The sequence below is a fragment of the Providencia sp. PROV150 genome, from assembly GCF_028481025.1.
In the GTDB taxonomy this organism is placed as follows: domain Bacteria; phylum Pseudomonadota; class Gammaproteobacteria; order Enterobacterales; family Enterobacteriaceae; genus Providencia; species Providencia hangzhouensis.
Genome location: NZ_JAMPPJ010000010.1, coordinates 1 through 57,671 on the forward strand (window position 1 = coordinate 1; position 57,671 = coordinate 57,671).

37 protein-coding genes (1 of these 37 running past the window's edge) are annotated in these 57,671 nt (G+C 39.2%); 26 read left to right on the plus strand and 11 right to left on the minus strand.

Translation table 11 applies throughout. From position 1 onward, the window contains the following. Positions 1-154: 154 nt before the first annotated feature. A complete protein-coding gene (gene hemL, locus PSE83_RS08315) occupies positions 155-1,444 on the minus strand; it encodes a glutamate-1-semialdehyde 2,1-aminomutase (RefSeq protein WP_036958380.1) in 1,290 nt (429 codons plus the stop codon). 213 nt (positions 1,445-1,657) lie between these two features. Here hemL and erpA point away from each other — a divergent pair, with 213 nt between their 5' ends. Beyond that, positions 1,658-2,002: an iron-sulfur cluster insertion protein ErpA gene (gene erpA / locus PSE83_RS08320; protein ID WP_004260480.1), complete on the plus strand. Its 345-nt coding sequence runs from the start codon at positions 1,658-1,660 to the stop codon at positions 2,000-2,002. Between the two features lie 170 nt (positions 2,003-2,172). Here the strand turns inward: erpA and btuF are convergent, their stop codons facing one another. Further along, positions 2,173-3,003, minus strand: a complete 831-nt coding sequence (btuF, locus tag PSE83_RS08325) for a vitamin B12 ABC transporter substrate-binding protein BtuF (RefSeq protein WP_227528908.1) — start codon at positions 3,001-3,003, stop codon at positions 2,173-2,175. Between the two features lie 68 nt (positions 3,004-3,071). Further along, positions 3,072-3,764 (minus strand): 5'-methylthioadenosine/S-adenosylhomocysteine nucleosidase, encoded by a 693-nt coding sequence (mtnN, locus tag PSE83_RS08330; RefSeq protein WP_096863277.1) that lies wholly within the window; start codon positions 3,762-3,764, stop codon positions 3,072-3,074. Positions 3,765-4,021: 257 nt separating this feature from the next. Between mtnN and dgt the strand changes: the two genes are divergently transcribed. The 8 genes from dgt to PSE83_RS08370 all read left to right on the plus strand — a co-directional run bounded on the left by dgt (position 4,022) and on the right by PSE83_RS08370 (position 21,965). Then, positions 4,022-5,548: a dGTPase gene (gene dgt / locus PSE83_RS08335; RefSeq protein WP_164564759.1), complete on the plus strand. Its 1,527-nt coding sequence runs from the start codon at positions 4,022-4,024 to the stop codon at positions 5,546-5,548. Positions 5,549-5,724: 176 nt separating this feature from the next. Continuing rightward, positions 5,725-7,056 carry a 23S rRNA (uracil(1939)-C(5))-methyltransferase RlmD gene (gene rlmD / locus PSE83_RS08340; protein WP_272660799.1) on the plus strand — a complete coding sequence of 444 codons (1,332 nt, stop codon included), beginning with the start codon at positions 5,725-5,727 and terminating at the stop codon, positions 7,054-7,056. 16 nt (positions 7,057-7,072) lie between these two features. Beyond that, on the plus strand, positions 7,073-9,304 hold the full coding sequence (gene relA / locus PSE83_RS08345) for a GTP diphosphokinase (RefSeq protein ID WP_096863274.1): 2,232 nt from the start codon (positions 7,073-7,075) through the stop codon (positions 9,302-9,304). A gap of 407 nt (positions 9,305-9,711) precedes the next feature. Beyond that, positions 9,712-10,506 (plus strand): nucleoside triphosphate pyrophosphohydrolase, encoded by a 795-nt coding sequence (mazG, locus tag PSE83_RS08350; RefSeq protein WP_272660800.1) that lies wholly within the window; start codon positions 9,712-9,714, stop codon positions 10,504-10,506. Between the two features lie 575 nt (positions 10,507-11,081). Beyond that, entirely contained in the window at positions 11,082-12,719 is a 1,638-nt protein-coding gene (gene pyrG, locus PSE83_RS08355; protein WP_004260455.1) for a glutamine hydrolyzing CTP synthase, read from the plus strand. A gap of 65 nt (positions 12,720-12,784) precedes the next feature. Continuing rightward, on the plus strand, positions 12,785-14,086 hold the full coding sequence (eno, locus tag PSE83_RS08360; RefSeq protein WP_004260453.1) for a phosphopyruvate hydratase: 1,302 nt from the start codon (positions 12,785-12,787) through the stop codon (positions 14,084-14,086). Positions 14,087-14,297: 211 nt separating this feature from the next. Beyond that, entirely contained in the window at positions 14,298-20,186 is a 5,889-nt protein-coding gene (locus tag PSE83_RS08365) for a TcdA/TcdB pore-forming domain-containing protein (RefSeq protein WP_272660801.1), read from the plus strand. Positions 20,187-20,579: 393 nt separating this feature from the next. After that, positions 20,580-21,965, plus strand: coding sequence for an SLC13 family permease (locus tag PSE83_RS08370; protein WP_004260445.1), 1,386 nt, complete (start codon positions 20,580-20,582; stop codon positions 21,963-21,965). A gap of 74 nt (positions 21,966-22,039) precedes the next feature. Here the strand turns inward: PSE83_RS08370 and PSE83_RS08375 are convergent, their stop codons facing one another. Continuing rightward, positions 22,040-22,975 (minus strand): two-partner secretion domain-containing protein, encoded by a 936-nt coding sequence (locus PSE83_RS08375; RefSeq protein ID WP_136133984.1) that lies wholly within the window; start codon positions 22,973-22,975, stop codon positions 22,040-22,042. A 264-nt stretch (positions 22,976-23,239) separates the two neighbouring features. On the opposite strand from PSE83_RS08375, the gene PSE83_RS08380 reads away from it, so the two are divergent. After that, on the plus strand, positions 23,240-29,131 hold the full coding sequence (locus tag PSE83_RS08380; protein WP_272660802.1) for a TcdA/TcdB pore-forming domain-containing protein: 5,892 nt from the start codon (positions 23,240-23,242) through the stop codon (positions 29,129-29,131). Between the two features lie 60 nt (positions 29,132-29,191). Here PSE83_RS08380 and PSE83_RS08385 read toward each other — a convergent pair whose 3' ends face one another. Both PSE83_RS08385 and PSE83_RS08390 read right to left on the minus strand, forming a co-directional pair. Further along, positions 29,192-32,350, minus strand: a complete 3,159-nt coding sequence (locus tag PSE83_RS08385) for an efflux RND transporter permease subunit (RefSeq protein ID WP_272660803.1) — start codon at positions 32,348-32,350, stop codon at positions 29,192-29,194. A 15-nt stretch (positions 32,351-32,365) separates the two neighbouring features. Then, positions 32,366-33,553 (minus strand): efflux RND transporter periplasmic adaptor subunit, encoded by a 1,188-nt coding sequence (locus PSE83_RS08390; RefSeq protein ID WP_004260432.1) that lies wholly within the window; start codon positions 33,551-33,553, stop codon positions 32,366-32,368. Between the two features lie 134 nt (positions 33,554-33,687). On the opposite strand from PSE83_RS08390, the gene acrR reads away from it, so the two are divergent. From acrR to mscK, 3 genes are all read left to right on the plus strand, one after another. Continuing rightward, entirely contained in the window at positions 33,688-34,338 is a 651-nt protein-coding gene (acrR, locus tag PSE83_RS08395; protein ID WP_004260429.1) for a multidrug efflux transporter transcriptional repressor AcrR, read from the plus strand. A 12-nt stretch (positions 34,339-34,350) separates the two neighbouring features. Further along, positions 34,351-34,704, plus strand: a complete 354-nt coding sequence (locus PSE83_RS08400) for a DsrE/DsrF/TusD sulfur relay family protein (RefSeq protein WP_004913652.1) — start codon at positions 34,351-34,353, stop codon at positions 34,702-34,704. 108 nt (positions 34,705-34,812) lie between these two features. After that, positions 34,813-38,190, plus strand: coding sequence for a mechanosensitive channel MscK (mscK, locus tag PSE83_RS08405; RefSeq protein ID WP_272660804.1), 3,378 nt, complete (start codon positions 34,813-34,815; stop codon positions 38,188-38,190). A 5-nt stretch (positions 38,191-38,195) separates the two neighbouring features. Here the strand turns inward: mscK and PSE83_RS08410 are convergent, their stop codons facing one another. Together PSE83_RS08410 and priC are read right to left on the minus strand one after the other, a co-directional pair. Next, positions 38,196-38,372: a DUF2496 domain-containing protein gene (locus PSE83_RS08410; protein ID WP_004260415.1), complete on the minus strand. Its 177-nt coding sequence runs from the start codon at positions 38,370-38,372 to the stop codon at positions 38,196-38,198. 18 nt (positions 38,373-38,390) lie between these two features. Then, the gene (gene priC, locus PSE83_RS08415) at positions 38,391-38,939 is read right to left on the minus strand and encodes a primosomal replication protein PriC (RefSeq protein ID WP_110592248.1); all 549 of its coding nucleotides are present in this window, start codon (positions 38,937-38,939) and stop codon (positions 38,391-38,393) included. 142 nt (positions 38,940-39,081) lie between these two features. On the opposite strand from priC, the gene apt reads away from it, so the two are divergent. The 9 genes from apt (at position 39,082) to PSE83_RS08460 (ending at position 49,546) form a co-directional block, all read left to right on the plus strand. Then, on the plus strand, positions 39,082-39,633 hold the full coding sequence (gene apt / locus PSE83_RS08420; protein WP_036958374.1) for an adenine phosphoribosyltransferase: 552 nt from the start codon (positions 39,082-39,084) through the stop codon (positions 39,631-39,633). Positions 39,634-39,745: 112 nt separating this feature from the next. Continuing rightward, on the plus strand, positions 39,746-41,689 hold the full coding sequence (dnaX, locus tag PSE83_RS08425) for a DNA polymerase III subunit gamma/tau (RefSeq protein ID WP_172766867.1): 1,944 nt from the start codon (positions 39,746-39,748) through the stop codon (positions 41,687-41,689). A gap of 48 nt (positions 41,690-41,737) precedes the next feature. Next, on the plus strand, positions 41,738-42,067 hold the full coding sequence (locus tag PSE83_RS08430; RefSeq protein ID WP_004260403.1) for a YbaB/EbfC family nucleoid-associated protein: 330 nt from the start codon (positions 41,738-41,740) through the stop codon (positions 42,065-42,067). After that, on the plus strand, positions 42,067-42,666 hold the full coding sequence (gene recR / locus PSE83_RS08435) for a recombination mediator RecR (protein WP_004260396.1): 600 nt from the start codon (positions 42,067-42,069) through the stop codon (positions 42,664-42,666). The genes PSE83_RS08430 and recR overlap by 1 nt, the downstream gene beginning before the upstream one ends. A gap of 362 nt (positions 42,667-43,028) precedes the next feature. Then, positions 43,029-44,897, plus strand: a complete 1,869-nt coding sequence (gene htpG / locus PSE83_RS08440) for a molecular chaperone HtpG (RefSeq protein ID WP_164561310.1) — start codon at positions 43,029-43,031, stop codon at positions 44,895-44,897. Between the two features lie 192 nt (positions 44,898-45,089). Next, on the plus strand, positions 45,090-45,734 hold the full coding sequence (gene adk, locus PSE83_RS08445) for an adenylate kinase (protein ID WP_004260386.1): 645 nt from the start codon (positions 45,090-45,092) through the stop codon (positions 45,732-45,734). Positions 45,735-45,915: 181 nt separating this feature from the next. Further along, a complete protein-coding gene (gene hemH, locus PSE83_RS08450) occupies positions 45,916-46,881 on the plus strand; it encodes a ferrochelatase (protein ID WP_172766868.1) in 966 nt (321 codons plus the stop codon). Positions 46,882-47,004: 123 nt separating this feature from the next. Next, positions 47,005-48,126 (plus strand): LPS O-antigen length regulator Wzz(fepE), encoded by a 1,122-nt coding sequence (gene wzz(fepE) / locus PSE83_RS08455; protein ID WP_036958286.1) that lies wholly within the window; start codon positions 47,005-47,007, stop codon positions 48,124-48,126. 106 nt (positions 48,127-48,232) lie between these two features. Beyond that, positions 48,233-49,546: an inosine/guanosine kinase gene (locus PSE83_RS08460; protein ID WP_036958371.1), complete on the plus strand. Its 1,314-nt coding sequence runs from the start codon at positions 48,233-48,235 to the stop codon at positions 49,544-49,546. A 340-nt stretch (positions 49,547-49,886) separates the two neighbouring features. Here the strand turns inward: PSE83_RS08460 and eutH are convergent, their stop codons facing one another. Both eutH and PSE83_RS08470 read right to left on the minus strand, forming a co-directional pair. Next, positions 49,887-51,137, minus strand: coding sequence for an ethanolamine utilization protein EutH (eutH, locus tag PSE83_RS08465; protein ID WP_004260372.1), 1,251 nt, complete (start codon positions 51,135-51,137; stop codon positions 49,887-49,889). Between the two features lie 22 nt (positions 51,138-51,159). Next, entirely contained in the window at positions 51,160-52,599 is a 1,440-nt protein-coding gene (locus PSE83_RS08470; protein ID WP_004260369.1) for an FGGY family carbohydrate kinase, read from the minus strand. Between the two features lie 241 nt (positions 52,600-52,840). Between PSE83_RS08470 and PSE83_RS08475 the strand changes: the two genes are divergently transcribed. The 4 genes from PSE83_RS08475 to PSE83_RS08490 all read left to right on the plus strand — a co-directional run bounded on the left by PSE83_RS08475 (position 52,841) and on the right by PSE83_RS08490 (position 56,740). Continuing rightward, a complete protein-coding gene (locus PSE83_RS08475) occupies positions 52,841-54,241 on the plus strand; it encodes an NAD(P)/FAD-dependent oxidoreductase (RefSeq protein WP_112307158.1) in 1,401 nt (466 codons plus the stop codon). Beyond that, positions 54,238-55,467: an NAD(P)/FAD-dependent oxidoreductase gene (locus PSE83_RS08480; protein WP_144140451.1), complete on the plus strand. Its 1,230-nt coding sequence runs from the start codon at positions 54,238-54,240 to the stop codon at positions 55,465-55,467. Before PSE83_RS08475 ends, PSE83_RS08480 begins: the two co-directional genes overlap by 4 nt. Positions 55,468-55,502: 35 nt before the next feature. After that, on the plus strand, positions 55,503-56,279 hold the full coding sequence (locus PSE83_RS08485; protein WP_004260363.1) for a DeoR/GlpR family DNA-binding transcription regulator: 777 nt from the start codon (positions 55,503-55,505) through the stop codon (positions 56,277-56,279). A gap of 110 nt (positions 56,280-56,389) precedes the next feature. Further along, positions 56,390-56,740, plus strand: a complete 351-nt coding sequence (locus PSE83_RS08490; RefSeq protein ID WP_144140452.1) for a DUF1937 family protein — start codon at positions 56,390-56,392, stop codon at positions 56,738-56,740. Positions 56,741-56,848: 108 nt separating this feature from the next. Here the strand turns inward: PSE83_RS08490 and ybaL are convergent, their stop codons facing one another. Further along, a protein-coding gene (ybaL, locus tag PSE83_RS08495; RefSeq protein WP_144140454.1) for a YbaL family putative K(+) efflux transporter crosses the window boundary here: on the minus strand, positions 56,849-57,671 show its 3' portion. 926 nt of this gene lie beyond the right edge of the window; the window shows 823 of its 1,749 coding nt (coding positions 927-1,749); its start codon lies off the right edge, out of view; it ends in the stop codon at positions 56,849-56,851.

Below are 57,671 nucleotides of genomic sequence, written 5' to 3' on the forward strand. Positions count from 1 at the left end.
CGAATTGCTTATTTGAAAGGCTAATTATTTGAATACTAATTAGTTAGGGAATTGTGGTGTCGAACCTAGAGTTATCTATTCTTAACTATATCTTAACTATAAAAAAATAGAGGTGAAAATGGATAAAATTTCACCTCTATAACATCAATGTGAATTAATTCTCTTTAATTTTCATCAATGCAGTTTCTGTGGCTTTGATAGTTTTCTCAATGTCTTCATCGCTGTGGGCGATAGACATAAAGCCAGCTTCAAATGCAGAAGGCGCGAGGTAAATACCTTGCTCTAACATGTAATGGAAAAATTTCTTAAAGCGCTCAACGTCGCATTTCATCACATCTTGGTAGCAAGTTACGGTTGGGGCGTCGGTGAAGAAAATACCAAACATGCCACCGACGTGATTGATAACCATCGGAATACCTTGCTCTGCGGAAACACGTTTTAAACCACGAGCTAACTTTTCTGTTAATTCATTTAAACGTGAGTGGACTCCCGGCTGAGAGACTTCTTTTAAGCAAGCGAGGCCAGCAGCCATCGCGACAGGGTTACCAGATAAGGTCCCTGCTTGGTAAACAGGCCCAATTGGTGCTAGTTTTTCCATAATTTCAAGGCGGCCACCGAAGGCACCAACAGGCATACCACCACCGATGATTTTACCTAAACAGGTTAAATCAGGCTGAACATCGTAGTAATCTTGTGCTCCACCTAATGCGACGCGAAAGCCTGTCATGACTTCATCAATGATGAGTACGGCATGGAATTCATCACATAATGCACGTAAACCGGGTAAAAATTCAGCTGTTGGTGGTACGCAATTCATATTTCCAGCAACAGGTTCAACAATGACACATGCAATATCTTCTGGGTAATTTTCAAATGCTTGGCGGACTGAAGATAGGTCATTATAGGTACAAGTTAATGTGTGTTTTACAAAATCTTCAGGAACGCCAGGAGAGTTTGGTTCGCCCATAGTAAGCGCACCAGAACCCGCTTTGACTAATAAGCAATCTGCATGGCCATGATAGCAGCCTTCAAATTTGATGATTTTGTCACGGCCTGTGTAACCCCGAGCTAGGCGAATTGCGCTCATGGTCGCCTCAGTGCCTGAATTTACCATGCGTACCATATCCATAGAGGGGACTAGTTCACAAACTAATTCAGCCATTTCAACTTCAGCGGCAGTCGGAGCACCAAAACTTAATCCTTTATGAACCGCTTTGATCACGGCATCACGGATCACAGGATGGTTATGGCCTAAAACCATTGGTCCCCATGAGCCAACATAATCTACATAGGCTTTACCATCAACGTCATAAATATAAGCGCCATCCGCTTTTTCAATAAATAATGGGGTTCCACCAACACCATTAAAAGCACGAACAGGGGAGTTTACACCACCAGGAATTTGTTCTTTTGCTTGTGCGTAAAGTTTTTCAGATTGTGACATCGCAGGGCTCCAGAAAGAGGCTAAGAAAAAAATTGCTCTCATTCTAAAGCACCACACCAATTAAACCAAATGTTGATATGAAGATATGCACAATGTGTCTAATTGCATGACAGCACTTGAACCATTTAGTCAAGTGGCGGATAATTAGGTTAATTGATCTGAGTAGGTTTTAGCCTACACATGAATTTACCGGTCACCGGTTTGGAGTAAAAAATGAGTGATGATGCAGCTCTGCCTTTGCAATTTACTGATGCGGCAGCAATTAAAGTTAAAGATCTGGTCTCTGATGAGGACAACCCAAACCTGCGTCTGCGTGTTTATATCACTGGTGGCGGATGCAGCGGTTTCCAATATGGTTTCACATTTGATGACCAGATCAATGAAGGCGATATGACAATCGAGAAACAAGGTGTTGCTCTTGTCGTAGACCCAATGAGCCTACAATATTTAGTGGGTGGAAGTGTGGATTATACGGAAGGCTTAGAGGGTTCGCGTTTTATTGTCACCAATCCGAATGCTAAGTCTACTTGTGGGTGTGGTTCGTCTTTCAGCGTCTAATTTTCGTCATATTTCGAGCTGTGGCGGTGTTGGCTTCATTCAGCTACTCGGGTCACATACTAATGTATGCTCCCCGAGATATCTTCATTTGCCGCCTTGCCACACCTCGAACTATTTAGAAAATTTTTGTAATTTGTAATTTGTAATTTGTAATTTGTAATTTGTAATTCTCAATCAGATAATGCGTTTAACTGCTCGCACAGTTGTTCTGTCGCATTAACAATCCTTGGGCCTGCTCGGTGAAACCAATCTTCATTTAATCGGATAATTGGGACATTGAGCTGTGAGTGCCAAAATTTTTTCACTGTTTTTTCCTGTTCGGCTGAACCAGTCATAATAATTACATCTGGCTTGCGAGTGAGCACCTGCTCACGACTGACTTGAGGCCATTGAACAGCGCTATTAGCAAAAATATTTTCACTACCACAAAACTCTACGACATCATTTTGCAGCGTGTGGTTACCTGCGCTAAATAAAGGCTGAGTACCGAGTTGAATGAACACTTTCTTTGATTTTTTATTAGAAATTTTTTCTTTTTGATAAGGAGCGAGCCTAGAGCGCATTTTTTCAACATTTTGTTGTGCTATCTCTGGGGTTGGGCTGTATTGTGCTAATTCAATCACTGAGTTGATGACATCATCAATAGTTTGAGGATCGAAATAAATAATTGGAATACCTAGGCCTGCGAGTTGATCAAGAGGCCGCTGGGGGTTACCTCCTCGCCATGCGAGGATTAAATCAGGTTTAAGTGCGATAATACGTTCTACATTTAAACCTTGCCAATCAGAGACTTGTTCTAATTTTTTTGCTTGCTCTGGGTAATCGGAGTAAGCACTGACCGCAATTAAGCTATCTCCAAGCCCTGCTGCATAAGCAAGTTCAGTATTGGCCGGTGATAAACTAATAACGCGCTGCTTTGTTGCTCCTAGAGCAGAAAAGGCCACCAATAAAGCACATAATAAGGTGATAGTAAGGGAAAAATAATGCGTAATTCGTTTCATAACAAAATTCATCGTAGAATTAATTAAAAGGTATAACTAACAAATGGTTATACCTTTTTTGCAAATGATTAAGCGAGTTTAGCTAAAATTGCTGTGATCATCAGGGAAGATTGACGGGCAGCAACAGGTAAAAACTCATCAAAGCTCGTGTGGGATTCTTTATCTGCAACATCTGAAATGGCACGAACGACGACAAATGGAATGCCAAATTGGTGACATACTTGACCAATCGCGGTGGCTTCCATTTCTACTGCCGCAACTTGTGGGAACATCGCTTTGATGCGCGCCAGTGGCTCAGCACCATTAATAAAAGCATCACCGCTACAGACTAATCCACGAACAGCGTTCATATCCAATAACTTAATGCACTGCTCAGCAACTTCAATTAACTTAGTATCAGCAACGAAAGCTGGCGGACACTGTGCCATTTGGCCGGGTTCATAACCGAATGCGGTCACATCAGCATCATGGTAACGAACTTCTGTAGAAACCACGATATCGCCGACGTTTAAACGAGGGTCTAAACCACCTGCGGAGCCTGTGTTAATCACGACATCTGGTTGGCAATGCTCTAATAATAGTGTTGTACCGATTGCGGCTGCGACTTTACCAATACCTGATTTCAATAACGCAACGTCAACGCCATTAATTTTGCCTGTATAAATCTCACAACCAGCACGGTTAATAGTTTGGCAGTTTTCAATTTGTGAGCGCAAAATCGCCACTTCCTGTTCCATGGCACCAATTATTCCAACTTTCATTTTGTCTCCTTTTCCCTGCTCAATTTGCACTATTAATGTCAATATAGTGTCAATATTTTGACTAGGGACGATAATGTTTTATTGTGTTATTGCTGCATTCTTCGAGTGGGCTCGCAATTTTAATTGCAACAACTCGAATTTTGACAACGAAATTACAAAGATGCACGAAGTGTAACATTGAAAGGTGAGTCGTGAAGGTTTTTTCCTGTATTTAGGCTATATAATGAAACATCAATCGAAATAGGGAAGGTGGCAGAGTGGGTGAGATTAATTTTGTTAAGAAGCTAAACTTTCAGCGTAACTACATGAGCAGTGCGAAAAACCAAAAAATTTCACCTAAAGATGAAGATGCGGTTAATCGCTTATTTGAAAGTGATCGTGGGCGGATTATCAATTCAGCAGCCATTCGCCGCTTACAACAAAAAACACAAGTTTTCCCCTTAGAGCAAAACGCAGCAGTGCGTAGCCGATTAACTCACTCACTAGAGGTTCAGCAGGTTGGCCGTTACATCAGTAAAACGGTTTTAGGTGAATTAAAAAAGAAAAAATTACTGGAGCCCTATGGGCTAGATGAACGTTGTGATGCGTTTGAAAGCTTAGTCGAAATGGCTTGTTTAATGCATGATATCGGTAATCCACCATTTGGGCACTTTGGTGAGGCCGCAATTCAACGATGGTTTACCAAGTTACTGTCGCCAAGTTACTTATATACACCCAACTCCCCTGACCCATGCCAAATATCGGCATTACAGTTAACTGGAAATGAAAAGCAAGATTTATTCCGTCGTCAATTAAAGCAGGATTTATGCTCATTTGAAGGTAATGCGCAAGGGCTGCGCATGGCGCATCGATTACTCAAACTAAACTTAACCTATGCACAAATTGGTTCTATCTTAAAATATACGCGTGGAGCTTATGATTTGGAGCCAATTCCCCCTGAGTTTGATTATTTGATGAAAAAACCAGGCTATTATTGGTCAGAGGTGGACTTTGTCAGTGAGTTAACCAAAAAACTCGATATGGAGAAATACTGCCGTTTCCCTCTGTCCTATATTATGGAAGCGGCTGATGATATTTCATATTGTATTGCTGATTTAGATGATGCCGCGGAAAAAGGCATTTTTACTGTTGAGCAGTTGATTGAGTACTTAAAAGCAGAGTGGGGGGATATTGAACAAAATGATTTGTTCGATCAAACTGTCATGCGAGCTTTCAATAATATCAGTGACAACCACACAAGGCGTATTCAGCAAGATCAGTTCTTTATGTATTTGCGCGTGAATATTACAGGGAAGTTGTCTCATTACAGTGCACTGCAGTTTATTAAAAATCTGCCTGAAATTTATAATGGCACTTTTAACAGCGCTTTGTTAGAAGATAAAAGCCCAGAACATAGATTACTGAAAGTATTGAAAACAGTGGCTTTTAAACATGTATTTAACCACCATGAAGTTGAAGAGTTAGAGTTGCAAGGCTACCGAATTATCAGCGGGTTATTAGATTTTTATAGCCCATTACTGATGATGAATAGAAGGGATTTTGCTGAGCTCGTTGAAAAAAATTACCACAAGCACTTTTTCATTGAAACGAGATTGTTCCATAAATTATCTAATAAGCATCGCTTATCTTACACGGAAGCACTTGAGAAAATTTCTGCAACGAATGAAGCAGATAAATCTATTCTGGAGTTTTATTATCGAGCTCGTTTGATTCAAGACTATATTAGCGGTATGACAGACCACTATGCCTATGAAGAATATCGTAAATTTATGGTTAGTAACTAATATAATAATTGAATGGCATAATAAAAATGGAAAAGTAGTCAATCAAATGATAGGAAAAACAGGTATAATGGGACTGACCGTTTTTCTGGATTAATTAGCGAAAAAAAACAACGCATTAAAATTGAAAACTCGACAATCATGATTTTTATAACTTAATACTCTGTAGTGACTACTTTATGGCTCAATTTTACTCTCCTAATCGCCGTACCACTTCACGCCGTCAAATCACGGTTGTAGCTGATAGCCTCGATGCTGCAGGGCAAGGTGTTGCCCGTATCGAAGGAAAAACCATTTTTGTAACAGGTTTATTGCCTGGAGAAGAAGCACAAATTGAATTGACGGAAGAGAAGCGGCATTTTGCTAAAGGGAAGGTGACTAAACGCTTGAGCACGAGCCCACAAAGAGTAAAGCCTCGGTGCCGTTATTTTAATCAATGTGGGGGGTGTCAACAGCAACATGTTGACATTGTACTGCAAAGAGAAAGCAAAGCTCATGCCTTAGCTTACCTGATGCAGCGCGAAACATCGCTAGATATATCTGTTCCTACGGTGATTAGTGGTGAGCCATATGGTTACCGCCGTCGAGCTCGATTAGGGCTACAATATCAGCCTAAAAGTAAAAATGTCGTTATGGGGTTTCGTCAATCTCAATCTAACACATTGGTTGATATAAAAAATTGTCCTATCTTATCCCCAGATTTGGATATTTTATTAAAACCACTTTCTGAATGTATTAACCAGCTCAGTAATAAAGCGAAACTGGGGCATGTAGAACTTATTCGTGCAGACAATTGTAAAATTGTATTGATTCGCTACTTAACCCCTTTTTCGTTATCAGATACCCAAAAGTTAAGCGATTTTGAAAATCAGCACGGAGTGTCTATCTGGTTAGCGGGTAATGATGAAAACTTACAGGCTCTGTCACCAAATTCGCCACAACCTGAATATCAAGTTGCAGGGGAGTTACTAAAATTTAATCCGTTAAATTTTATTCAAGTGAACGGGCAAGTTAACCAGCAGATGGTAGAACAAGCTTTAGCATGGTTAGATCTAAACAGTGAAGATAGGGTATTAGATCTTTTTTGTGGAATGGGTAACTTTACGTTGCCAATTGCACGGTTAGTGAAATCCGTTGTGGGTGTTGAGGGTGTGGAAAATTTAGTCGAACAGGCACGAAACAATGCACAGCTCAATACTATTTGTAATGCGACATTCTATAATGAAAACTTAGAAGCCCAGATACACACACAACCTTGGGCGGTTCATGGCTTTAATAAAGTGTTATTAGACCCAGCTAGGGCTGGAGCCGCTGGCGTTATGGAACATTTAATTAAACTGATGCCAGAAAAAATTGTCTATGTTTCATGTAACCCCACAACATTGGCAAGAGATAGTAAAGTTTTACTTGATGGGGGCTATCAATTATTACAGTTGCGGATGCTAGACATGTTTCCGCAAACTAGCCATTTAGAGTCAATGGCGTTATTTATCCGTCGCCCAGAGGTTTAATAGGTAGGGAGAACATATGGTTGCAGTAAGAAGTGCGCATCTTACCCCAGCAGGTGAGTTTGCCCCAGAAAAGTGGGTTAACGGCCTGGGATTGAGTAATAAACAATCAGAAGAAAAGCTCATCCATACCTGGCAATATTGTCACGATAAATTAGCCGGACAAGAAATCGCCCCTCTGTTACTGTGGCGTGGTATTGAAATGACCGAGATCCTATCAACATTAAGTATGGATATCGGCAGCTTACAAGCGGCTTTGCTTTTCCCCTTAGTGGAAGAAGGGAAGTTAGAAGAACAAGAAGTTATTGATGAATTTGGCAAATCCATTCACGAACTTGTTAAAGGCGTGCTGGAAATGGATGCGATCCGCCAACTCAAAGCAACACAATCAAGCGAAACCAGCTCGACACAAGTCGATAATATTCGTCGTATGCTACTGTCAATGGTAGAGGATTTCCGCTGTGTTGTTATTAAGTTAGCGGAACGAATTGCTCATTTACGTGAAGTCAAAGATGCAACGGAAGATGAGCGCGTCTTAGCTGCAAAAGAGTGTTCAAATATTTATGCTCCTTTAGCAAATCGCCTAGGAATTGGGCAGTTAAAATGGGAGTTAGAAGACTTCTGTTTTCGTTATTTGCATCCCGATGAATATAAGAAAATTGCAAAGCTCCTCCATGAACGTCGTATTGACCGTGAAGAGTACATAGATACTTTCGTAACAACCTTACGTAAGTACATGTTAAAAGAGAATATTCAAGCAGATATCTATGGCCGACCTAAGCATATTTACAGTATTTGGCGTAAAATGCAGAAAAAATCATTGGCATTTGATGAACTGTTTGATGTGCGAGCGGTGCGTATTGTCGTTGAACGCTTGCAGGATTGTTATGCTGCATTAGGAATTGTTCATACCCATTTTCGCCACCTTCCTGATGAGTTTGATGACTATGTGGCGAATCCAAAGCCTAATGGTTATCAATCGATTCATACAGTGGTATTAGGGCCAAACGGCAAAACACTTGAAATTCAAATTCGTACTCGCCAAATGCATGAAGATGCAGAGCTGGGGGTTGCGGCGCATTGGAAATACAAAGAAGGCGCAACTGGCATTGGCAAAGGAAGTAGCTACGAAAACCGTATTGCGTGGTTACGTAAGCTGATTGCATGGCAAGAAGAAATGGCAGATTCTGGCGAAATGCTAGATGAAGTTCGTAGCCAAGTGTTTGATGACAGAGTGTATGTTTTTACCCCAAAAGGGGATGTGGTGGATTTGCCAGCAGGCTCGACGCCGCTTGATTTCGCTTATCACATTCACAGTGATGTCGGCCATCGTTGTATTGGTGCAAAAATAGGTGGGCGTATTGTTCCATTTAGCTATCAATTACAAATGGGTGACCAAATTGAAATTATCACTCAAAAGCACCCAAACCCAAGCCGTGACTGGTTAAATCCTAACTTAGGGTATGTAACAACCAGCCGTGGGCGAGCCAAAATCCAAAATTGGTTCCGTAAACAAGATAGAGACAAAAACATCCTCGCAGGGCGCCAAATTCTAGATAGCGAATTATCGCAGCTTGATATCAGCCTCCGAGAGGCCGAAAAACTGCTAATCGCGCGCTATAATGTTCACTCATTGGATGAAGTTTTAGCCGGAATTGGTGGTGGTGATATTCGTATCAACCAATTAGTGAATTTCCTGCAAAGCAAATTTAACAAAGCCACCGCAGAAGAAGAAGACCGCGCGGCAATGAAGACATTAGAAAGTAAGTCTTCACTCCCAAGAGCACCATCCCATGGTAGTGGTCGAGTGGTGGTTGAAGGGGTTGGTAACCTAATGCACCATATTGCACGTTGTTGCCAGCCAATTCCAGGGGATGAAATTGTCGGTTTTATCACGAAAGGACGAGGTATTTCTATTCACAGTGCGGATTGCGAACAATTAGCTGAGCTGCAAAGTCATGCGCCAGAACGTGTGATAGATGCAGTTTGGGGAGAAAACTATTCCAGTGGTTATTCTCTCGTGGTTAGAGTTGTCGCCAATGACCGTAGTGGTCTACTACGTGATATCACGACAATATTAGCTAATGAGAAGGTTAATGTGCTTGGCGTCAGTAGCCGCAGCGATGTGAAGCAGCAATTAGCAACGATAGATATGACAATTGAGCTGTATAATATTGAGGTGCTGAGCCGGGTGTTAGCAAAATTAAATCAGTTGCCGGATGTTATTGAGGCAAAACGCCATTCCCAGTGATTTTCTTCATATTTTGAGTTGTAGGGGTGTTGGCTACACTTAGCTACTCGGGTCACATACTTATGTATGCTCCCCGAGATATCTTCGCTTGCCGCCTACCTACATCTCAAACTATTTTGAAAATCAGTACTGTCATATTGTCAGTGGTTTTCTTCATATTTTGAGTTGTAGCGTTGTTGGCTGCGCGCGCTCATCTTAGTCACATACTGATGTATGCTCCTAGGGGCTCGTTTACTTGCCGCCTAGCTGCAATTCAAACTATTTTGAAAATAATTTTTTGCAAATATTCAATAATCTTTTCTTTGTTTTTTCTTTTGTTGGGAAAAATTTGTTGATTTGCCTTTATATCTGGTAAGTTTGAGATAAAGATGACAATTAGAAACAAAAGAAAATCAAAGGTTAATACAATGAGTCAGGAAAAACCCGAAATCGAACGCTTATTATCCATTATGGCACAGCTGCGTGACCCACAAACAGGTTGCCCATGGGATAAAGTACAGACATTTAAAACTATTGCACCTTATACACTTGAGGAAACCTATGAAGTGCTTGATGCGATAGAACGTGAAGATTTTAACGACTTAAAAGGTGAGCTGGGCGACTTATTGTTCCAAGTGATTTTCTATGCGCAAATGGCGAATGAAAAATCATTGTTTGATTTTAATGATATTTGCCAAGCAGTGAGCGATAAGCTTGAACATCGTCACCCACATATTTTTGATACAAATAACACATTGAGCAGCTCGGAAGTGATTGAGGGGTGGGAAAAACGAAAAGCAAAAGAGCGAGCTGAAAAATCGCAGTTTTCTGTGCTAGATGATATCCCGAATTCGCTCCCAGCACTAATGAAAGCCTATAAAATTCAAAAGCGTTGTGCTTCGGTCGGTTTTGACTGGGATACGTTAGGCCCTGTTGTGGGTAAGGTTCATGAAGAACTTGAAGAGGTGATGGAAGAAGCCACACAGGTGGTTGTTGACCAAACTCACCTAGAAGAAGAAATCGGCGATTTATTGTTTGCCGTAGTGAATTTATCTCGCCATTTAGGTCATAAACCTGAAATAGCGTTGCAAAAAGCTTGCAACAAATTTGAAGGCCGTTTTCGTCAAATCGAAAAAAGCCTAGCGGAAAGTGGCAAAACGACAGAAAGTGCTACACTTGATGAGATGGAAGGGCTTTGGCAGCAGGTTAAGAGTCAAGAATAAAATGGTTCGTCATATTTCGCACTATAGCGTTGTTGGCTGCGTTCGGCTACTCAGGTCACATAACTGGTGTATGCTCCCTGAGATATCCTCTCTTGCCGCCTAGCTGTAGCACGAACTATCTAGAGCATTAATTATATATAGAACGAAGCATCTACAGAAAAATTCGATATGTTCGATATGGTTGGTTTGTTCTAAAATCACCTCATGCAATGGCTCCAAACAAAGCTTCAAAAATAATATGGAGGTTGAAGTTTTCGAGTGTTAAATGTGGAGAGTTAGAGTAAATAGTTATTCAAAATCAAAGTTAGTGCAGAATCGCATTTTTTACACCATACAATGAGCTGAAAGGATTTAGCTTTTGTGTTTGAACTGTGTTAATCTATAAAAATAGATAAAGATGACTAATTTTGAAGCGATAAATATTTTTCGCTTTTAACTTGCTGATAATATTAGAGTATTGATGAAATTTAGCCTTATTATGCTTAGAACATTTGTAGCGAAATTAAGGTTCGGGTATACTGTTTTCCCGTCCTGTTATATCCATCATCTTTTAAACCTAAACTTTCAGGTTCAGCATGAAAACTAATTATATTTTTGTGACCGGCGGGGTCGTATCCTCACTGGGTAAAGGCATTGCCGCAGCCTCTTTGGCGGCTATACTCGAAGCCCGTGGACTCAATGTGACTATTATGAAACTGGATCCCTACATTAACGTAGATCCAGGCACTATGAGCCCAACCCAACACGGGGAAGTTTTCGTTACAGAAGACGGCGCTGAAACTGACTTAGATTTAGGTCACTATGAGCGTTTCATCCGTACTAAAATGACACGTCGTAATAACTTTACGACTGGGCGTGTTTACTCTGAAGTTCTGCGCAAAGAGCGCCGTGGCGACTATTTAGGCGCTACAATTCAAGTTATCCCTCATATCACTAATGAAATTAAAGACCGCATCATCCGTGGTGGTGAAGGTCATGACGTTGTTTTGGTTGAAGTTGGTGGTACAGTTGGTGATATCGAATCATTGCCATTCCTTGAAGCGATTCGTCAAATGGCAGCTGAAGTTGGCCGTGAACGCACATTATATTTGCACTTAACATTAGTGCCATACCTTGCAGCGGCTGGTGAAGTAAAAACTAAGCCAACTCAACATTCTGTGAAAGAATTACTGTCAATTGGTATTCAACCAGATGTGCTAATTTGTCGTTCAGACAGAGTGATCCCAGCAAATGAACGTGCAAAAATCGCATTGTTCTGTAATGTGCCAGAGAAAGCGGTTATCTCTCTCAAAGACGTTGATTCAATTTATAAAATCCCAGCCTTATTGAAATCACAAGGTTTGGATGAATACATCTGTAACCGTTTCCGCATTGATGCGCCAGAAGCTAATTTAGCTGAGTGGGAACAAGTTATTTACGAAGAAGCCAATCCCGCTGGTGAAGTGACTATTGGGATGGTGGGTAAATATGTTGAGTTACCAGATGCGTATAAATCTGTAATTGAAGCATTAAAACACGGTGGCTTGAAAAACCGTTTAACTGTGAACATCAAATTAATTGATTCACAAGATATTGAAACTCGAGGTGTTGAGTTACTAAAAGGTTTAGATGCTATTTTAGTACCAGGCGGCTTTGGCGAGCGTGGTGTTGAAGGGAAAATTCTGACCGCTCAATATGCACGTGAAAACAAGATCCCTTACTTAGGAATTTGTTTGGGTATGCAAGTCGCATTGATTGAATTTGCACGTAATGTTGCCAATATGGCAGATGCAAACTCAACAGAATTTAAAGCGGATTGTAAATTCCCTGTTGTTGCGCTGATTACTGAATGGCGCGACGAAGAGGGTAACCTTGAAGTACGTTCAGAAGAGAGCGATCTTGGTGGAACAATGCGTGTTGGTGGCCAACCATGTCATTTAGTGAATGGTAGCCTTGTACGTGAAATGTATGGTTCAGAAACTATCATTGAACGTCACCGCCACCGTTATGAGGTGAATAATTTACTACTGAAACGTATTGAAGATGCGGGCCTAAAAATTGCAGGCCGTTCAGTGGATAATAAGCTGGTGGAAATTATTGAAAACCCTAATCATCCATGGTTTGTGGCTTGTCAGTTCCACCCAGAGTTCACCTCTACACCAAGAGATGGTCATCCGTTGTTTGCAGGTTTTGTTAAAGCCGCTGGTAAGTACCAGAAAGGTGAGTTGAAATAAGATATGGGGAAGTCGGCGCAGGTGCACCAACTTCCCAAAATTTAACTTGTACTGAGGAAAACCTAATGTCCAAAATTGTTAAAGTGATCGGTCGTGAAATCATTGACTCTCGTGGTAACCCAACTGTAGAAGCTGAAGTTCATTTAGAAGGTGGCTTTGTTGGTTTAGCTGCGGCACCATCAGGTGCGTCAACAGGTTCTCGTGAAGCTCTGGAACTGCGTGACGGTGATAAAGCGCGTTTTCTGGGTAAAGGTGTTCTGAAAGCAGTTGCTGCAGTTAATGGCCCAATCGCAGAAGCGCTGATCGGTAAAGATGCTAAAGACCAAGCTAACATCGATAAAATCATGATTGATCTCGATGGCACTGAGAACAAATCTAAATTTGGTGCAAACGCAATTCTCGCTGTATCTTTAGCAAATGCTAAAGCAGCAGCAGCGGCGAAAGGTATGCCTCTGTATGAGCACATTTCTGACTTGAATGGTACTCACGGTCAATACTCTATGCCTCTGCCGATGATGAATATCATCAATGGTGGTGAGCATGCTGATAACAACGTTGATATCCAAGAATTCATGATCCAGCCTGTTGGCGCACCAACGTTGAAAGAAGCGGTTCGTATGGGCTCTGAAATCTTCCATCACCTAGCAAAAGTACTGAAATCTAAAGGTATGAATACAGCTGTAGGTGATGAAGGTGGTTATGCGCCTAACTTAGAGTCAAACGCAGCGGCATTAGCAGCAATTAAAGAAGCTGTTGAGCAAGCAGGTTATGTGTTAGGTAAAGACGTAACACTGGCTATGGACTGTGCAGCATCTGAGTTCTATAACGCAGAAACCGGTAATTATGAGCTGAAAGGCGAAGGCAAAACCTTCACTTCACAAGAGTTCACACATTATTTAGAAGAACTGACTAAACAGTACCCAATCGTATCTATCGAAGATGGTCTGAACGAGTCTGACTGGGATGGTTTCGCATACCAAACTAAAGTTCTTGGTGACAAAATCCAACTGGTTGGTGATGACCTGTTTGTAACTAATACTAAGATCCTAAAAGAAGGTATCGATAAAGGTATAGCTAACTCTATCCTGATCAAATTCAACCAAATCGGTTCTTTAACTGAAACTTTGGCTGCAATTAAAATGGCGAAAGATGCAGGCTATACAGCTGTTATCTCTCACCGTTCAGGTGAAACTGAAGATGCAACTATTGCAGATTTAGCAGTTGGTACAGCAGCAGGCCAAATCAAAACAGGTTCTATGAGCCGTTCTGACCGTGTTGCTAAATATAACCAATTGATTCGTATTGAAGAAGCATTAGGTAAAAATGCACCATTCAATGGCTTAAAAGAAGTTAAAGGCCAAGCATAATTATTTATTGCTTAGCAAGTTAATGAATAGGGAAGCTTAGGCTTCCCTTTTTTTGGGGTATTTATTGTATTAATGCAACAAATATAATTGAGTTTTTTTATAAAATTCAATCTGAATTTGTTTTTTGATTATGGTACTAAAGGAGATATTAATTTACAGTCATTATTCATTTTAGATAAATAATTAATTTTTATTCAAAGGAATGAATGCAATGACAGTAAAAAAATATACAGAAGTAATTGAAAAAATAAATGAAATCATCAATAAATATACGCTAGATACAAGCGAGTTAATTAAAATTGGCTCAACGGCAGAAAAAGGAGATATAACATTAACTAAATATGATAACTCACGATATGATATTAGTTATTATGATAGCGAGCAGCCTGATCCGTTTGTAATTAAAAGTTATTTACTCAATAATAATAATTATGATGCAACTCATTTATATCCCTCCTATGTAGATATTCCTAAAAAACCATCAGATACGTTTCTCTTATTTACAGGTACTTTAAATAAAAATTCTATTATAGTTACCAATCATGATAAAGATCATTATCGAGTCTATAATGATTGCAGAATGAATAGTTCAATTTTATATGATGATGTTGTTATGTCTGCTGATTATCAAGATTATAAAATAAAAAATGGTACAAATGGTAATGCGACAGCATATATGCAGTTTGTAAATAATGATTGGCAATTAGTCTTACAAAAACAAGAGGTTAAAGATTTTAAGGGTGAAAGGAAATCATTTGCAATAGAAGGGGAAAATAGAATATTAAAATATATTCCTAATAATAAAATGGATAGTATAAATAAAAATAAATTTGAAAACACTCGGGAAAATACACATGTCAAAATATTGTCTATAGCAAAGAAATTCAATTGCTTATATGTGGATGAGAAAGGTAATAATATATTTGAAACGGAACGAAAATTAGATAGCGCTAAAGCATGGCATGAGTTTATTACATCTATAAGTATAAAAATAAATAATCATGTAAAAATGTTAAAAAGTTTCCAAGAAGTATGGCAGAAACAACTTCAGGAACTAAATGGGAAAATAAATAAAACAATAGATGATAAAGTTAAAATAAAATCTTTAACACGAAAATTAGCACAAAGTGATATTCAAATTAGTCTTTATTATAATCATTATAATAGAATACTGTCTGAAGGGAACCAAATAGAAAGAAGTAAGTTATGGTGGGAAATAAAAAAAAGTAAAGGTATGAACGCTGTTGTTAAAAATGAAGAACAATCAATATATGGCGGTATTAATGAATATAAGCAAACAATCAATGAGCGATATGAAAATTTAGTTTTTGTTCATAAAAATTCTAATAAACCTTCATTTAGAAATAGTTTTAGTGAGGGAATGGACGGTTTTTCAGAAGTTAATATATCAGGATTAAAGAAGAATATGACGTCAATAGAACTGAAAAAATTATATTTGACTCAAGACCTTAGTCCTACAGAACGAGGGGCTTTATATCAAAGAATTAATAATGTAGGTCATGCCGAATATATAAAATATATTTTGAATGAAACAGGAAAAGTTAGTGAATTATTTTATTCATTAAATAGCCAAATTAATCGATTAATGCCACAAGATTTTTATTTAACCCTGATAGGGGATGATTCTCGAGGGCGTTGTTGTCCTTTGGTTAGAGCTATGTCAGTTGCATTAGCAAAAGATGATCAAAAAGGCGCGGATACTTTATTTAATAAACTTTATATAGCATCAGCGAATCCTAAAGATAATGATTCAATATTAATAAAAACGGCATTGGAGCGATTACATTCGAATGTGGAAGCAATAGAGGCATCATTTTCTCATGGTAGAATTAATATCAAAGAAACACAGAGTTTATTAGAGGCGCAGCAAAAAACAATGATGTTTGCTATTAATAGTCAAAATCACTCGATGCTTATTGGTAAAACTATAAATGATAAAAAATTACACTATTATTTTTATGATCCTAACTTCGGTTTGTTTTCGTTTAATAATAGTAAAGAACTATTTTCAGCATTTAAAAAATTTATGGTAGATAACAAAATGGCTGATTTTTACTCAGCCTTTGGGAGCAATAAAGATCCGGTTTTTGAAGTGATTTCGATTATTACCGATGATATGTCGAGTGTTCCTGTGGGGAATGGGTTAAGTGTAACTCATTTAAGTGAGCCTATTTCACTGAGTTTAATTACTAAACGTGAGAGTAAAACTAGTTGTATTGTTAATAAACAACTTGCTATTCAAAGAGACATTCAATTGAAAGGAGCATTGGCTATGTTAGAAGCAGAACAATGGGGATACCGTTTAGAAACTTCTCTTGCCAATTTATCAATGAACTATCAATTTAATAGAAAATGGGTGCCTATATTTTCTACACTGAAAGAGGATGAGAAAGGTAAGTATCAACTTCAATTTATAGATTATGATGATCCTGAAAAAAGTCATTGGATTGAAATGGATGATCCGACAATTAAAGAATTTAATCATTACTATGAAAAGCAAGTAGCATTATTTGGGGAAAATTATTTTTTCGATGGTAAAAAAATAAAGCCCCAAAAATATATAGATAATAACAGTGAATATAATATCAATGAGCCATCATTCGATGGATTAAATGCAGGAATAGCGATTCAGTCTTTGATGCTATGGTATTCAGATAAAAACCATAATAGAAACGGCATGAAAAATGATAATTTTAACTTAGCATTAGCATTGAAAATACATAGTTATATTAATTATGGGATGATATTTCATGGGGCTCTGAATGATTTAGGTAAAATTGTGGGTATAATTCGTAGTGGGTTAAATGGAAATATTAGCTATGAAGCTAAAAATATTAGTCTGTTTTCTACTTCATTAGCTCAAACAGTAAATGAAGGTGTTACTGTTTTATTTAATGGTGCCTTAGTCGGCTTTGATATATATGAATTGACCTATGCAAAAGATGAACCTCATAAGATTATATTTAGTACACAACTTGCTTTTGATTCTGCGAGTTTTGTCACAGGAGGACTCAGTTTAGGAACCGGTGCTTTAGGAGTAACGGAAGCTTCAGTATTTATGGGGGGAGCAGGGGTTATTTTTGCAGGGTTAAGTATTGGTTTCACTGGTTTGGCGCGTAATTATGCAGTGATAGGAGAAGATGCTAAATCGGTAGGTAGATATTTTTATCAGTTAGACCAAGCATATAAAAATAACGGATATGATTACTTACCTGATAAAAGCATTGTTCTCCCGCGCGCTGGTGCAGTTTTTAAAACAATAGATCTTAGAAATAACCAAATTGAATTTGATAGCCAGTATATCTATAGGACTAGCGCACATTCTGCAGGAGGTGGACGGAAAAATTATATTTTTTGGGCGGGTAATTTCCCTACAATGGTACATGACCGTCAACAGGCAATTAATATTCGTAAAGGTATCGGATATAACATGAGTAGCCGACAGTATGGCTATTTAGATGCACAAATAATTGCCTTACCTATCACGCCAAAATCGTATATTAAATATGATTACAATTTATGGCCAGGAGCAACAACACGTCATGATAGTGGGTTTGATGTTATTCGTCGTTTAGAAAATACAGATAAATTTGATTATGACTTTTATATATTTCCAAGTGAAAATACTATCACTCAGATATTCAATGAATATGTAGATACAGAAATCGAAATAAAGTTAAATAATCAGTATAGACATTTGGTTATTCCAAAAATACCCAATGAATGGCATGGGAAAATTAAATATTCGATAAGAGGAAATGGTGGGGTATATAAACTTAGCCCACAAATAGGTGCAGAAATAGAGTTGATAGATGATTCTAATAAGGTATCGCCTTCTCATTGGATAATTAGTAGTGAACTATTAAATAAAAATGACATTATCGTTAAGTCTGAATGTATAGATTTTGGTGGAGTAAAAATAAAATTAGGCCCATCAGTGTCAAAAAAAGACTTTTTATATATCAATAATAATAATGAAACCTATAAAATAGATTTTTTAAAGTTAAGTATAAATTTAATTAGCGAAGATGGAAATAAGTGGGTCGGCCATAAGGAAGATTTATCTAATCATTTAAATAAATTAAATGAACAACATAAAATTATGGGGCAGTACATATTAATTGAAAATTATCAGTTTGGGAATGTTAATGTAGGCCGAGCATTTTATCAGGTTTCTACAGGGAGATATATTTTCACTGACTCATCGGAACAATATACTAAAAATGCTGATCTATTTTCTCCATTAGGGACGGGGGCATGTTTTTATTCAAAAGATAATAATATATTGTGGTTAGTTGATAAGGATAATAAAGTCCAATATATGTATATTATTAATAATAATGCTCAGCGGAATTTTGAATTAACTAAGTTATGGGTTAGTAATGAAAATATTTATTTCTCATGTCGTTATCCTAGTGAAGGAGTTCATGAAGTCGCAAATTATATGATAAATGGAAATGAAATTATATTAGTTAGTGTTTCTATTGATGAGCTGACTCATTATCAGTTATTTGAAGAAAAATCGGTCATACCTAAGGATATTTCAGATGTGATTTTTGGTAAGTATTTATTGTTAATTGATAAAGTAAAAGATAAAAAAACAATATATAGTAAAAGTGTGAAGTTGGCTGATATCATCCAAATATCAGGAATTGATAAAAATAATAATATATATCATTATTGGTTAAGGGAAAAAGACGGTGTTATTATAAGGCCAACGGTTACTTCATATAAGCTTGCTCTCGATAGCAAAGAATTATTTGAGCCTAAAGATTTAATATTTGTTGGCTTTTTATTAAATAATAATGGGCAAGAAGTATTCTTTTTTTATAGTTATAAAGAAAAGTTAATATATCGACAAGTCGGAGAGAATCCAAATTTCTTTCAAATAGAAAAGCAAGGGATCAAGGAAATAAATATCGAAGATATTGAGAGTGTTATATTTAGTCAAAGTAAAATTTTAATTACTAATAATAATGGTATTGTGAGTCAAGTTAACGCTCAAGGTAATATTCAACCTGTGGCACTAAATAAAAAGTGGTTTGATTTACATCCAACAAGATGGTGGGAAGAATTTGGTAAATTAGAGTCAAATCAAGGAGTATATGCTTTACTTGGATTAAAAATGAGTCATAATCAAGCTATTATTCCCGCTTGGTATGAAAATAAAAGTATTGTTATTGCATACCAATTATCATCACTGAATACATTGCAATATTTAGGAATAGACGAGTACCGTTCAGCAGCAATTATTTTTGATATGGAAAATAAGAAACTTTATTGGCAACCAATTGTAAATGAAACTGCTTTAGTTAAAGCTTTTGATAAAAATAATTTAAAAAATACTTTATCACTACCTTCAATGTATGAGATATACCCAAATATTAAATTTGATACAGTTAAAAAATTAAAAAATGGATTGTTAATGTATACAACTAATGATGAGATTTTATATTATAGTAAGGGAGAGAATAATTTAGATGGTAATAAAGAGGGATTCTCATCATCTTTATTAATTAACGGTGGAAATTCAAGGGATATAATTAACCCACCAGTTATCAATAATGTAAAAAATATTGTATTAAGTGCGGGAGATAAAGAAGATAGTTATGTTATTTCTAGAGCAGCGTGGCTACATTATCAAGCAATTATCATTGATAATAATGCGAGCGATCGTTTGACAGATACACTTGTTTTACCTGTTGACGATATGAACTCGCTAGCTGTTAATCGCCTAGGAGATGACCTTATCCTGACGGATATAAATACAAATAGCATACTTATTATTAGGCGTATATTTTCTGCTAATGCTCAAGGATATGAACACCTTCAATTGCGATTTTTAAATTCTAACGAAGATATTAGGGTAAAAACTATTGTAGATAGTTATTTGTTGACTGATGGGCTTATGGTTACTAATACACCGAATGAGTCTGATGAAGAAATACTGTTGGCTCATGACAATCAGTTAGCACAGCTTTCATCAATGACATCATCATTAAACCATCGTGAAAGCATGTCTAGACATCAGGATATAATACAGCCTTCGTTGGTTACTGGACCTGTTTTAGTGGGATAAAGCAGGTATGAATTAGTTAAGCTAGCCGGAGTTTAACTAGCTAGCTTAATTAGTTGTCTAGTTTCATTGGTTGATATTTTAATTTAAGTTTGTTTTTTATTCATAAACATTATTTATTTTGCTTTGGGTGGAATTAACTACTGACTGGTGCGTTGGCGTATTAGCGCAATTATTCTGTCAATTGAAACTGTTAATTTATGCGATTATTTGCCTACAAAATAGAACATTTCTCGGTAGAGATATTAAAAATACAAAAAATTGCGCGGGGTAGATCGCACTTTTAACTTATCCACATTTTCATCTCAATAAATTAACTCTATATTTCACAGCTTATAAATAATTATTAACAATATGCGCTAAAACTAAACTTGCTTCCAAAGCTATGGAGTAAACATGGACGCTTCAGAATCTTTAACACCATCAGTGAGCCCAACGCCCTCGAATAAACGAGGGTGGATAATCTTAGCTGTTGATATCGTACTCTTAATTTTATTACTAAAATATTTACCATTCGATGATAAAGCAAATGCTGGTCTTGCAATGATGGTTTTCATCGGTGTGCTTTGGTTAACTGAAGCTATCCATGTCACCATTACTGCACTGTGTATTCCGATCTTGGCAGTAGGCTTAGGGCTGATGAATACAGGGGATGCATTGAAATCATTTGCAAATCCGATCATTTTCTTATTCTTCGGAGGCTTTGCATTAGCGACTGCTTTACATATCCAAGGCCTTGATAGGCTAATTGCAAATCGCTTACTAATGGCAGCTCGAGGGCGCTTATCAGTCGCGGTATTATTACTGTTTGGCGTAACAGCGTTACTTTCTATGTGGATTAGTAACACAGCAACAGCTGCAATGATGCTACCACTAGTATTAGGTATACTGTCTAATCTCGATGTACGTCATGAACGTAATACTTTCGTGTTTGTACTATTAGGTGTTGCTTATAGTGCAAGTATCGGTGGTTTAGGCACGATTGTAGGTAGCCCTCCAAATGCGATTGCGGCTGCGGCTTTAGGTTTAGATTTCTTATCATGGATGAAATATGGTATTCCAATCATGGTGGTGTTACTACCAATGATGTTTGTATTGATGTACATGATGTTACGTCCAAACCTGAAACATCGTTTTCAAATTGAGTTAGAACACGTTGAGTGGAATGGCAAGCGTATTACAGCAATGACGATTTTCCTTTTAGCCGTAGTTTGTTGGATCACGAGTACGTTTATTAGTGATGCATTAGGTGGCGTAAAAGATTTAGATACAATCATTGCGATGAGTGCTGCGATTTTAATTGGTGTAACAGGTGTTGCTAGCTGGTCTCAAATTCAGAAAAATACCGAGTGGGGCGTATTGATGCTGTTTGGTGGTGGTTTAACACTCAGCGCAATTTTAAGTTCTTCTGGGGCAAGTAAGATCATGGCAGACTGGATGCAAATGACATTCGGCGAAAGTCACTGGTTTGTTATTATTCTAGCTGTTACTACCTTTATTATCATTTTGACTGAGTTTACCAGTAATACGGCGAGTGCAGCTTTATTAGTACCAATCTTTGCAACAGTTGCTGAAGCATTAGGTATGCCAGTCATTGTATTAACCATGATTATTGGGATTGGTGCATCCTGTGCGTTTATGTTGCCGGTTGCTACACCGCCAAATGCGATTGTGTTCGGTTCCGGTTATATTAGGCAAATTGAAATGGTACGTGTGGGTGCGGTATTAAACGTGGCTTGTATCCTTGTGATTTCATTGTTTGCTTGGTTTATCTGGATGTAACTTAGGATCAATTCACTTTAAACTTAACGGCCTCTTATTGAGGCCGTTATTTGTTGTTGTACGCTAAAATAAGATTATTGCGTTGTTTTAGCAATAAGAGCCTGTTGGTTTTTCCCTATTTTTATCACGCCTGTATCAGAAAAAATAATGTCTGCGTCTCCGCGCACAGAGAAACTCATCGTGTTTATAACTCCTTGAATATCTATCTTATTCTGTGGGCAAAGGAAATTATCTTTACAGTGATATTGGTGACTCTCAAGTACAATGTTACGACCTGTCAATTTAGTTTGCTCATCCATCTCTAAATGATTTCCTTGAATATAAGGAATGTCAGTTTTGAACTTTGTGCTGTACTTGACAATGCCTTCACTAGGAGAAAGGGTGCTATTACCAGATGCACTGATATAATTTTGTATGGCAGAGTGGATATTAAGTGTATTTTGCAGCTTTATTTGGTCTGCAACGATATTTAATTTTGATAGTTGAATTGGAGTTCCTTGTTGCTGACTAATACTGATTTGGCTAGCAGGCTGAGTTGAAAACTTCAGTTGGTTATAGTCCTCCAATTTTTGGAGTTCAAGCTGGTTATCTTTCTCTTTGTTTTTAATGTATTTTTTTTCAAATTTACCGGCAATTAAGGAGAGGCTATTAATATTATCAACGGCACCGTCTTTCCATGAAATACCATTAGGATTTGCGATAACAAGGTTGGCGCGTTGCCCTTTTATTCCTAATATCCCTTGTAAGTTGCTTGTTTCAGTCCCTGTTACTTCTGCAAAAATAAGCTTTGCTGCCTTATTATTAAGCTTGGTATTACTGTTAATATCATTATTAAAAATTAAACCATCGTCATTAGATGAGAGACTTTCGAAGGTATTAAACGAGATGTTATTTTTGAGAGGTGCTTCTATATTAATGACTTTTGCTTTTGTGATATCAGGGGCCTCGGCTAATGATGTGGTATGAAATAAAGTACAACTTAGTAGAGTGAATGATATGGTTTTCTTCATTGGTATTAGCTCCTTGCTGTAAAAATCCTTTAATGATTAAAAGCATAATGTATTTAGTCGTTTTTTATAATAATCAAAAATTAGTTTGGCTTAATAAAATATGATACGTTAGCACTCAGGTAAAATCGGAAAATCGGAAAATCGGAAAAATATGATGTAAATAATTGTTACACTATGTTTTTGGCCGTTTATAAGTTCCATTTTCCTTGCTAATAAATTACTACTTGTTATGTTTTCAAATTAAAGATAAAGGGATTTAATAATATGTCTGGTGATAGCTATAGCTCTCTATTGAATCATGCCATTTATGTAATGGATAAAATAAAGCTTGATAAAAATATTATGATGCTAGTTGAGGCGATTAAATATGAATATCGCCATGAAGGAAAGTGGTCGGCAGATTTATTAAAAAAACATGATAAGTTAAAGAAAGAAATAGAAAGAAAATCTTATTTTTTATATAACAATGATGTTCCTATTGGTATTGAAAAACTCAGTAATCAAGAGGAGCTGGAGTTTATTGGTTATATAAGAGATTTATCAACAGGAAATAATGATGTCGATATAAGAGTTCAAGGTAAAGAGGATATTGAATTATCTAACCTTGTTGATTCCGATTTATTAAGTTCACAAGCACTGCGTATTCTCCCTAAAAATTTAAAAAAAAGAATGAAACTTCGCTCTAGTATAAATGCTAGGTTAACTATAAATATACATAAAAAATATATTAATCGGCTGGCAAAATCTTTGGTGAAGTTATTTCATGAGCCGTCACCTCAGTGTATAGAACAAGCCAAAATTATGGGGCCTAGAAAATTTGGTATACAAACGGACCAAGCAGTTATTTACTTATCTGAATCGGGGCTTGAGCATGCAAAGGAAATTACCCAGCGACTTAATACATTAATTCCTTCTGATGCATTTATTGAACATACACCAGTTGGTATGCAAAAAATGGATACTGGTATTTCTTATTCGGAAACACCAAAAGGTCAGTCAACAAGCCATGGGCAAGCCAGGTCACAGGTCATTGCAGACGCTATTACAGAAGCTTTATTAACAGATCGCCCAGTAAAACAAATCTTACCGAAAGTATTAAAAAAAGTAGGCTACGATACGAATAATCCTAGTTTAGTTGCGCAAGTTCAGCGTGATGGTCATTTAAAAAATAGTCTTTTTGACTGTATGATGCTTAAAAAGCATAGAATAAGCCAAGATATTCAGCGATTTGTTACGGATCCACTGTTATTCCCATGTATGTATGTTATTGATAAATTTAATAATGATATATTATCAGTAAAAGCGGAAATATTTAACTTTGAGAATGAGTTTACTGCCATTGAGTGCGGAGTATTAGCTCAGTATATAACCTCGAGAGAAAATTCAGGTTTTATTTATGATGTTTTAGATTTTACTTATAAATTTAATTCAATCTTTAGAGATAGCGGTTATATTGAGAAACGTCTCGCACCACAAGATTTTTATTTATATTTAATGGATGATAATTCAGGGGGACGTTGTTACTCTTTAGTTAGGGCAATGGCTGTTGCATTAGCCTTAGAGGGCAGTGAGGGTGCAAATAAATTGCTTAATAAGATGTTTTTAGCTGGGGCATCACCAACGGAGCCGAATTCAACTTTGTTACAAGCTGCGTTAAAAGAACTTCATGTAAATATAGAGGCGGCACACGCATCAACTATAATTGGCCAATTTGAGTTAAATGAAATAAAAGAAATTCTGATTAATGCTGAACAAGGAAATATTTATGCGCTAAATAGCAAAACACACTCGATGTTGTTAGGTAAAGTCAAAAATGGTAATGAAATTAATTATTATTTTTATGATCCAAACTTTGGTATTTATGCCTTTAATGATTCTGATAAGTTATTTTCAACTTTAAATAAGTTTTTATTTAAAAACAAGATGGCAGAGCAGTATGCGGTTTTAAATAGTAGTTTTGAATTGGTCTCTATTAATACGGGAAAAATGTATGAAGTACAAATTGGTAGTGGTTTAACTGTTTCCGATTTGGTTTATTCAGATAATTTAATGGAATCTATTTCTCTACATAAGAAAATGGAGAGTATTCTAGAACATCAGTCTTTAATAGAAAAAGATAAGAAAATACAAACATCCTTAATTATTTTGGAGTCAGAAAAATGGGGGGAACGTCTTGAATACTCAATTAATGAAGTGTGCAAAAGTCATCAACTAGATGAAAAATGGTTACCTGTTTTTGAAAATGTTGAGAATTTGGAAGATGGCCGATATCGTATTCAATTTATACATCAAGGGATAGAGGAAAAGATATATTGGGCCGAAACGAAAGACACAACATTTATTGAGTTTAAAGAATATTTTCACAAGCAAATGGCTATGTTAAAGAGTCATTATTCTTTTAGTGATGGGGAGTTGCAATGTGAAAGAGATATTGAGGGTACAGAACATGTGGATGGCCTCAATATAGCGATGGGAATACAAGCAATCATTCAATGGTCGGAGAATAGAAATCGACAGTCAGTGGTTTCTTCTAGGCCAACATCTAATTTAGCAACAGCACTGCGTATTCATAGTTATATTAGCTATTCTATGATAGCCCATGGTGCTATCAATGATGCCGTGAAAACTGGAAAAATTGCATATTCATTATGGTGTGAAGGGAATGGAGTGGCAAAATCAGTAATGAATCGCTTTTCTTCGTCTCTAGTACGTACAGCGAATGAAGGGTTAGGGGTTATTTTCCAAGGAGCTATGGTTGGTTTCGATATTTATGAGTTAGCGAATGCACAAAATGAAACTCAGCGAGCTGTATTTGGTACTCAACTAGCTTTTGATTCATCATCATTAGGGTTAGGTATTGTAAGTACGGGAGCATCTCTATTTGGTGCGGAAACGGTGGCAGGTGTTGCAGGGCCATTAGCTGTACCACTTATGGGAATAGGTATTGGTATCACCGAACTGGTTAATATTAATGAAAGACACGCACAAAAAGCTGTTGCTGTAGGGGAAGAATTCGCGATTTATCAACGAGACTATCAAAATGCAGCGATAAGTTATGATGCAAAAAAAGGCTTTTTGATACCAACACCTAATATTGTCATCGAGAAATTAGATTTTAAAAATGGCTATTTTGACCTTGGTAGCCAATATATATATCGAGGTGTGAAAAAAAAGTGGTATATAGAGCATTGCTGGTTGAATGATTTTCAATCAGGGCCAAGTGCTGAGATCGATAAATCACATGCAATTAATATTAGAGAAGCTGTTGGTGTTACTGAGTCAAGAGTATTCTTTAATGGAAATCAAACTGGGGTAGTTATATTACCAGTTGTACCTAGATCGTTCATTCGTTACAACTATAGCTCTCTTTTTGGTGGAACTTCTCGAGGGGATAATGGTTTTTCTATTTTGAGAGGAATGGAAGAACGCTATCAATTCTATTTTGATTTTTTTTATTGTGGCCTAGAGTATGTCATCACCACTTTAGAGCATGAATATGAAAATACTACCATTCATGTCAATCTAGATAGCCAAAATAGACAATTAGCCGTTCCTAAAATGCCTATTCCATGGCAAGGGCATATTACGCACGCAGTCACTGGTAATGGCGGGGAATATCAAATTACAGTTAATTATGGTGCATCTCTTACGTTAATTGAGGGGGCTATGTATGGAAAACAATCTAGCTGGATAATTGATACGAGTTTAATAGAAAGTGATGGAAAAGAGCATGTTATTCAAATCATGGATGATCACATTAAAATTAGCGGCATTACTATCCATGTTGATACATCGGTGGCGGATAATTCGATTTTGCTGGTCAATGCTCAACATGAAGTATGTGAAATAGATTTTATTAATAAGACTGCAAAGGTTATTAATGTAGATGGTAGTCAATGGGTAAACAAAAGCCAGACAATTAAACAGCATCTTCATGATTTATCAATTAAAAATAAGCTTAACGGCCAGTATGTTGCCATCGATAATTATCAATATAACGGTTTAAACGTGGGACGTGCATTTTATGATGTTCAATATGATCGGGTCATTTTTACTCACTCAAAAAATAAAGAAAATCATTCGGCACAACTAATAAAAATTAATGGGGATACAGCCTATTTTTATTCATCAGTGGAATCAGTAATTTGGCAGGTTGATATAAATACAGGTTCTTTACTGACTCAACTTAAAGCGAATATGGTTTTAGGTTTAGATGCAGAAATTATTAAAGTCACATTGGTTGATGACCAACTGTATATAACATTAACAGAAAGAAGTACTGGCAGTACGGTTGAAAATACCTATAGGCTAATACAGGGTGATAAATTAGAGCTTGTGAGCGTTGTGAATAACAGATTATTACTCGATAACTTACATGACACACAAACATTATTATCACTTGAACAACGTAAGCAATTTAGTGGCCATGACTATTTAGCTCGTCGAAATATGAGTCCTGAATATCAAAAGACAATTACAATCAAACCCAGCATAGCGAACACGGTGATGATATCGGGCACTGATGAAAATGGTTTTTGGCATCATTACTGGCTACGCAATGAGAGTGGAACACTGGTTAAAGCCAATTTAGAAAGAAAGATGGCGTATGAACAGCAGTTTTTGCATGAATGGATTTCGATAAGTAAAGAAGAGCTAAAATATATTGATTGTGAGCTCGCAAAAAATACTCCATTAGAAAAAGTTTGGCGAGAGAGGTTCCCTCTGCCTATTAACGATGGTAAAGAGGCGGTGTTTCAATTAAAGCGTTATAGAATTAAACCTACACTTGCAAAAATATTTGCAACAAGCCTGGGACGCTATAATCCGAGGTACGATTTATGGTATTGGTTTCCTCCTAAGGACTTGGAATTAATAGGAAGTTTATTAAAGGAAAATGGAATGGAAGCCTTTTTCTTTTATAGCCGAAAAGAAGATACCATTTTTTATCAAAAAGGGTTAGGGCAAGATATTATTAAGCCAAGTAAGCCTAGTGCCTTTCGTTTAAATTTGAGTGGAATAGAAAATGTCACGCACTGGCAAGGGGAGCTCCTTGTTATCCAAAAAGAAGGCTTTGTTAGGCAACTGAATGCAAATGGTAGTACACAATTAGTTGCCCTTAATAAAGACTGGTTTGCGAGAGAGCCTTTGAAATGGGAGCGTTTTGCTCAATTTTTCAATGAAAAGGATCCCATTGCATTGTTTGGATTAAAAGATACTAATGGGGAACGTATATTACCAGCATGGTATTTTAACGAGATGGCTATTGTTGCGCCTTCATTTTCATTAGAAAGTGAGTTACAAATTATCGATTTTGATCACGATAAACAATATGGCGTTATTTTTGATTCAAAATCAAAGAAGCTATATCGAATAAACGCGATTGGAGAGATGAGGTTTAACAATATTTTCGATAACCAGGGTGTTCTTCGATTTCCAAATAAATTACCTAAGCATGTTGATTTATACCCTGAGCTTACTTTTAAGTCAGTACAAAAAATAGCGGGTGGTTTAATGCTGTTAACAGAAGAAAACGCAATTATTTATCACCCAACGTCATCTCATGAACAATTAGGTTTATCATTAATTATTAAAGGAACTCAGGGGAACGATGTCGTTATTCCTGCGGCATTAGGCGATATTTCTATTTTAATTCTTAATGGTGGTGAAGGCTCCGATACTTATCAGTTTAAAAAGGTAGATTGGCAGCGTTATCAAACGATTATTATTGATAATTATTCGGTAGACCGAATTGTTGATTTGCTTATCCTACCCATACAAGACCAATTGAAGGAGACTTTTATTAATCGCCAAGGAGATGACTTGGTTATTACAGATTCAATAAATAATACATCTCTTTATATCCGTGGAATTTATGGTCCACAGGCTCACTCGTATCGTCATCTACAACTAAAAATTGATGGAACAGATCAACATATTGATGTGAGTTTATTAGCTGAGCAAGCTTTGGCCAGTCACGGTTTAATGTCTTTATCAATGCATTTCAGAAGCCATTTTGATATCAATGGTAAGATAGTTTTATTAGGGGAGTTGTTGAATCGAATAGATTTTACTCAGGGAGACTTTGAAATTCAAACTGCACTCAAAGAGCAGGACAAACCTCATTTCGCCATGTTATCTACAACAAGTCAGTATTAAATTAATATATAAAAAAAGAGCCACAACATAAGTGGCTCTTTTCGATTTATCGATCAGCAATTATTGTGCTGTTGGTGGATGGCTGTGTTCAACATCTTCTGATTTCTTCGAGAAACGGCGACGGATCACCACGAAGAATACAGGAACGAAGAAGATAGCCAATGAGGTTGCGGCAAACATTCCCCCAAGAACACCAGTACCTACTGAGTTCTGGGATGCAGAACCTGCACCGTTACTAAACACCAGTGGGATAACACCTAACATAAATGCTAAAGATGTCATCAGAATTGGTCGTAAACGCATTTTAACTGCATTAAGTGTTGCTTCGACTAACCCTTTACCTTCTTTTTCCATCAAGTCTTTGGCGAATTCAACAATCAAGATTGCGTTTTTCGCCGAGAGCCCAATGGTTGTTAAGAGACCTACTTTAAAGTAAACGTCGTTGTCTAGACCACGAACACTGGTAAACAGTAACGCACCAATAATACCTAATGGAACGACTAACATAACTGAGAATGGAACTGACCAGCTTTCATAGAGAGCCGCCAAACACAGGAAGACCACTATCAAGGAGATTGCGTACAGAGCAGGGGCTTGGTTACCTGCTAAGCGTTCTTGATATGACATACCTGTCCACTCGTAACCAATTCCTTCAGGCAGGTTTTCAGTGGTGAGTTTTTCCATTAACAGCATCGCATCACCAGTACTTTTCCCTGGAGCTGCCTGACCTTGAATGTTCATCGCAGGGACACCGTTATAACGCTCTAAACGCGGTGAACCATACTTCCAAGGATCTTTGGATTCGTCCATAAAGGCAGAGAACGGAACCATTTTACCTTGGTTATTGCGAACATACAGGTTACTGATGTCAGAAGGTAACATACGGCTTTCTGCGTCACCTTGTACGTAAACTTTCTTCACACGACCACGGTCGATAAAGTCATTCACGTAGCTTCCACCAAACATAGAACTCAATGTTGCGTTGATATCACTGATAGCGACACCTTGAGCCTGTGCTTTTTGTTGGTCAATATAAATACGGTATTGCGAGGTATCATCCTGACCATTTGGACGAACACCTTGAAGCATTTCTGGGTGCTGAGCAGCTAATCCAAGTAACTGGTTACGGGCTTGCATCAGTTTATCATGCCCCAAGTTACCTTTATCGACTAACTCAAAGTCAAACCCGTCTGCGGTACCTAACTCAACAATCGCTGGCAGGTTAAAGGCGTAAATCAGTGCCTCTTGTTTTTGTGACAGTGCGATATTCGCACGTTGTACAATCGCATCAACGTGGTTTTCATCGCCTTTACGTTCGCTCCAATTTTTCAGAACGACGAAAGCGAGACCCATGTTTTGACCTTGACCTGCGAAGCTAAAGCCCCCAACGGTAAAGACCGACTCAACGTTTTTGGCTTCTTCGGTATGGTAGTAGTTATTCACTTCATCCAATACCGCTTGGGTTTGTTCTTGCGTTGATCCCGGTGGTAATTGGATCATTGACAAGAATACCCCTTGGTCTTCCGCTGGTAAGAAAGAGGACGGTAAGCGGACGAACATCAACGCCATACCAACCACTAACAGCAGGTAAATCACTAAATAACGGCCCGTGCCGTTAAGCATACGGCTTACACTGTCGGTGTAGTGGTGTGCTTGTTTTTCAAATGTGCGGTTAAACCACCCAAAGAATCCTTTTTGGCTACCATGGCTGCCTTTTTCAATTGGCTTCAACATGGTGGCACACAGTGCTGGCGTTAAGATCATCGCAACCAGTACTGATAAGATCATGGAGGATACAATGGTAATTGAGAACTGACGGTAAATTGCCCCTGTAGAACCTCCAAAGAAGGCCATAGGAATAAATACCGCAGACAGCACCATTGCAATACCGACTAACGCACCTTGGATTTGACCCATTGATTTTTTGGTCGCTTCTTTTGGTGACAAGCCTTCTTCTTGCATAACACGCTCAACGTTCTCAACAACGACGATGGCGTCATCGACGAGAAGCCCGATGGCGAGTACCATCGCGAACATGGTCAAGGTGTTTATGGAATAACCAAATGCCGACAAGATAGCAAAGGTACCTAACAATACGACAGGTACTGCAATCGTTGGTATCAGTGTTGCACGGATGTTTTGTAGGAACAAATACATAACGACAACAACCAGCATGATTGCTTCTACTAACGTTTTAACCACTTCGTTAATTGAAATTTTAACGAATGGGGTCGTATCGTATGGATAAACAATCTCTAATCCTTGAGGGAAGAAAGGCTTCATTTCCTCAAGCGCAGCGCGGACGTTATTAGACGTATCTAAAGCGTTAGCTCCGGTTGCCAGTTTAATACCGATACCTGCTGCTGGCTTACCATTAAAGCGGGCAATAGTACTATAGTTTTCAGCACCTAATTGGACATCAGCAACATCTTTAATACGCACTTGTGAACCATCCTGGTTTACACGTAATAGAATATTGCTAAATTCTTCAGGGCTATTTAAACGTGTCTGCGCAATGATAGAAACGTTTAAACGCTGGTTTGCTACAGACGGTGAACCACCGAGTTGCCCTGCTGCGACTTGGTTATTTTGTACCTTGATCGCATTAATGACATCTGTTGTGGTCATGTTGTACTTAACGAGTTGCTCTGGTTTTAACCAAATACGCATTGCATATTGGGTACCGAACAGTTGAGTTTCACCTACACCGTTAACTCGGCTAAGTGGGTCTTTAATATTTGACCCTACGTAGTCGGCAATATCGTATTGCCCCATTGAGCCATCGCTAGAAACGAAACCCGCAACCATTAAGAATGAACTAGTTGATTTATCGACACTAATACCTTGCTGCTGAACTTCTTGTGGCAACAATGGCATCGCCAGTTGCAATTTGTTTTGCACCTGTACTTGCGCGATATCACCATCAGTTCCTGCTTCAAATGTCAGCGTAATGCTAGCAGAACCTGATGAATCACTGCTCGATGACATATATACCAAGTTATCGATACCGTTCATGTTCTGTTCGATAACCTGCGTTACTGTATTTTGTACCGTCTCAGCATCCGCTCCCGGATAGTTAGCTGAAATAGAAACAGCCGGTGGCGCGATGGTCGGGTACTGCGAAACAGGTAACTGGATAATTGCCAACAGACCAGCAAGCATGGTGATAATTGCAATTACCCACGCAAAAATTGGTCTTTCTATAAAAAACTTAGGCATTAATCAGCCGCTCCCTTATTTAGACTTTTCTTCAGGTTTTGCCTGATTGTCTATGGATTGCGTTTCTAAGTTTGCTTCCTTAGGATTCACAACAATTCCTGGTTTGATTTTTTGTAAGCCGATGACAATGACACGATCACCTGCTTGTAGACCTTCAGTTACCAGCCATTTGTTGCCAACTGCTTGTCCTGCTTTAACTTTTCTGACTTCAACTTTATTCTCTGCGCCAACAACCATGACTTGAGAAGTTCCTTGAGCCGTACGAGTCAAGCCTTGTTGTGGAACTAGAATCGCCTTTTCAATAACACCGTCTTCTAATACAGCACGAACAAACATACCTGGAAGTAACTCTTTGTTCGGGTTAGGGAACATGGCTCTCATGGTGATAGACCCTGTTGTTTCATCAACAGTGACATCAGAGAATTCCAGAACACCCTTTTGTGCGTATTCTTGACCGTTGTTGTTGATCAAACTGACAGGTGCTTTCCCTGATTCTCGCTGTACAGCGCCTTTCGCTATCTCATTTTTGAGACGTAAAAAATCGTCACTCGATTGTGTTACGTCAACATAGATAGGATCAAGTTGCTGAACACGCATTAATTCAGTGGCTTGTCCTGTAGATACTAAAGCCCCTTCAGTCACATTCGATTTACCGGTACGGCCGCTGATCGGTGCAGTTACTTTGGTATAATTCAGGTTGATACGTGCCGTTTCAACCGCAGCTTCAGCCGCTTTGACGGCAGCAAGTGCTTGTGCATAGGTTGAGGTTGCTTCGTCGTATTCCTGACGACTAATGTAATTAGTACCTAACAATGGTTTATAACGCTTCACCGTTAATGCAGCCAGATTCGCATTGGCTTGTGCTTTTGCAAGTTCCGCTTTTGCGCTGTCATAGGTTGCTTGGAATGGTGCTGGGTCAATTTGGTATAAAGATGTCCCTGCTTCTACGTCGCTACCTTCTTTATAGTTGCGTTTCAATATGATGCCACTAACCTGAGGGCGAACCTCGGCAACACGAAATGCGGATGTACGGCCTGGTAACTCGGTTTTGAGAGTCAGAGGTTCGGCTTTAAGCGTAACAATTCCTACTTCAGGCGCCGGGCGTTCTCCGCCACCTTGTTGTTCATCGTTACAACCAGATAAAGCCAAGCCACCTGAAAGAACTAACAGAGCCAGAGGTAACACCCCTCTGTTTTTTCGCATAAGTTAACCTCAATTAATCAATATGAGTTCAAAACAAAAATAAGAAAAATGGTAAACAATATGATTTATCACTATGCTATAGTACAAACATACACGAATGTATGTAAATCAGCTTTCGATAGAAACGGGTCACAATGGCACGAAAAACTAAACAACAGGCTGAAGAAACCCGTCAGGAAATATTAGATGCTGCCATCAAAACATTCTCTGAACGAGGAGTTTCTGCCACATCATTAGCCGATATTGCAAAAGCAGCGGGGGTTACCCGAGGTGCAATATATTGGCATTTCAAAAACAAAGTTGATCTTTTTTATCAAGCTTGTGAATTTGGTGATAACCAAATAGTACAAGCTGAAGAATATTATCGTTCTAAATATACCAATGATCCACTTTCAATACTAAGAGAATTATTAGTTTATATTTTGACTGATTTTATTGAAAGCCCTAAAAACCGCGCTTTGATGGAAATTTTCTTTTTGAAGTGTGAATTAGTTGGCGAAATGGCAGAGTTAGTTGATTTTAAACGCGCTAATTATGTCGCAAGTCAATGTCGAATAGTTGATAACTTGACTGCCTGTATTGATGCAGGTCAACTTCCTGCTGATCTTGATGTGGAATGTGCTGCGATTATGATCCGTTCATTAATGTCTGGTTTGTTAGAAAACTGGCTACTCCAATCAGAAAATTTTAATATTAATCAACATACAATTACATTGGTTGATACACTATTAGAAACACTAAAATGTAATACCGCAATCCGGTTAAAACCCATTCAAACTGAATAAGTGGAGTACAATATGACCTCTATTTTGATTATTGCTAATGGCGCACCTTACGGCAGTGAAACATTGTTCAACTCATTGCGATTAGCGATAACGTTGAAAGAGCAAGAGCCGCAGTTAGATTTAAAAATATTTCTGATGTCAGATGCTGTGACCGCAGGTTTGGCAGCTCAAAAGCCGAAAGAAGGCTATAATCTTCAACAAATGTTAGAGATTTTAACGGCACAAAATGTCCCCGTTAAATTATGTAAAACTTGTACAGATGCCCGAGGTGTAAGTGAGTTAACCCTTGCTGATGGTGTTGAGGTAGGCACGTTAGTCGAGCTTGCAAGCTGGACATTAACGGCAGATAAAGTATTAACTTTCTAAAATTTTACGTAAAATGTGTTTAATTAGTTGAAAGTAAGTGTTGGTAGGCGACTATCGGCACTTTGGTTTAATTAAACAATATTATTATTTGTATAAAGGAATGCCATTATGATGAAACAACAATGGAAGTGGCGGCAGTTAGTATCAATAACACTGTTTTTTTTCATCATATCTTTTTCCAGTTCAATTACGGCATTAACATCAAATAACTTACCTGATAAGAATGAAATAAAAAGTGCGCTCAACGCATTGAATAAAAAAAGTTCACTCAGTGAGGAAGATAAACTTGCTCTCGCTGATCTGGAAAAAACCTCAGATTTTTATAACGAGCTGGATAAACTCGAACAGCGAACGGCTGAACTGCAAAAAAAACTGAATAGCGCGAGTGAAGAATCGAAACAAGCAGCACAAGGTTTGTTGCAAATAAAAAATGAAAATGAGCAACGCACCGAAAATTTCCTACGAAAAATACAAGATAGTTCTCTTTCACAATTAGAAGCATTACAAGCCTCTTATTTAGAAAATCTGCAAACAGAACAAAATGACCTTGCAACCTATAGTAGTCAATTAATTGGCTTACAAACGCAGCCTGAAAGGGCGCAAGCGATGATGTTGGAAAATGCGAGGCGCTTACAAGAAATTCGCAATGAGCTAAATAGTTCATTGAATGAATCTGTGAATTTAAGACCTACTCAAATTACCATGCTGCAAGTTGAACAGTATTTATTGCAGCAACAAAATGAATATCAAAAACGTATTCTACAGGCTAACACTCAATTACAAGATGTGCTGCAAAAACAACGTGATTATACCGCAGCATATATTGAGCAATTGGAACACCATATTCAGCAAGTACAAAATGCGATTAGCCATCGCCGACTAAATGACTCCCAATCAACGGTACGCGAGGCGCTGAGTACTTCTGAAACCGATATTGAAGCGCAACAGAATCCCATTATTCAAAAAGAAATTGCGATTAATAATGCGCTCAGTGACCGTTTAATCGCAGTGACCGAAAATAGCAATAAACTGGTGCAAAATGGTATTCGAGTTAAAACATGGCTTGAAAGAGCGACGCAGTCCGAACGAAATTTAAAAGAGCAAATTAATGTATTACGCGGTAGTTTATTGCTCTCACGAATTTTATTTCAACAACAAATTGACTTGCCGCCAGACATTTTAACTAAAAATTTACCCACAACGATTGCTGATTTGCGGCTTGAGCAATTTGATATTAACCAACAGCGTGATGAGCTTTATCAACCTAATGATTATATTACTAAGTTGGAACAGCAATTTGAGGTAAAAACAGGGGATGAGCTGGCAAATAGCGCATTATTATCCGCTGAGGATAAATCTACGTTATTGAAACTATTGGAAGTACGTCGTGGGTTATTAGATGAACTCAACCAGCAGCTTGGCGGGCAAATTTCCCAAGCAATCAACTTGCAACTTGATCAAAACCAATTATTGAGTGTAGTGGGGTCTCTTGAAAATACCTTGGCGCAGCAAATATTTTGGGTGAATAGTAATAAACCGATGGATTTGGAATGGGTTAAAGGTTTTCCAGAAGCTGCGGCAGCACAGATTCATAATTTTGATTTTAGTTTATCGAATCGTAGTATTAAGCGTGGAGTGACGGCTTCATTATTGGTCGTTGTTCCACTGGTTTTAGTCGCATTGCTGTTTATTTGGTTTAATCGCAAAATTAGTAACCGACTGCAGGATATTGACCAACGGCTTTCCAGCTTACGTAATGACAGTGTATTAAGTACCCCGTTGGCACTGTTGTTAACATTAATGCAAACATTACCTATTTCACTGTTTTTACTGGCATTTGGCTATTGGTTTTTGAAAACAGGGAATGTACAAGGGCCATTCTTTTGGCAATTTTGCCAACAATTGGCGATATTTTGGGCATTATTTGAGCTGACTTTCCGAGTATTAAAACCACAAGGTATTGCACAAAAACACTTTGGTATCGAAAAAGAAAAAATATCCCAGACTCGACGCAGGATGATCAGGCTATCTATTCCTCTATTGCCACTCATTTTCTTTTCTACTTATGGTGTTAGCAACCCACTGAAAGTGTCTGAGGACGTGATTGGCCAGTTGATCGTGCTGGTTTCTCTTATTCTACTGTGCATCTTTACTATTCCATTTTGCAAACAAGTTTGGCAAGAGAAAGGGAGTCACTTAACGCGTAGTATCGTTGTGACATTGTTGACATTTTCGCCATTAATTTTAGTGGGCTTAATGATGGCGGGGTATTATTACACCACATTGCGCTTGGCAAACCGTTGGATAGACAGTTTATACCTATTACTCCTATGGTATATCACTTATAGCGCGTGTTTGAGAGGTTTAACACTGGTTGCTCGTAAATTAGCATATCAACGTGCTATAGAACGCCGTGCGATGTCGAAGCAAGAAGATGCAGAAAACGAGCCAATTAAAGAGCCACCAATGACTATTGAGCTGATTAGCCAGCAATCATTACGTCTCACAACAATGGTGTTGTTTATTATTTTCGCTTTGGCGTTTTATACGATTTGGTCTGATTTTATAACCATTTTCTCTTTCTTAGATAGCGTGAACTTATGGAGCTATACTGCCACATCGGCAGAGGGGGGAAATATCTTACAATTCGTGACGTTAGCGAATTTAATTTTAGCTCTTGTGATTATCATTGTGTCTTGGGTAATGACGCGAAACCTCCCTGGACTACTGGAAGTGTTGGTATTATCACGGTTAAAACTCCGTCAGGGCTCTACTTATGCGATCACGACAATATTAACTTATATTATTGTCGGGATTGGGGCGATTGCCTCATTAGGTATGATTGGCGTGACATGGAACAAATTGCAATGGTTGGCGGCAGCTTTAACTGTCGGGTTAGGGTTTGGCTTACAAGAAATTTTTGCTAACTTTGTTTCAGGGATCATTTTACTGTTTGAGCGGCCGATCCGTATTGGCGACACAGTCACTATTGGAACCTATTCAGGAACTGTCAGTAAAATTCGTATTCGTGCGACAACCATCGTTGATTTTGATCGCAAAGAAGTGATCATTCCTAATAAGGCTTTTGTGACTGAACGGTTGATCAACTGGTCGCTATCGGACACCGTCACACGTATCACCATAGCGATCGGTGTGGCATATGGCTCTGATCTTGATAAAGTGAAACGCGTTTTATTGTCTGCGGCAACCAATAATAGCAAGGTAATGACTGAACCTGCTCCTAATGTCTATTTCACCAGTTTTGGTGCAAGCACGTTAGATCACGAATTACGTTTTTATGTACGGCAGATTGGTGACCGTGGCGTAACCAGCGATGAAGTGAACCGTGCGATAGACAAACTATGTCGAGAAAATGATATTGATATTGCATTCAATCAGTTAGAAGTGCATTTACACAATAGTAAAGGTGATGAAGTGCAAGAAGTGAAGCGAACACCTAAAGATAGTGATGATAAAACGCACTAAACTCATTAAGTTTCTTTGGTGCAGGCAGTTTTTGCTGCTTGCACTTGTTTTGCAATATAATCATTTTTCACGATTTCAAGTGCTTTGAGAACCACATCAGCTTCTATCTCAGACGTCTCTAATAAGTAGATTAAATCAACAGCAAGTTGGATTTCTTGTGGAGCATCCTTGAGTGAACTCATACTGATTCCTTCTAAGATTTAATCAAAATATTGATTTTCTTGATGTTCAATGGCTTTTTCAATACGCAAAAGTGCTTGGCGGCAACGGTACAAACGGCCTGCGAGTACAGCGAGTTCTTTTTGGCACTGGTGCTGCAAACGGTGGTCGGTTAGCTCACTTAAATGAAGTTCTTTTTCACTCACCATGGCCTGCAAGCGTCGTTCATAGTCTTGGTGTTGTGATAAACGTTCATATAAATCAACTTGTTCCTTTTTCTTAGTAAAATTTGATTCTTTTTCACGTAAAGCTTGTGTAGAGATCTCTCGTGAAATTGCCTGCATTTGATGGACGATTTTTTCAGTAAGAAAATTAACTTGCTCAGTGTGGTTTAACGTTACGCTATGGCACAATTGCTGGTACAAGGTCTGTAATTCATTTTGGCAATCCCCTAAACGGGTTGATTTGCGGCTAAACAATTGCATATCGAAACGTGAATGTGAAAACTCAAGGTCTTTTATGGGCTCCACTCGTGTTTTCAATTCATCAATTTGCTTTTTTAACGCATCCAAAAGAGCGGGAATTTTCATTTTTTGTTCTCATTAAATGTGAAAAATAGCGGAAAATTGATATTCAGCAACAAAACTGATGCCAAATTGACGGCTTCTTATTGCATTTTTATGGTACTTTACATAGATTCTACACTTTCGTGTTTACTACATGGCTTTTATTATGACCGCTAAAGAGCAACAACTGCAATTGATTAAAGAAAGTATCGCATCTATCCAAGATTATCCAATCGAAGGTGTGATCTTTCGTGACATTACGACTTTATTAAATAACCCTGCTGCATACCAAGCAACGATTGATATGTTAGTGGAACATTATCAAAATAAAGGCGTCACTAAAATTGTAGGAACTGAAGCGCGTGGTTTTCTATTCGGCGCTCCAGTTGCATTACGTTTAGGCGTAGGTTTTGTCCCTGTACGTAAAAAAGGGAAATTACCACGTGAAGTATTGAGTATGACTTACGACCTTGAATATGGCACGGATACACTTGAAATCCATAAAGATAGTATCAGCCCTGAAGATAATGTCTTAGTGGTTGATGACTTACTTGCCACAGGTGGTACAGTGGAAGCGACAGTTAAAATGATCAAACAACTCGGTGCTAATGTTGTTGATGCCGCATTTATCATCTGTTTACCTGACCTTGGCGGCGTTGAACGCCTGCAAAAAGAAGGTGTTTCTTCTTATAGCCTTGTTGAATTCCCAGGCCACTAATCTTTATTTTCCCTCTATTTTTATCACAGTCTCGCTGTATAGGTTGAGGCTGTGGTAGCATGGTACTATGATTATATATATTCACGTACCATGTTAAATGACAGTGGAATCCATGAGCTATCAGGTACTTGCCCGTAAGTGGCGCCCCCAAAAATTTTCAGACGTTGTTGGCCAACAGCACGTTTTGACTGCACTCGCTAATGGACTAACGCATCAGCGGCTTCATCACGCCTATCTTTTCTCCGGTACACGTGGTGTAGGAAAAACGACGATTGCTCGCCTATTTGCCAAAGGCCTTAATTGCGAAACAGGGATCACTGCATCACCTTGTGGTAAATGTGCCAACTGCCTTGAAATAGAACAAGGGCGATTTGTTGACTTAATTGAAATTGACGCGGCTTCCCGAACCAAAGTCGAAGATACTCGTGAATTATTAGACAACGTCCAATACGCGCCGGCACGTGGGCGCTTCAAAGTTTATTTAATTGACGAAGTACACATGTTGTCTCGTCATAGTTTCAATGCGTTATTAAAAACCCTTGAAGAACCGCCTGAACATGTGAAGTTTTTGTTGGCGACGACGGACCCGCAAAAACTCCCCGTGACCATTTTGTCTCGCTGTTTGCAATTCCACCTAAAAGCATTAGATGTCACGCAAATCAGTGAACAGCTTGAACTTATTCTGAATGCAGAAAATATTGAACATGACCAACGAGCTCGCCAGCTTATTGCAAGAGCGGCGGATGGCAGTTTACGTGATGCATTAAGCTTAACTGATCAAGCCATTGCGATGGGGCAAGGGAAAGTAACGGCTGATATAGTTAGCCAAATGCTAGGAACCCTTGATGATGAACAGCCATTAGCGATTATTGAAGCGTTAGTACGTGCTGATAGCATGGCGGTAATGGAGCAGGTAGAGCAAGCTGCTAGTCGCGGTGCAGATTGGGAAAACTTGCTGGTGGAAATTTTGTCGCAATTACACCGTATCGCGATGATCCAACTGCTTCCTGCTGAACAAGAAACAGACCCATCATCGACAGAAGGGCGGTTACGGCAGGTCGCAAGGATAATTTCTCCTGCAGATCTCCAACTGTTTTACCAAACGTTATTAGTTGGAAGAAAAGAACTCCCTTATGCCCCTGAGCGGCGAATGGGGGTTGAAATGGCATTATTACGTGCATTAGCTTTTCATCCGAAAAATGTGATTGCTGAAATTGAAGCACCGCCAAAAGTTATTACGCAGGCGGCTGTTCAATCGGCATCGCCTGCTGCACCAAATATGGTGCAAAGGGTGCCTCCTGTTCAAGCACGAGCAGAAAATCTGCCAGACAATAGCCCAACGTTACAGTTATTGAAGGCTAGGCAGGCGCTACAATCTCCACAAAGTGAGGATCCTAGCCCAAAAAAGGCTAAACCGGTGATGCCTGAAAGGGCTAAGCCGGCGGCATCAGCACTGGAAAGGCTGGCCGCCGTGACCAGCAAACATCAACAAAATGTGGTAAATAAAGCGGCTCAGGCAGCAAAACCACAAAAACCAAAGCAGTACCAATGGAAGCCTCAAAATGAAGAGGCGATGGCACCAAAAGAGGCAATAACAACGCCAAGTGAAATCAAAGAGGCGTTGGAATATGAAAAAACGCCTGAATTAGCCGCTAAAATTATTGAGGAAGGGCGAATTCGTGATAGCTGGTCTGGGAAAATCGCAAAATTAAATATTCCCAAACTGGTTGAACAATTAGCTTTGAATTCATATATAGAAGAATTAAGTGAGTCGCAAATTGTTTTACATTTGCGCTCGGCTCAGAAGCACCTCGATAAACCATCGGCACATAAAGCATTGGAAGAAGCTCTGAGCGAACTATATGGTCGTACTGTTGAACTGAAAATCGTTCATGATGATAATAGCGAGGTGAAAACCCCGCTAGAATGGCGACAGGCGATTTATGAAGAAAAACTGGCACAAGCGCGCCAGTCTATTATTGCGGATAAAACGATTCAAAAACTGCGCTCAATGTTTGATGCGCAATTAGATGAAGAGAGTATTCGCCCCGTTTAACGCTACAGTCTCATTGTTAAGCTGTAGCCTCAGTTGTGAGAGATAACTATGTTTGGTAAAGGTGGATTGGGTAACCTGATGAAACAGGCCCAGCAAATGCAAGATAAAATGCAAAAAGTTCAGGAAGAAATCGCTCAACTAGAAGCTACAGGCGAATCTGGTGCTGGCTTAGTTAAAGTGACGATTAACGGCTCACACAACTGCCGCCGTGTTGAAATTGACCCTAGCTTACTCGAAGACGACAAAGAAATGTTAGAAGACTTGATTGCTGCGGCATTTAATGATGCTGCACGTCGTATCGAAGAAACGCAGAAAGAAAAAATGGCAAGTGTTTCCAGTGGTATGCAATTACCACCAGGCTTTAAGATGCCATTCTAATGCAAACAAGTCCGCTTCTTGAATCTTTGATGGAAGCTCTGCGCTGTCTCCCAGGGGTTGGTCCCAAGTCAGCGCAGCGAATGGCTTTTCATCTTTTACAGCGTGACCGCAGTGGGGGAATGCGTTTAGCGCAATCGCTCACTCGTGCCATGTCTGAAATAGGTCACTGCCGTGATTGCAGAACATTTACAGAACAAGAGGTCTGTAATATCTGCGATAACCCTCGCCGCCAACAAAATGGTTTGATTTGTATTGTTGAAAGCCCAGCAGATATCTATGCAATAGAACAAACCGGGCAATTTTCCGGGCGTTATTTTGTGCTGATGGGGCATTTGTCACCACTTGATGGTATTGGCCCAATGGATATCGGTCTTGATAGACTAGAAGAGCGTTTGGCATCAGAGACTATCAATGAAGTGATTTTAGCAACCAACCCAACGGTTGAAGGTGAAGCGACAGCAAACTATATTGGGCAAATGTGCGCGCAATATGGGGTGGCTGCGAGCCGAATTGCACACGGGGTGCCTGTAGGGGGGGAGCTGGAAATGGTTGATGGAACCACACTTTCTCACTCGTTGGCGGGGCGCCAACGGCTCTAAAGTCCTCGTCATTCTTTGCGCCGTAGCGTTGTTGTCTTCATGCATCAACCCTAGTCACATACTTGTGTATGCTCCCAGGGATTAATGCATTCGACGCCTAGCTACGGCACAAATTATTTAGAGGATGATGGTGAGGTGCTGTTTTTAAAATTTAAAGGCAAACCCCTCAAAGCAAAACCCTTAATTCAAAAATATCCTTCAAGCAAAAGCATCGTAGTCTTCGGTCATTTCCTTTCATTCATATTAATTTAGCTTCTAATTTGTGGTTAGTGGTTGAATTCTATTTTTTCGCCCCCAACTAATCTGCATCGATAAGTCAAACCTATCCAATTAGATTGATGAAATAGAGGCGATTAATGAGTATGAAAGGACAGGAAACTCGTGGTTTCCAATCAGAAGTTAAACAACTCCTCCAATTAATGATCCACTCTCTTTATTCAAATAAAGAGATTTTCTTACGTGAATTGATCTCCAACGCATCAGATGCGGCGGATAAACTGCGTTTTCGTGCATTATCTAAACCAGAACTGTATGAAAACGATGGTGACCTGCGCGTGCGTATTAGTGCCGATAAAGACAAAGGTACATTGACCATCAGTGATAACGGTATCGGTATGAGCCGCGAAGAGGTGATTGAAAACCTTGGAACTATCGCGAAGTCAGGCACAAAAGCATTCTTAGAGTCATTAGGTAGTGACCAAGTCAAAGATAGCCAAATGATTGGTCAATTTGGTGTGGGCTTCTATTCTGCATTTATTGTGGCTGATAAAGTGACTGTACGTAGCCGCGCAGCTGGTGCCCCTGCCGATGAAGGTGTGTTCTGGGAATCTGCTGGTGAAGGTGAATACACCATCGCTGATATTGAAAAAGCGGAGCGCGGCACCGAAATCACTTTGCATTTGCGCGATGATGAAAAGGAATATCTGGATAACTGGCGCTTACGTTCAGTGATTAGCAAATATTCTGACCATATTGCTTTACCAGTTGAAATCGAAGAAAAAAATGAAGAAGACGGTACGGTAACTTGGGAAAAAATTAACCAAGCGAAAGCATTGTGGACTCGTAGCAAATCTGAAATTTCAGACGAAGAATACGCTGAATTCTATAAACATATTTCCCATGACTACGCAGACCCACTAACATGGTCACATAACCGTGTAGAAGGTAAGCAAGAGTATACGAGCTTGCTGTATGTGCCGTCTAAAGCGCCATTTGACCTATGGAATCGTGACCAACAGCACGGCTTGAAACTCTATGTTCAACGCGTATTTATTATGGATGACGCAGAACAGTTTATGCCTAATTACCTGCGTTTTATTCGTGGGGTGTTGGATTCCAATGATTTACCACTGAACGTGTCTCGTGAAATACTGCAAGACAGCGCATTAACTCGTAGTTTACGCAGCGCATTAACGAAACGTGTTCTGCAAATGCTTGAGAAACTGGCTAAATCTGATACAGAAAAATACCAAACCTTCTGGCAACAATTTGGCTTGGTGATGAAAGAAGGCCCTGCGGAAGATATGGCAAATAGTGAAACTATTGCTAAACTTCTGCGTTTTGCAACAACTCATACCGATAGCAGCGTACAGAACGTATCTTTAGAAGATTATGTAAGCCGCATGGTTGAAGGTCAAGATAAAATCTATTACATCACTGCAGATAGCTATGCAGCGGCGAAAGGCAGCCCACACCTTGAGCTATTCCGTAAAAAAGGTATTGAAGTCCTACTGTTATCTGACCGTATTGATGAATGGATGATGAACTATCTGTCTGAATTCGACGGTAAACAGTTCCAATCCGTGAGCAAAGCAGACGAGTCATTAGATAAGCTAGCGGATGAAAACAAAGCGGAACAAGAGGAAGCGGATAAACAATTAGAGCCATTTGTTGAACGCGTTAAATCATTCCTTGGTGAGCGTGTTAAAGAAGTTAAACTCACACATCGCTTAACGGATACGCCTGCCATTGTTACGACAGATGCGGATGAAATGAGTACACAAATGGCAAAACTGTTTGCAGCAGCAGGGCAAGCCGCGCCAGAAGTAAAATATAACTTCGAATTGAACCCAACACATCCATTGGTGAAAAAAGCCGCAGAAGTGTCAGATGAATCTGTGTTTGCTGATTGGGTAGATGTATTGTTGGATCAAGCATTATTAGCAGAACGTGGTACATTGGAAGATCCAAACTTATTTATTCGTAAAATCAATGAATTACTTCTAAAGTAATTTAATTTGATATTTTCGATATTGAGCATAAACCGCGCTTTTGCTTGTGCTTTAGCGTGGTTTTTTTCTTTTGCGAAAAAAGATAAATGCGAAATCGTTTACGTGTGTTCTTGAGTAAAGCCGTATGCTAATGGTATGGTAGCTTGTTTTCTTTTCAAATTATAAAAATCTAAATAGCAAGGGGTTTACGCAATGCGTATCATTCTGCTTGGCGCTCCAGGCGCTGGTAAGGGCACTCAAGCTCAATTTATTATGGAAAAGTTTGGGATCCCTCAAATTTCAACAGGTGACATGTTACGTGCAGCTGTTAAATCAGGGAGCGAACTCGGCTTACAAGCTAAAGAGCTGATGGATAACGGTAAATTAGTTACTGATGAATTAGTTATCGCATTAGTTAAAGAGCGCATCAAACAAGATGACTGCCGCAATGGCTTCTTGTTGGATGGGTTCCCTCGTACAATCCCACAAGCGGACGCGATGAAAGAAGCGGGTATCACGGTTGATAACGTACTGGAATTTGATGTACCAGACGATATCATTGTTGAGCGTATCATTGGTCGTCGTGTACATGCGCCATCAGGCCGTGTTTACCACATCAACTTCAACCCACCAAAGGTTGAAGGCAAAGACGATGTAACAGGTGAAGAATTAACCATCCGTAAAGATGACCAAGAAGACACCGTGCGTAAGCGTCTGGTTGAATATCATGCATTAACTGCACCTTTAATTGCGTACTACCAAAATGAAGCTAAACAAGGTAATACCAAGTACTTCAAATTAGACGGTACTCGTAAAGTGGCAGAAGTTAGTGAAGAACTAGCAAAAATTTTAGGTTAATATTTGTACTTGCCATGCTTTGTGTTGCAGTAATCGTAACTGCAATTCGAATTATTTTAAGTATAAGGTATTATATGGAGGCAGCGATGATCGCTGCCTTTGTTTTTTATACCACTTGGTGACAAAAATCGTTAATTAACTGTGCTAAAGTTGGGAATAATTATCAATTAGGAGTTGTTTCATGTCAGAAAAAAAATACGGCATTTTGTTAGCTAACCTAGGAACCCCTGATGCCCCAACGACCTCAGCAGTGAAACGCTATTTAGCTGAATTTCTTAGCGATAAACGCGTTATAGATGTCCCCCGCTTGATTTGGAAGCCGATTTTACATGGGGCGATTTTACCTCTTCGTTCTTCTAAAGTGGCGAAGTTATACCAATCTATTTGGTTAGACGGGGGATCGCCATTATTGGTTTACTCTTTACGTCAAAAACAAAAATTAGCTGAGCTATTACCTAATATTGCCGTAGAGATAGGTATGAGCTATGGTTCGCCTTCAATCAAAAGTGCGGTGGATAGCTTGCTAGACCACGGCGTGACCGATTTAGTGGTTCTTCCACTGTATCCACAGTATTCTTGCACAACAACGGCTGCGGTTTATGATGCATTAACCAGAGCGTTTGAAAGTAGACGTACCATTCCAAGCGTGCAATTCATTCGTAGTTATGCGACACACCCTGCTTATATTCAAGCTTTAGTGGCTTCGATAGAAGAAAGCTTTGCTCTGCATGGTGAACCCGATAGGCTTATATTGTCGTTCCACGGTATTCCACAGCGTTATTGTGATACAGGTGATATCTACCAGCAGGAATGTGAAAAAACGGCAGAGGCGCTCCGTGAAGCGTTAAATTACCCAAGTGATAAAGTCATGCTGACCTATCAGTCACGCTTTGGACGTGAGCCTTGGCTGATGCCATATATGGATAAAACCATGCATGAATTACCCTCCCAAGGCGTAAAGTCGGTTCAGGTCATTTGTCCTGGTTTTTCAGTTGATTGCTTAGAAACATTAGAAGAAATTAGCGAGCAAAATAAAGAGTTTTTTATGAGTAGTGGTGGTAACAAATATAATTATATACCGGCATTAAATGATAATCCGAATAGCATTCATATGATTAATTCAATAATTCAAGATGTTCTAAAGTAATCAATTCAGTAAATTAATGCAGAAAAGTTTGCTTATCGATATATCAATAAGCTGATTATAGACTATAATCACTTATCTGAAATTATAAATGATTGAATAAATGTTATGTCTTTTGGAATTAATATGAGCAATAAGCAGCAGCCACCACAAGGTAATATAGAGCAGAAGTCACCTTCTGCTCATCAATTTCAAATACAGCAAAACGATGAAATTGATTTAATGGCCTTGTTTTCCATTTTGTTAAAACATAAATTTTTGATTCTTATATTTACGGTTGTTTGTATTGTGGTGAGTGTTGGTGTTGTAAAACTATTACCTCAAAAATGGAGCAGTACTGCTATTGTCATTCCTCCTGCATCTGAAGAGCTCAAAGAAGTTAACGCATTTAAAGCTCAACTGGATGTATTAGATATTCCTATTGATTTAAGTGCTCAACGTATTTTTAATTCATTTGTTGACCAGTATCGTTCGAAAGTTAATCAAGAAAGTTATATAAGAAGTACTGATTATTACCATAATCTGGCAGAGAAAATTGACCCGAAAGATGATGTTATTGCTCAACAAAGGCTAGTAAATTCAATCATTTCTAATGATATTAAAATTCAAGATCTCTCAAAAGAGAAAAACAGTACTTCAAATGATATTGTTTTGAGCTTTACTGCACCTTTGCCAACGGAAGCCCAAGATTTACTTGAAGGTTATATTCGCTATAGCGCATCGAAAGTAAGGCAACAGTTAAAAGTTGAAATCGACAATATGATTTCAGAGAAACTTATTTATGCCAGTGAGTCACTAAAACGCGAAGTTAGCAAAATTCAAACTGAATACGATGTTAAGGTTGAAAGGCTTAAACGAGCCGTTGATATTGCAAAAGCAGCTGGAATTGAAAAGCCGATAGCCAGCGATTCTGTTGCTATCAATGATGACCCTGATTACCCTATTGCGTTAGGAACTGAAGCTTTAGAGAAAAAATTACTGATTGAAACCCAAAATCGTGATTTGGCATTGATGAGCGAAAATTTACAGAACCGTAAAATTTACCTTGATAATTTACAAGAAGTAACCGCTAAAGAATTAGATTTTACACCCGTTAAGTTTATTTTAACGCCAGACTTACCGTTGCATAAAGATTCACCAAAATCATCGTTAATTGTTGCATTAAGCGCAATACTCGGTTTAATTTTGAGCTGTGCATTTGTGTTAAGTCGGGAGCTTTATCGCGATTATAAATATCAAAATCAATAAAATAACTTCCAAATGACAAACAATGGGGCCAGTGCCTTCTTTGCAGGTGCTGGCTTTATTTTATCGTGCTAGAATAGGGCGATGTTCCATTGTTAATCTTCTAATTATGAAATTCCCCGGTCAACGCAAGTCAAAACACTATTTCCCTGTTAGTCTCAGAGATCCTTTATTACAGCCTTTAAAAGAAACATTGGCGGATGATGAGAATTGTAAGTCCTATATTGTTGGTATCGACCAAACATTAGTCGATATTGAAGCGAAAGTGGATGACGACTTCATTCAGCGCTATCAATTGAGTAAGGGGCATTCGCTGGTTATTGAAGACGATGTCGCCGAAGCTTTGTATAAAGAACTTACAGATAATGCCTTGATTACTCATGAGTTTGCAGGTGGAACGATTGGCAATACGCTGCACAACTATTCGGTTTTAGCCGATGACAGGTCAGTTTTATTGGGCACAATGTGCAATAGCATCCAAATTGGTAGCTATGCGTATCGCTATTTGTGTCACACCTCAAGTCGCATGGATTTGAATTTTCTACAAGGTGTGGATGGCCCTATCGGGCGCTGTTTTACCTTGATCACTGAAAATGGCGAGCGAACGTTTGCTATCAGCCCTGGCCATATGAATCGCTTGCACCCAAATAGCATTCCCGAGGACATTATTGCTGGGGCTTCTGCGTTGGTATTAACGGCTTATTTAGTCCGCTGTAAACCCGGAGAAACCATGCCTGATGCGACTATGCAGGCTATTGCATATGCGAAAAAGCACAATGTCCCCGTCGTGTTAACGCTTGGAACTAAATTTGTTATTGCTCAAGACCCTCAGTTTTGGCGTGATTTTTTAGCGGAGCATATTTCAGTAGTTGCAATGAATGAAGACGAAGCGCAGGAACTGACAGGGCTGAGTGACCCATTACTTGCCTCTAATATGGCATTAGACTGGGTAGATTTAGTTTTATGTACGGCGGGCCCATCAGGCCTGTATATGGCAGGCTACACCGAAGACGCCTATAAACGTACGACGCAACATCCACTATTACCGGGGGCAATTGCAGAATTTAACTTGTACGAGTTTAGCCGAGCAATGCGCCAGCAAGATTGCCAAGTTCCATTACGAATTTTCTCTCATATCGAGCCTTATATGGGGGGACCTGAGAAAATAATGAACACAAATGGGGCGGGAGACGGGGCTTTATCGGCATTACTTCACGATATTACCGCCAATTCTTACCACCGTTCTAATGTGCCTAATTCCAGTAAACATGAGCGCCAATACTTAACGTATTCTTCTTTAGCTCAAGTATGTAAATATGCTAATCGTGTAAGTTATCAAGTATTAACTCAGCATTCGCCTCGTTTGACTCGTGGCTTACCTGAAAAAGAAGATAGCTTAGAAGAGTCTTATTGGGAACGTTAAAGCGAAATAATTCTCATTTTAATTAATGATATCGATTTTAAGGCACTTCAATATAATTGTTATTGAGGTGCCTTTCTTTTTGAACAATTATTTTGATGAGTTGTTGTCACTAAATTTTATTAATTAAGGTAATTATTTACCTTCAAATTATGTATCTATAAATAATGTAATGGTTAATGATGACTAATATAGATAACCATATAGTGAGTACAATATTAATAATTGATGAGAGTTTGAGTTAATTTCAGACTAATAAATAAAAGCTGTATGCTACTTTATGAGTATTCATATTTGGCATACAGCTAATTATCTTTAAATATATAAGTATGGTTAATGCTAATTAATGTTGTTTAGCAACAGCGAGTTCACTTTCTTCTTTAACTATTTCGGCTGCTTTTGCATCTTCAGCTTCATAACGCATCGCCTGCGGTACTGAGATTTTAATCGCAATAAATACCGCTAAGAAGCCGCCTACCAACTTACCAAGTAAAATAGGTAAAACGAGAGTGGGTTGGAAGTTAGCGGTGAAAGCAAGATGGTCACCGATGGTTGCCTGTGCACAAACACCGAATGCGACACATAATACTTTATCCCTCGCACGCATTTCTTTGAATAAGTGATAAGTAGCAATAATGTTTGCCATAACCATAATAAATCCTAAAGAACCCGTATCGCTCAGCTTTAAACGGTTACTTAATGCACGTACTAAAGGCTTGCAGTAGCGTTGGAACAGATAACAAATTGGGAATGTCCCCGCTAACATAATACCGATATAGCCTGCAATTTCGATGGCGCGGAATAGCTCATTTTGGTCAGCAAATAGCGGGTCGAAGCCCCATGCGCCGAAAACTTTAGTGAATACACCAGTAAAGTGTTCAACAATGGAAAACGCTAAGACTAATTTGACGAATGCATCCATGATTTTACCGAAAATCAGGAAGCCGGTTACCATTAACATCGGGCGATATTTTAGCCCAGCAGCCAATAAGAAACAGAATACAAACAGCGGCATCAAGTATTGCAACATGGTAAAGAAATCTAAGGTTAATTGATGTGCTGCCGGTGAGTTCGTGGAAATAATATCCCTGACAGGAATATTATTGAATGTAATCAACAGAAGCGAAGCGAGTACGCCAAATGGTATTGAGATCAACCCAGCCATTGCACCAAGCGCAAGATACTTATGATCTTTGCGATTTAACATTGTTAACCCTACAGGGATCAGGTAAACAATGGTGGCACCCGAGGTATAACCGATCAGCATTGCCGTGATCCACATATCTCGATTAGTTGTCAAAGCATCAGCTAGCTGGTAACCGCCCATATCAACCGCAATAATTGATAAAGCTGCAATGGAGACGTCTGATCCGACTGAAGAAAAGACGGGACCAAGGATGTAAGAGATTAACTGTGAGAGCAGCGGCACTGCGGCCATGATCCCCGCTTGAGCAAGAAATACAGGGCCGATAGAAAAGATCCCGTTAACAAACTCTTTCCCAAGTTCACTGGTTGGTTTCACTATGGATGCGACTGCGCCAATGATGGCTCCGCACATGATCAAATAAATAATATAATTTCCGAATTCAGCCATGGTAGGGTTTCCTTTTATTATTTTAGTGTCTTAATTGGCGAGAACGGGCAATGATGTCGCGATATTGTTCCATCACACCTTGCATATTCGTTCCATCAGGATGTGTCACAGTAGCGTTGCGTCTTACCGCCATTTCGTGAGTGATCCCTATGCCTTTGCGAGCCAATAAGGCAGCGCCTAGTGCGGTTACTTCACGGTTTGCTGGTGCTTCAATGTCTTTTTGTAATAAATTAGCTAAAAATTGCTTAAAATATTGATTTGAAGAAAGCCCTCCATCGACTGAGATTGATTGGCCTAGCGGTGAAATTTTTTCCATTGCAAAAATAACTTCAGCGGAGCGTGCTGCTATACCTTCCAAGACAGACTGCATCATGTCTTTTTTGTCAGTATCTAATGAAAGCCCAGCCCAGAGACCTGCGGCACTGCGATCCCAGTATGGGCACCCTAAACCAGATAACGCTGGGACAAAGGCAAGACCACGTTTAATGGCGGATTCAGCCCTGAAATCACCCAGTTCATCGAATGAGTCAAACAAACCGATTTTGCGAGCCCAATTAATGGCAGATGCTGCGTTGTATACGCCACCATCTAAGCCAAAGACAGGGGGTTGGTTGGGAAACTTCCAACAGAGTGTCGGTAATAAACCACTGTTATGAGTTTGTGGAATATCGGTGCCAGTAAGTGCTTGCAAGAACGCGCCTGTGCCGAAGGTGATTTTGGCATCACCTTTTTCACGACAACCATGGCCGAATGTGCCAGCAAATTGGTCAACAATAATGGCGGTGACTGGGGTGAGGTGCCCATCAAGATTTATTGCGCCAAAGTCACCAATGTTGTCTTTAATAGGCGGCAAGCAATGGATGGGAACACCAAAAATGTCACATAGCTCTTGGTCCCACTCCAAGGTATGAATATTGAGTAATGAAGTTCGAGACGCTGAGTTGTAGTCGGTGACAAATACGCCACATAAGCGGTCGAGGAAGAATGCATCCATCGTACCAATGCGTAATTTATTTTTATCCGCTAATGTTTTCGCACCGACGACATTTTCAATAATCCAACCCATTTTGCTGGCGGAAAAATAAGGGTCTAGCGGTAAGCCTGACTTAGACTGTACCAGCGGCTCTAACCCTGCTTCCTTGAGCATTGAGATAGTTTTTTCTGTCCGTAAGTCTTGCCAAACAATAGCATTGTATAAAGGGCGCTTGCTGTCCGCATCCCACGCCACAATACTTTCGCCTTGATGGCAAAGTCCAATAGCATCAACCACTTCACAGCTATGTAAGCATTTAATGATATTGGCCAGTATTTCCTCTGGGTCATGTTCAACCCAACCACTATTCAATGTGATTTGTTTATGAGGAATGCTCATAGGGGAGTGATAATGGCCGCCTTCTTCAAAGACAACGACCCGGGTTCCCGTTGTTCCCTGATCGATAGCCGCATAACGTTGATTGAGCATCACAGTATTCCCAGTGTTATAAATGTTGTAAATAGGTCTGTTTTTTTGCTTACTATCGTTTAATCGGAAATAAAATCCACAAAAAACTCACAGTAAGTTTCACTAATGTGACAAAAATCACAATAAAGTAACAATGTGAGTAATTTTTTGGTTGTTGTTGTGCTTTGTGTTGTTTTAATTATTGTGGTTGTGGGAATTATGTGGTTTTATGTGTGCAAGTTTTAAGTTAAGGATCTCAGCCATGGATATTAATAATAAAAAAATTTGGGATGTCATTGTCATCGGCGGTGGTGTCATTGGCTGTGCTGTGACACGTAAATTCACACTGATGGGTGCCAATACGTTGTTACTTGAACGTGGAGGTGACATCCTTTCGGGAGCAAGTAAGGCAAATAGTGCGCTATTACACACAGGTTTTGACGCCACACCAGGGAGTCTAGAACTTGAGTGCATGCAAGAGGGGTATCGTGAATTCATTGAAATCAGAGAAAAAATGAATTTACCTCTTCTTGAAACAGGGGCATTAGTGGTTGCATGGAATGATGAGCAGCTTAGTAAATTGCCTGCGATAGTAGAGCAAGCACACACTAACAATGTATTAGATGTGGCAATTATTGATAAAGAAGAACTCTATCGCAGAGAACCTCATCTAGCACCGGGAGCACTCGCGGCTGTTTCTGTGCCAGGTGAAGCGGTTATTGACCCATGGAGTACACCACTTTCGTATTTAACCCAAGCGGTGAAACATGGGGCTGAATACCGTTTTCATTGTGAGGTAAGCGGTGGAGCACTCAATGATAGAATATGGCGATTAACCACATCAAAAGGTGAGTTTTCTGCCCGTTTGGTCATTAATTGTGCGGGAATTAATGGCGACATTGTTGAATCAATTTGCCACCCATCACCGTTCCAAATAAAGCCACGTAAAGGGCAGTTTCTCGTCTATGATAAAGCCGCAGCAGCGGATATCAATGCAATTATCCTACCTGTTCCGACCGCTATCACAAAAGGCGTACTGTTATCAAAAACTATCTTCGGCAACCTTTTGCTTGGCCCAACAGCGGAAGAACAAGATGACCGTTGGAAAGCTGAGGTAAAACAAGAAGTCCTTGAAGACTTAATTGCCCAAGGTTCACGTATGTTACCTTCATTGCATAATTACAGTGTGACCGCAACCTATGCGGGGTTACGTCCTGCTACAGAAGAAAAATATTACCGCATTAATGATTACCCTGAAAAGCAGTGGATCTGTGCGGGGGGAATTCGTTCAACAGGCCTAACTTCAGCTTTAGGGGTGGCTAGTTATCTTGGTAAATTGTATCAAGAAAACTTCACACCACTTTTTGAATTATCACCGCCAGAAGCGCTAATTTGGCCAACCATGCCAATGATTTCTGAATATCACCAACGGGATTACCAATGCAAAAGTAATGGCGGTATTGTTTGCCATTGTGAATTAGTAACTCAGCGGGAGATTGAAGCCGCATTTGATTCGGATATTCCTCCTGAGTGTTTAGGTGCTTTACGCCGCAGAACACGAGTGATGATGGGGCGCTGTAATGGGTTTTATTGTAGTAGTCAGGTGGCTGAAATTATTAATGGTCGCTTCGACCACACACTGGCAGTGGAGGCCGTAAAATGAGTTTAAATTATGATGTGATTATCATTGGCTCTGGCCCTACTGGTGTTGCGGCAGCGCAGGCGTTACGCCGTCGTGGTGTTCAAAATATCGCTATTATTGAACGTGAAGCACAGGCGGGAGGCGTTCCGCGTCACTGCCAGCACCCTACATTTGGCATATTAGCCTTTAAACGGCCGATGAAAGGCAATCAATTTGCAGAAAAAATTGTCAATCAACTGGGAAACACGCCAATTTTCACCCGTAGTACCGTGACTGCGTTACAACCTAATGGAAAATTAACCGTTTCAACGCCAGAAGGCCTTGTTGAAATGCAAGCTAAACGAGTATTGATAGCGACGGGGGTAAGAGAGACACCTCGACACCCGCGCTTAGTTTCAGGTTTGCGCCCTCAAGGGGTATTAACAGCCGGGGCATTACAGCAATTTGTTTATTTAAACGGTAAGAAGCCTTGCCGTAATCCAGTGATTGTAGGCAGTGAATTAGTGAGTTTTTCTGCACTATGGACACTAAAAAACGCCGGTGTTAAAGCCCAAGCGATGATTGAAAGTGGCGAGCGGATTTTAGCGTTTAAGCCCGCGACGTTATTTGCCAAAGCGATGGGAACCCCCGTTTATTTGAATAGTAAAATTACTGAAATTGGCGGCTTAGATCGCGTGGAATATGTGGTTGTTGAAACCAAAGGTAAAAGCCACAAAATTATGTGTGATTCGGTCATTTTTACGGGGCAATTTGTCGGTGAAAACACGTTAATCCGTAAAAGCCATTTGGGGTTTGATTCGGAGACAGGAAAACCGGTAACAGACCAATATGGGCGTTGTTCAGATGCCAGTTACTATGCTGCTGGTAATATGTTGCATCCAGCCGATATGGGCGACCAATGCTATCAAGAAGGATTGGTGACAGGAGAGCGGATTGCTGACGATTTATTAGCGAATCATCATCAGCAGCAATTAAAAGTGGCCCAATGTATTCCTGTGCAGTATGACCCGAAAATTTGTTTTAGTGTTCCAGCATGTATAGATATTGATGATTTATCGGTGCGACAGATTGATTTTAATATCAAAGTTACACAACCAGTAAGCGGAACCATCCGTGTTATGGCAGGGAATACTCTGTTATATGAAAAACGGCATCGCTGCTTACCAACCCGACGTATTTTACTGAAAAATATTGATTTAACAAAAATACAACGGGGAGCTACTGAAATTAGCATCACTGTTGTATAGTGCTGGAAAGTTAAATGGTTAAGAAGGATTAAACTATGTGTGAGGGACGTTCCTCAAAAGTACGTCATCAAACCATCATTGAGTTACTTTCTACTCAAGGGCAGGTTTACGTACAGGAGCTTGCTAAACATTTTAATGTCGCGCAAGAAACTATCCGTCGTGACCTTAGTAAACTTGAAACACAAAAGTTACTAAAAAAAGTCCATGGTGGAGCCGTAAACATTCAGTCAAAATTTGAACGTAATTTTACGGAAAGAGCCCAAGCCGCGGTTGATGAGAAAAAAGCGATTGCAGCGAAAGCCGCGGAGCTGATTAAACCCGGAGACACATTGTTTATCGATTTTGGCACGACGACCTTTGAATTTAGCCAAAGAATCAAGTTGATTGATAATTTAACGGTTATTACGAATTCGCCTTTATTGGCAAATACGTTACAAGAAAACGTAACTATCGAAACAATTTTGATTGGTGGGCAATTTAACGCCGCACAAAACGCATGCTTAGGTGCTATTGCGCTAAAAAATATTGCTGAGTTTTTTGCAGATTACGCAGTGATTGGGGCAGGGGCGATACATGCATTGCATGGTGTGATGGATCAGCACGTCGATGAAGCCGCAATTGCGCAAAAGATGATGGAAAACAGCGATAAATTAATGGTGTTAGCGGATGGCACAAAGGCTAATAAGCATGCGATTAATTTTGTGACGAGTTGGGACAATATTGATTATTTGGTGACAACCAGCAAAGAATTTAAATTACCTGAGAATAAAAAACATCCTAAAACGAAAATTATTGTTGCGGATGTTGAATAAGCTTTAATTTTCATCATTCAATTATAAACACACCCTATGAAATATATTTAATTATTTTTCATAGGGTTACTTTACCCAAAATTTGATTAACGCCAATACTAGGAATGATTATGAGCCTCTATTTTATTGCTTGCCCTTATTCAGACCCCGACAGCAGTGTCGTAGAAATGCGCTTTGCTGAATGTACTAAATTTGCGGCAGAACTTGCGCTTAAAGGTATCGCTACTTATAGCCAAATCACGATGACCCATCCAATTAACCAATACTTGGCCTCACAAGGGCTAAAAGTCGCATGGTCTTCTATTGATATGGAATTTCTAAAGCGCTGTGATGGTTTAATTGTGCTGACATTGCCAGGCTGGGAAAAGAGCGGTGGTGTTGCAGCGGAAATTCAGTTTTTTAAAGACCAAGGGTTGCCGGTTTGGACAGGGGATGAGTTCAAAGTACAAATGGCAGAATAACGCTTATTTATAGTTATCTTGATGATCCATGACGTTTTATCGTCATGGATTTTTTGTGCACAAAAAAGCCGTAACCCAAAGGCTACGGCTTTAAAGATAGGGCGGTGTTTAGTGGCCAGGTTTTAGATATTCATCTAAGTTTTTGCCTTCAACTTTTTTATTGTCATTATCAATAAAATCATCGATTGAACAACCGAACTCTTCCACATCATTGCACATGAGCGTCGCCATGGATTTAGCAATCTCATGTTCACCAATAATGATATGGTCTGCTCCACGCTCTTTGATAAAGCTGACTTCATCATCATAATGGGCACGAACAATCACAGTGACATCTGGGTTCATTTCTTTTGCGGTTGCGACAATTTCACCGGCTTCATAACCATTAGGGATTGTTAAAAGCAATGTTTTGGCACATTCAATACGCGCAAGGCTAATGATATCTTTATTTGCGCCATTACCTAAAATTGCACTAAAGCCATTTTCAGCAAGTTCTTCAAACCGAGCGCGGGTATCTTCAACAACAACAACCGGAATTTCCCTTCTACGCAGTTTGTCTGCAAGCATACCACCTACTCGACCATAACCGACAATGATTGCGTGGCCGCAGATATCGACAGGAACTTGGGTTTCTTCTTCCAGAGTCTCTTCCAGCAGTTGTTCTTCGATTGTCTCGGTTTTTTCAAGGTACTTATCTAATAAGCTAAATAACACAGGATTTAGCATGATCGAGACAATTGCGCCTGCTAATACCAAGTTTTGTGCATCTTTATCCATGACGCCTAGGGTTAAACCCATACCGGCTAAGATAAATGCAAACTCACCAATTTGTGCAAGACTAACAGAAATGGTTAATGCAGTTCGTCGTGAATGACCAAACATCCTAACAAGTACTAAGGCGGCTGCGGATTTACCAATAATGATAATGGCG

Coding starts and splice junctions, on each gene's coding strand:
- hemL (WP_036958380.1), bottom strand. CDS start 1,444: ATGTCACAATCTGAAAAACTTTACGCACAAGCAAAAGAACAAATTCCT.
- erpA (WP_004260480.1), top strand. CDS start 1,658: ATGAGTGATGATGCAGCTCTGCCTTTGCAATTTACTGATGCGGCAGCA.
- btuF (WP_227528908.1), bottom strand. CDS start 3,003: ATGAAACGAATTACGCATTATTTTTCCCTTACTATCACCTTATTATGT.
- mtnN (WP_096863277.1), bottom strand. CDS start 3,764: ATGAAAGTTGGAATAATTGGTGCCATGGAACAGGAAGTGGCGATTTTG.
- rlmD (WP_272660799.1), top strand. CDS start 5,725: ATGGCTCAATTTTACTCTCCTAATCGCCGTACCACTTCACGCCGTCAA.
- relA (WP_096863274.1), top strand. CDS start 7,073: ATGGTTGCAGTAAGAAGTGCGCATCTTACCCCAGCAGGTGAGTTTGCC.
- mazG (WP_272660800.1), top strand. CDS start 9,712: ATGAGTCAGGAAAAACCCGAAATCGAACGCTTATTATCCATTATGGCA.
- pyrG (WP_004260455.1), top strand. CDS start 11,082: ATGAAAACTAATTATATTTTTGTGACCGGCGGGGTCGTATCCTCACTG.
- eno (WP_004260453.1), top strand. CDS start 12,785: ATGTCCAAAATTGTTAAAGTGATCGGTCGTGAAATCATTGACTCTCGT.
- PSE83_RS08365 (WP_272660801.1), top strand. CDS start 14,298: ATGACAGTAAAAAAATATACAGAAGTAATTGAAAAAATAAATGAAATC.
- PSE83_RS08370 (WP_004260445.1), top strand. CDS start 20,580: ATGGACGCTTCAGAATCTTTAACACCATCAGTGAGCCCAACGCCCTCG.
- PSE83_RS08375 (WP_136133984.1), bottom strand. CDS start 22,975: ATGAAGAAAACCATATCATTCACTCTACTAAGTTGTACTTTATTTCAT.
- PSE83_RS08380 (WP_272660802.1), top strand. CDS start 23,240: ATGTCTGGTGATAGCTATAGCTCTCTATTGAATCATGCCATTTATGTA.
- PSE83_RS08385 (WP_272660803.1), bottom strand. CDS start 32,350: ATGCCTAAGTTTTTTATAGAAAGACCAATTTTTGCGTGGGTAATTGCA.
- PSE83_RS08390 (WP_004260432.1), bottom strand. CDS start 33,553: ATGCGAAAAAACAGAGGGGTGTTACCTCTGGCTCTGTTAGTTCTTTCA.
- acrR (WP_004260429.1), top strand. CDS start 33,688: ATGGCACGAAAAACTAAACAACAGGCTGAAGAAACCCGTCAGGAAATA.
- PSE83_RS08400 (WP_004913652.1), top strand. CDS start 34,351: ATGACCTCTATTTTGATTATTGCTAATGGCGCACCTTACGGCAGTGAA.
- mscK (WP_272660804.1), top strand. CDS start 34,813: ATGATGAAACAACAATGGAAGTGGCGGCAGTTAGTATCAATAACACTG.
- PSE83_RS08410 (WP_004260415.1), bottom strand. CDS start 38,372: ATGAGTTCACTCAAGGATGCTCCACAAGAAATCCAACTTGCTGTTGAT.
- priC (WP_110592248.1), bottom strand. CDS start 38,939: ATGAAAATTCCCGCTCTTTTGGATGCGTTAAAAAAGCAAATTGATGAA.
- apt (WP_036958374.1), top strand. CDS start 39,082: ATGACCGCTAAAGAGCAACAACTGCAATTGATTAAAGAAAGTATCGCA.
- dnaX (WP_172766867.1), top strand. CDS start 39,746: ATGAGCTATCAGGTACTTGCCCGTAAGTGGCGCCCCCAAAAATTTTCA.
- PSE83_RS08430 (WP_004260403.1), top strand. CDS start 41,738: ATGTTTGGTAAAGGTGGATTGGGTAACCTGATGAAACAGGCCCAGCAA.
- recR (WP_004260396.1), top strand. CDS start 42,067: ATGCAAACAAGTCCGCTTCTTGAATCTTTGATGGAAGCTCTGCGCTGT.
- htpG (WP_164561310.1), top strand. CDS start 43,029: ATGAAAGGACAGGAAACTCGTGGTTTCCAATCAGAAGTTAAACAACTC.
- adk (WP_004260386.1), top strand. CDS start 45,090: ATGCGTATCATTCTGCTTGGCGCTCCAGGCGCTGGTAAGGGCACTCAA.
- hemH (WP_172766868.1), top strand. CDS start 45,916: ATGTCAGAAAAAAAATACGGCATTTTGTTAGCTAACCTAGGAACCCCT.
- PSE83_RS08460 (WP_036958371.1), top strand. CDS start 48,233: ATGAAATTCCCCGGTCAACGCAAGTCAAAACACTATTTCCCTGTTAGT.
- eutH (WP_004260372.1), bottom strand. CDS start 51,137: ATGGCTGAATTCGGAAATTATATTATTTATTTGATCATGTGCGGAGCC.
- PSE83_RS08470 (WP_004260369.1), bottom strand. CDS start 52,599: ATGCTCAATCAACGTTATGCGGCTATCGATCAGGGAACAACGGGAACC.
- PSE83_RS08475 (WP_112307158.1), top strand. CDS start 52,841: ATGGATATTAATAATAAAAAAATTTGGGATGTCATTGTCATCGGCGGT.
- PSE83_RS08480 (WP_144140451.1), top strand. CDS start 54,238: ATGAGTTTAAATTATGATGTGATTATCATTGGCTCTGGCCCTACTGGT.
- PSE83_RS08485 (WP_004260363.1), top strand. CDS start 55,503: ATGTGTGAGGGACGTTCCTCAAAAGTACGTCATCAAACCATCATTGAG.
- PSE83_RS08490 (WP_144140452.1), top strand. CDS start 56,390: ATGAGCCTCTATTTTATTGCTTGCCCTTATTCAGACCCCGACAGCAGT.